The organism is Vreelandella arctica, from assembly GCF_037070215.1.
Classification (GTDB): domain Bacteria; phylum Pseudomonadota; class Gammaproteobacteria; order Pseudomonadales; family Halomonadaceae; genus Vreelandella; species Vreelandella arctica.
On record NZ_JBANSN010000010.1, the window covers coordinates 112344 to 162807 of the forward strand.

Consider the following 50464-nt stretch of genomic DNA (forward strand, 5'->3'; position numbering starts at 1 on the left):
AAGCCCGCCATACCCCCCATGAAGCGTCGGCGGGAGAGGTAAATAGATTCCGGCGTGACATCGGATTCGTGTAAGTCACTCGGTTTGGCAATCTTTATTAGCATGGGGTGTCTCCACTAGCGATGGATAAGGTGTGTGTTACTACTGTGACCAGTTTGTACAAGATTTATCACAGTTAACTCTCCAAATTATTACGTTTTTTAAACGTCGGCTCAGTGGGGGTGTATACCGGCAAGCGTATGCAGAAGGACGCTCCCCCAGGGGCGCGGTTTTCCACACGGATATCACCTCCCTGAAGGGTCATGATTCTGCGCGCAATTGCCAGCCCGAGCCCTGCATGGCCAGAGCCGCTCGAGGCTTCACCTCGATAGAAGGGATCAAAAATATGCGGCAGATCCTGTTCTGCAATGCCCGGGCCACTGTCTTGCACGTAAACCTCCGGTTTGCCGCCCGTCTGACCAACCACGACATCAATACGGCCGCCAGGGGGACTGTAGGTAATGGCGTTGCTGATCAGGTTGTCCAACACTCGTTCGGTCATGGCGAGATCGGCATAGGCGGTGGGCAATGCCGGATCGCCGCTTAGGCTTAGCGTTAACTGACTCTCCTGGGCGGCTTGACCGTGCTTCTGAACCACATCGTGCACTAGCTCTGCGAGTGGGAAGGGTTCAGGCACCGGCTGCTTTTCCCTCGCCTCAAGCGCAGCAAGCTCGAAGAGCTCATCCACCAAACGGCTTAAGTTGCGACCCTCTTTGAGGGCTATATCGAGAAAGCGATCCTGCTCCTGGGGGCTGAGGCGGTCACGTCTTAATTTGAGGCTTTCGATATAGCCTTGCATGGAAGCCAGCGGCGTTCTCAAGTCATGGGATACCTGGGCAACCAAGCGGCGACGCTGGGCGTCCTTTTCCTTCAACTGTTCAATCTGATAGGCAATCCGGTTGGCCATATCGTCGAAGGATGCCCCTAGGTAATCGATTTCGTCGCGTACCACGGGCCGCTTGTCGCGCCATCTTGTCGTGTTAAAACCAGCGCTGGGCGAGTTCTGATTCATATTGCTGTTTTCAAATTCTGCTACCAGCCGCGTCAACGATCTCAATCGGCGGGTCAGTAGGTGGAAAATAGTCAGTCCCGCGACCATTGCTACCACCAGGCTAACCAGCAACGCCCAGGCGCTCATTGCGAGTATTTTGCCGCCACGGGCCATGGTTTCCGCCGCATCGTATTCCTCACCCCGCAACACCACATAAAGATACCCTTCCGGCTTATTGGCGGAGGGCACCGGGGTAACGGAAAAGACTTTCTGCCGATCATGGCTGCGAGGGTCATCGCCGAGTAGCGGGTAAAGGCTCATGTCATCCATTAGCCTGCTGATGGGCGCCAGGGAGACCTGATTGCGTTTGATTTTCGCCGGGTCTGCCGAATAGGAGAGGATAGTGCCATCGAGATCCAGCAGGTAGATCTCGATACTAGGGTTAATGGCCATGTAGAGGGCGAACAGTTCTTCCATGGCGCTACGGTCAAGTTCACCGTCGCGGACTAGGTTCCTGTCAGACACTAAGTTCTGGGCCAGATCCTGATGCAGTGCCTGATTGACTGACGCACTGTATTCACGCAGCGAATACAGGCTGATAAAGGTGTACAGCAGGCCGACGGCCAGCAACAGCAAAAACAGGCCGAGGGCGAGCCGGGTGTAAAGTGTTTTCAGCATGGTTTTTTCAGCATGTTTTATTCGCGGAAGCGATAGCCCACCCCCCAAACCGTCTGGATAAATGTCGGGTGAGCGGAGTCCGTTTCGATCTTACCGCGCAGCCGGTTGATGTGGGTATTGACGGTGTGCTCGTAGCCTTCGTGGCTGTAGCCCCACACAGCGTCGAGTAGTTGAACACGACTAAATACCCGCCCGGGATGGTTGGCAAAGTGCCAGAGCAGATCAAACTCCCGCGCGGTGAGTTCGACGGCTTGCTCGTGTATAAACACTCGCCGCCGAACGGGATCAATACGTAGTCCATCGGTGATTAACGCTTCACTGCAGGTTTCCGCGACGGGCGTGGATGCCATGGCATCCACGCGTCGGAATAAGGCCTTCACCCTGGCAGAGAGTTCGGCCACGCTAAAGGGCTTGGTGAGGTAATCATCTGCCCCGATTTCCAGGCCCAGTACACGATCCAATTCAGTACTTTTAGCCGTGAGCATCAGTACCGGAACGTAGCCTGGGCCAGCGCGGATTTCGCGGCAAACTGACAGCCCATCGATGCCAGGTAACATCAGATCAAGAACCACCAGGTCGATTCCCCCTTCACGAAAACGTGCAAGCCCGGTATCACCCCGCTCATAAAGAACGGGGTTCATGCCGAGTTCGGCGACGTGTATACGGAGGAGCTCCCCAATACCCGGGTTATCCTCGATAATCAGTACGTTTCGTGTCATAGGCGCCTGGCATTTAAATGCCCTAGATAAGTGTGTGGCCGAGGCTTACATGCCTTCGCTTTCCATGTCCTCTTCCATTTCCATATCGCCCTCGGACATGCTGTCATCTTGCATATCACTGTCTATGGAATCGCCCATGGAATCGCTCATGGCGTCACCCATTGAGTCGGCCATATCGTCCGAATTCATGTCGCTATTTTCCATCGACTCATGCATGTTGTCTTCCATCATGCCCTCGTCAGACATTTTCTCATCGGCATGGCTGGTCGTTGCTATCAGGCTGAGTAGACAGATGGCAGCGAAGGTAGTGAACTTGTTCATCGTGAGTTCCCCAGGGTTTTAAGTCTGCCATGCTGGCAGGCTTAAAATCATTTTCGATACTCACCATCACAGTAGAATCACGCAGTGTTAAAGAGTGTATCGCGCAAATCTCACAAAAGTGTCACGGGCGGCCGAATGATAGTGCGATAACCACACCAACTCCTTTATTTCAAAAAGCTGGTTGCAACAAGTTAGTTTCACCAAGGAGTCCCCATGGCATCTACCCGCCGTGAACTGATATCACTGATAGAGCAGGGCGTAATACCGCCTGAAGAGCTGACGCGCGCGGTGCAAGCCTCTGGGCTGTACCCATCAAATCGCGCCTGGGCCGTGTTTGTTGATCGATTGCTACTGTGGCTAGGCGGGCTGGCGTTGGCCTTCGCGGTGCTGTTTTTCGTAGCTTATAACTGGGCCGAGATGGGCCGTTGGCTGCGCTTTGGCGTGGTACAGGCAGCGTTGGTGCTGGCGGTAGTTGTCGCCATTTGGCCCAAGGCCAGCCCGATGGTTCAGCGTGTGGCGCTAACATCGGCCACTTTATTGGTGGGCGTGCTGTTGGCGCTGTTCGGGCAGGTGTACCAGACCGGTGCCGACCCGTGGCAGCTATTTTTTACCTGGGCAGTGCTGACGCTGCCCTGGGTATGGGTGGCACGTTTTGAGCTGCTGTGGGTGCTTTGGCTAGGGTTATTGAATTTGGCTATCGGACTCTATTTCCGCACCTGGGGCGGGCCGTTTGGCGTTTTGGCCAGTAGCGATGCCGCACTTTGGGGGCTGTTTGGGGTTAACACCCTGGTATTAATCATCTGGGAGTGGGGTGCTTGTTACCGGGGCTGGCCACGGCAGTGGGCACCACGCTTGCTCGCGGTGGGCAGTGGGGTGCCCATGACGCTGTTAGCGGTGACGTTGATCGCTGATGTCGGCCTCGTGTGGTCGCCAGTGCTGGTGATTTATCCGCTCTGGTTGGCGGCGCTGTATAGCATTTACCGCTATTGGCGGCCTGAGCTGTTTATGATTGCGGGCGGCTGTGTCTCATTGATAACGGTGACCACGCTGTTACTTGCGAGGCTGTTGCTCTGGGAAGGTGATTGGCAGGAGGGAAGCCTACTGTTGATCACCATTGCGGTACTGGCGATGGGCGCCGGGGCCGTAGTATGGCTGAAGCGGCTACATCGGGAGCTTTCCCAGTGACGAACAACGTTAATGATTTAAGCGTTAGGCTCAGCCAAGCGGGTATTCTGTTAAACGAGCCCACTTCCCCAGCGCAACTGCAAACGCCTTGGTTCGTACGGGCATTACAGGCCTTTTCAGGCTGGTTGGCGGCGCTGTTTCTGCTCGGTTTTATCGCCATGGGCGTTGTGTTTGTGGTGGAGAGCCCAGCGGCGTCTATGGGCTTGGGTCTAGCGATGATCGGTGCGGCTTATGGGCTGTTTCGCCGGGCTCGCAGCGATGTGCTGGAACACCTGGCGCTGGCTATTAGCTTGGCTGGGCAACTGCTGGTCGCCTGGGCATTGGTGGCGTGGTGGGAAGCCTCTCCTGACTCGCTTTGGGCGCTGCTGGGGTGGTCTCTCTTTGGTTTACAGTGTGTATTGGCACTGATAATGCCAAGCCAAGTGCACCGCGGTTTTTCTGCCTTTGCCGCCAGCTTGGCTCTCTATATGGCGTTGGCAACGAGTGCTATGGCAGCGGTGGCGAGCGGACTTGTGCTGCTTGCGATCACGCTGCTTTGGCTGAATGAGTTTCGGTGGCCTGGGCGTTTTAAGGATGTGCAAGCGTGGGGGTACGGCTTGCCGTTGGGCCTGTTGGTCATTCAATGGCTGGCTCATAGCGGGCAAGCGTTACCGCTTCTAAATGACATGACGGATAGCGCTTGGGCGGGGTTAACGCCGTGGTTAAGTGTTGCATTGTTAGCGCTGGCGTTGCTGCTGGTTTTTCTTAGCGTGTTTCAGCGCTTTTCTTCATCCAGGGGGCGCTGGGCGGCCTACCCTTGCGCGGCCGCACTGCTCATCGTGTCATTTTATGTGCCGAGTGTCGGGCAGGGCGTGGTGGTGATGTCATTAGGCTTTGCCATTGGTCATCGTGTGCTGGTGGGCGCTGGTGTGCTGTCGCTACTGTTGGGGATTGGCAGTTATTACTACTGGCTGGAGTCCACGCTGTTGCTGAAGTCACTCACGCTATTGGTAATAGGAGGACTGCTACTGTTATTGCGCTGGGCGTTACGCCAGTGGTTAAGCACACCGGTTGCCACGCCAGACGATGGGAGCTTAGACCATGATGCTGAGCGTTAAGTGGTACCGGGCTCTTGTCATTGCGACTACATTGCTGATCCTGACAGTGGTGAACGGGTCAATCTGGCAGAAAGAGCGCCACTTAGCAGAAGGCGAAGTCGTTTATCTGGAGCTGGCGCCAGTCGACCCGCGCTCGTTAATGCAGGGCGACTACATGGCCCTCAACTTTGCACTTAGCAACGATATTCAGCGCGCGCTGCAAAGCCACCATGGCAGCGACACTCCAAAAGCGCATGATGGCTACGCTATCGTGCGCTTGGACGAACAGCGCATTGGCCATTTTCAGCGATTGGCAGACGGCGAGGGCACGCTGGGTAACGACGAACGGCAACTACAGTATCGGCTGCGCAATGGTCAGGTGCGCTTGGCCACCGATGCATTCTTTTTTCAGGAAGGCGATGCTGAACACTATGAGACTGCTCATTACGGCCAGTTTCGTGTGAATACCAAGGGCGAGCCATTGCTGGTTGCTTTGCATGATGATGAGCTGGATCGACTGGGTGAAATAGCTAAGTAATGACTAGCCAGCAAGGCTTTTTGCTTGTTCTTAATGGCTTGCTCTAGTAGCCGGGTGACCATGCTACGCCTTGCACCATGCAGAAAGGTAGGCTGTAATTCGTCCTCCCGCTGACAAGGATGGCCCTGTGATGCAGGTTGGGCTGGCTAGTCATTAGCCTGTCGGCGGTCGGCAACGTGGCCCACCTACTTCACTAAGGTATTTATGAAAGTAAAAAGCTCGTGGTTCGCATGGTGTTTGTTGGTGGTAGCACTAACTTTTTCCAGCCTATGCGCAGCGCAAACTCAAGGAGGAGAGAGCGAGAGCAGTCGATGGTTTACCGTCGACGCCTTGAACTCGGGGCTCGGCGAGCCGCCCGAAGAAGCGAATCGGGTGACGCCCCGTGAGTCAATCAGGAGTTTCCTGGAGCTGACGGATCAAGAGGAGTATGAAGCCGCTGCCCATATACTCAATCTTGCCGAATTCTCGGAAGCAGAGCAGCCAGAGCAGGGGCGTGAACTGGCCCGGCAATTGGCCGAGATTTTCCAACGTGGTGAATGGCTGACTGTTTCTGATCTGCCGGGGCGGGAAGACGCTGTTATTGAAGACTCTTCGGGCCAAAACCCGCGTGTCGGTGAGGCGCGCCGCAATATCGAAGTCTCCTCTATGCAGGCCAGTGGAGAAACTTACGATATTCGTCTAGGTAGGTATCGGGTCGGTGATCAAGAGCCCGTCTGGCTGATCATGCCCATTAGCGTGTCATATATTCCGGTGCTGTATGAGCAGTACGGTCCGTCAATGCTGGAAGGCTACATCCCAGAGCGCTTCCAGGCGTCGTTTGGCCTTTTGCGGATTTGGGAATGGATCGCCATTCCGCTCTTTTTGCTGTTCGTCGGCATGGTGGGGTGGGGCGTTCATCATCTGATAGGGGTGATGTCGAAATGGCTGCCTTCGGGCGTGTCGAGCATTTTTGCCAGCCAGATTGGCATGCCCGCAGCGCTGATTGTGATGTCATTGGTCACCCAGGTACTGCTGGATTATGTCGTGTCATTTTCGGCGGTCGCCACGACGACCTTTCGAGTTCTGTTAATCAGTATTCTTGCCTGGGGAGCTGGCACGATTGCGTTGCGCTTGGTAGATACGATTATGCTGCGTTTAACGCGGCGATTAGTGGGCGAAATTGATGACACGAAACCTCGAGACGAGCGCAGGCTGCTAACCTCTCTCTACGCGCTGCGCCGTATTATTATTCTGATCACCGTGACCGGTGTATCGATTTATATACTGGGACAGATTCAGCTCTTTGAATCCCTCGGCCTTTCTATTCTGGCCTCTGCCAGTGTGTTAGCGGTACTGGTGGGTGTCGCGGGTCAAACGGTGCTGGGTAATATCCTGTCGTCGTTTCAGCTGTCGTTTGCCAAGCCTATTCGTATTGGCGATCTGGTGATTTTTGAAGGCCAGTGGTGTTATGTAGAAGGCATTTTTTACACCTTTATTCGCTTAAGGTCATGGGACGAGCGGCGTTTGATTGTGCCCGTCACCTATTTTACGTCTAAGCCTTTCGATAATTTGTCGGTGAAGAGCACCAAGATGTATCGGACGCTAGAGCTGACACTCCACCTCAGTGCCGATATAGGGTTGTTAAGAGATAAATTCCTCGAAGTAGCCAAAGAGGAAAATAGTGTTATCGAACACCATAAATTGCTGTGTTACGTGACCGCTCAAACAGGAACGGCACAAACTGTCACCTGTTACCTTATGACGTCAGACCCGCTAGCGGGCTGGACGGCAGAGATGAACGTGCGAGAGAGGCTATTGGCGTATATCCGTGATAACCATCCAGAGTGGTGGCCACGTGAAATTGTGGTGATTAGTCACAACGATATTGCTCGTGGGGCGCAAGGAAAAAGCTCGGGGGAAGTGGATAGTGTTGAGGTAAAACCATCTGAATAAAGGGTGTTTGTGCAGCGGCAGATGAGGCTTTCGCGCAGATGATAAATAGACCGCCTAAGAAGTCAGGGATTGTTTTTAGATGCCTTTAGATATCGTGCAGCGTTTGATACCCGGCTGGGGCGTTACTTATGGCCCACCGGGCGATGGCCCTTTTCCAGCCCTCATGTTGCTGCATGGTTCTGAAGGCGCATGGGCGGGGTGGAGCCATCGTGACGCGATGCTATTCGCAGCCCATGGCTTCTTGGCGTTCCCTTATGGTTACTCAAGCGGCGGTAATGCATGGAACGCGGGGCATATTATCGATTACCCACTGGATCGCAGCGTGGAGGCATTTAAAGCCCTACGAGAACTCCAGTTCGTTGATAAGCGGGTAGGGCTGTATGGCATCTCACGCGGCGCCGAGCATGCGTTATTGCTCGCCTCCCTAATGGCAAGAGATAAGATCGAAGGCGCACCTGATGCTATCGCCGCCCACAGCCCACCAGATGTTGTGTGCGGGGCCTTTGATGCACGTAATTTTCGCGATGGAGGGGATCCAGGCTGGCAAGCCTGGGATGTCAGTAAACGCGCCTGGACATGGCGTAATAGTCACGAAGACTTACTGCCGACCACGCCGATCGAAATCGAACGCTACCCTGGGCCGCTGCTGCTTTCCCATGGCACCAAAGACCGAATGTGGTCGGTGGAGATGACCAAGCGCCTGGAAGAACGCCTGCACGAGCATGGCCGTTCCCCAGAAGTGCACTACTACGAAGGTGAAGATCATATACCGAGTAGCTCAGGGCAGAATAAGCATCACGAGTTGCTCCTGGGTTTCTTTTCAAAACACCTGTAAGTCACCGTTCATTATTTTCCCATTCAAAAAGCCCATCTCTGTAGTTAAGAGGCGTAACTGTGATGATGGCTGCCTTTGGGCTTTAAGCAAAGATCCTACTCATTGACAGGGTACAGTGACTATCGAAGATAAATCACTGAGTGCTGTCATAACGCTCTACAAGTGTTAAAAAACCGTCTTCGTCAATGAACCCTTTGTCCCCTGTGATATACCAGCGTTGGCCATCCATTTCGTGGATAGCCTGGGCGGTGCGCTGTGGTTCGTTGAGGTAGCCTTGCATTATCTGGGGGCCGCTAATTAACACCATGCCTGCTTCCCCGGTAGGAAGTTCCTCAAAGCTTTCTGGCTTGACGATTTTAAAACTGGTGCCGGGCAGCGGCATACCCACGGTACCTGGTTTGCTGCCGCGCTGTACCTGCTGGTAATTAACGCCCAGAGCGTCGGGTAGATTCACGGAGGCCACGGGGGCAACTTCGGTAGCGCCGTAGCCTTCATAAACGGGCTTGTGAAACTTCAGCTCAAAACGGGCGCGCGCATCCTCGTCGAGCTTTTCGGCTCCGGCAACTACCACCCGTAGGCTTTCCAGCATCATCGGATGCACGGCTGAATTGCTGACAAACATCGATAGGAAGCTGGACATGCTGAACAAGAGGGTGGCTTTGTGCTTGGCAACGGCGCCAGCAATGCCGGGAGCATCGGCGGGGTTGGCATGGCAGATCAGCGGCAACCCTTCGATTAACGGCAGCAACTGGGTCACCGTGAAGCCAAAGACGTGAAACAGTGGCAGCGACCCCATAACTACATCGTCGCTCTGGGTATTGAGCACATCAGAGGTCTGTTTGATATTGGCCATCAGATTGCGATGGCTCAACATTACGCCCTTGGGAGAGCCGTCGCTGCCACTTGTGAACACGATGGCAGCGGTGGCATCAGCATCGTGACTATGGCAGAAACCATGCTGTATCAGCCATGTCGGTAATAAGCGAACGGCTAGCCAGGTACCCAAGCGCTCGGTGGTGCCAATGTCGCTTTGCAGGTGCTCCAGATAGATCACCTGCTTTCCGGTTAGTAATTGGCTGATGTTTAGCCCGCTCTTTTCCAGTTTCTTCACAAACCGTTGTGAGGTGAAGACGACTGCAATTTCCGCCTGGGAAAGCGCAGACGCGAGCACTTCCTGGGGGGCGGTGTAGTTGAGGTTCACCACCGTTTTGCCGGCCAGCAGTGTGGCCATGTTGGCAATGACGCCGGTGCTGCTGGTAGGAAGCAGCAGGCCGACGTTTTGGCCGGGATTGAGTTTGCGAAGACGTTTCGCCAGTAACAGACTGGCGCTTAACGCCTGGCTGGCATTAAGCGGGCTGCCCAGGGTATCCGTCAAGGCAAGGTCGCTAGGCCGACGTTTGACGGTCTGAATCCAGGCGTTGGGTAGCGTCGGCAGTTCGTCCATGGCTCGCTGCCAGGAGCGCGTTGCCTGTTCAAAAATACGCCGTTTAAGCACATCGGCAGAGGTATCTTTGGGTAGCGGCTTGCCAAACGCGACGATCACCGAACGGTGCAGTGGTGCGTTACGCATCTCTTTTAATTTGCTGGAGGAGCGGGAGAACTGGCTGCCCCATAGGCCACGCAGGTAGAACGGTACGATTTTGACGTCTGGATTTGCCATGTCACAGGCGCGCTCGTAACCACGACGGAATTCGCCCAGTTGACCAGTGCGGCTGATGGCCCCTTCAGGAAACAGACACACCACTTCTCCCGCATTGAGCTGTGAGGCCACATCGGCGAGCGCCTGTTCGGCACCGCTGCCGCGCTCGATGGGAATACAGCCTAGGGCTTTGAAGAACCAGCGGAGGTACCAGCGCTGGTAAACCGATTTCAGCATCACAAAGCGCACTGGGCGAGGGCTGGCGATCTGCACCATGGCCCAGTCCACCCAACTGATATGATTGCCCAGTAGCAGTACGCCACCCTGGGCGGGCAGGTTCTGCAAGCCATGCACATCGACGCGATAGCGGCGGGTCAGCAGGAAGCTCAACAAAAAGCGTACCAGACTTTGGGGCAGTTTGAAGATCGTATAACCGCCGCCCAACATCGCCACGCTAGCGATCAGTAACAGCAGATAGTGGCTATCCACACCCGCCAGCGCGAACAGCGCGGTGAGTACCAAAAAGCCCAGCATGGCGATGTTCTGGATCCAGTTGTTGGCGGCCAGTACGGTGCCTAACTCCTTGTCGGCAGCGTGAAACTGAATCAGTGCATTGAGGGGGACGATAAACAGACCGCCCATGATGCCAATAAAAACAAAATTCACTGCCTGGCTAGCGGGCGTGGTTAACAGCGGCAGGCACCATAAGCCAACGGCCACGCCAATAGCGCCCACGGGGATTAGGCCGGTTTCAATACGGTTGTGAGATAACTTGCTGGCCAACAGTGAGCCCAGCGCAATGCCGATACCGCTGGCGGCTAGAATGCCTTGTAGCACCAGTGTGTTATCGACGTTGAGGGCTTCCTTGGCGTAGGCGGGGAAGGCCGCGAGTAGCACTTGGCCCACTGACCAAAAGGTGGCAAGGCCGATAATGGAGAGCCTGAGGACTGGCTGGCGGGCGATAATCCCCAGGTTATCTTTAAGCGCCGTACCCTTGAGGTAGCGTTGCCAGGTTAGCGGCGTATCGGAGCGGGTGGTTTCATCCAATGGCAGGCGATACAGCGTGATGACTTGGATAGCGCTATTGAGCACTAATAGCCAACCCAGCGGGGCTATTTGGCGTAACAGCTGCGCTGGCGTTTGCTTATCAGACGAGACCCAGGTTTCAAATAGCGCCGTAAAAACCACTGTTCCTGCCAGGATGGCAGCAATGGTGATGGCCTGAATGAGTCCGTTGGCTTCCGCTAGGCGAGGTTTGCCGAACAAGCCTTTTACCAAGCCATATTTGGCCGGAGAGTAGAACGCCGACTGGATGGCGAGAAGTAGCGTCATGGCAAACGCCAACCAAAACCAACCCTGATAGTAAGCAGCGGTAATGCCCAGCGATACCGCTACTGCGGTCCAGGCAGAGACCCGTAGAATACGCACTTTGGGGTAGCTATCGGCTACGTGGCCAGCCGGACTGAACAGCAAGATGAACGGCAGTAGAATCAGCCCATTCACCAGCGCGGTGAGTACTACCTGAGTTTCGCCATCGTAACTTTTGAAAATCGTGTTCTGGATCACGATTTTGTGACCCAGATCCACAAAGGCATTGAGAAAGATAGCGATCAGGTAGGGCCAGGCGCCTGTTACGCGCAGCAGTCGATGCATGAGGTGTCGCCTTGTCATTGCTTGAAAGTCGTGCGGTGCCAGCAGTATACCGCCAATACGCGTATCGGCTTGCGTGAGTTGCTACCCGCTTAGTAAGCCGTCTGGCTACAGCGGATCGTCACGAAAGTGAGCGGCTTCTTGCGCTAGCCACTCGACAAAGCGTGCCACCGCCGCTGGCATTTCACCCTCATCAGGTAGAAGCAGGTCATAGGCGAACGGAGAAGCGAGTGGATACTGCTCCGCAAAAGGGCGTGCCAGAACACCGCTCGCCAGCCGGTCAGCCACCAGCGGGTAGCTGGCGAGTACTACACCTTGCCCGGCAATGGCCTGATCGAGCGCCAGACTATAAAGCGAATAATGGCGTTGATTGGGCGTCTTCTTTATGGCTACTCCGGCGCTTTTAAACCAATCGCTCCAGCTTGGAATGGGATGGCCTGCGTGACTGCACCACTCCACGGTGAGCAGCGTCTGTGCCAGCAAATCGTTGGGGGTCTGTATGCTTGCCTGCGCTAATAGGGAGGGCGAGCAAACTGGAAACAGCGTGTCTTCAAACAGCCGCAGGCTGGTGACACCGGGCCAAGGGCCCTGGCCGTAGCGCAGTGATAAGCGCGCCCTGTTGGACAACCATAGCGGTGGCGTTAAGCGCGCCTCGGCATCTAGCGAGATTTCTATTTCCCGTTCATTCACTTCAAAGTGAGGTAAGCGGGGGAGTAGCCAGAGTTGTAGGAATGAGGGCGGTGCGCTAAGAAGCAATCGAAAGATCTCTTCTGAGTGCTCGGTGACGTTCTGGACGCCGCTGGCGATACGCAAAAGGCCAGCCTGGACATCTTCAGCCAGCATCCGGCCGGCGTCAGTGACATAAACGCCATTGGCGTATCTTTCAAATAGCACTACCCCTAAGTGAGCTTCCAACTGTTTAACTTGTCGACTAACCGCGCCAGGCGTAACCCCTAAGCGATAAGCGGCAGCTTTGAAGCTATTTTCTCGCGCGGCCTCAGTAAATGCGCGTAATGCATTAAGCGGCAGCCTTTCAATTTTCATAGCATGAGTTTTCCTAGGCCTAGGTATATCAAGTAATCGTTTGTAGGCAGTAGCGCTTCCTGATGCAATAGGCGTCTTGATCTTACCGGAGTGCGCAATGAATCATCAAAGGATAGCTGAGCGAAAGCCCGTGGACACCACGGCGGCTTCGCTAATGCTGCTGTTTTGTTTGATATTGGGTTTTCAGCAGGTGGCGATTAAAGGGGTGGCTGAGGATATCTCACCCATCGTGCAGATCGCACTGCGCTCCGCTATCGCAGGTTGCTTGGTGGGGTTGCTCGCCTACTGGCGGGGCATTCACTGGAAGGAGATCAGGCGCCATTGGGCCCCCGGTGTGCTGGTCGGCCTTGGGTTTGCCGCCGAGTTTGCTTTTGTCGCCTGGGGGTTAACGTACACACTGGCCTCGCATATGTCGGTCTTTCTCTATACAGCGCCCATCTTTGCAGCGCTTGGATTGCATCTTTGGGTTCCTGGCGAGCAGCTCTCGACCCGCCAATGGTGGGGCGTTGGCTTGGCTTTTGTAGGCATGGTAATAGCGATGGCACCAAGCGGCACTTACGGCATCGATATTATCATTGGTGACGCGCTAGGCTTGCTCGCAGGACTCTCGTGGGCTGCCACTACTATCGTCATCCGCAGGACATCGCTTTCTGAAGCACCAGCAGAGCTCACCCTTAGTTATCAATTAAGCATAACGGCGCTGTTATTACTGCCGTTCGCGGCTCTTTCGGGGCAATTGTTGAGCGCGAAGTTTACTTCCATAGCTGTCGCTAGCCTTGGCTTTCAGGCACTGATTATCTCGTTTGCGGCTCTGATGCTGTGGTTCACGTTGCTGCGCCGTTATCGTGCGTCGCAGTTGGGCGTGTTCTCTTTTCTAGGCCCGCTTTTTGGCGTCCTTTTTGGTACCCTATTGCTCAACGAGCCGCTCAGTATCAATTTTCTATTGGGGGGTGGTGTTATTCTAGTTGGCATTATCCTGGTGACGCGCTGATTCGTGCGTTGATCACGGCTGTCTTCTCTCCTTTTTTGATTGGCAATGAACTTCCCTTATGAAGCTGAGCGTCTTATGAGTACCGCCCCTTTTCATGCACTGGAATGCCCGCTGGATGGTGAACCGCTTCGGCTTTCGGACAATGTATGGCGTTGTGCGGCTGGGCACAGCTTTGATATTGCCAAGCAGGGGTACGTTAACCTTCTGCCTGTGCAGCAGAAGCGCTCCCATGACCCCGGCGATAGTAAAAACATGGTGGCAGCCCGGCAGCGTTTTTTAAACGCGGGCCTCTACCAGCCCATTGCAGATGCAGTCAGTAACGCCGTACTGCGCCATGTTGATGTGCCGCCTACGTCAAGCAGCTCGCCGCTAAGTTGTCTGGACGCAGGCTGTGGGGAGGGCTATTACCTGCGTCAACTGGCCCGCGCCGCACCAGCCCAGGCATCACTGGCGCTGATGGGGTTAGATATCTCGAAATGGGCAGTGCTCGCCGCGGCGAAGCAGGATAATAAGCAGACGCCGACAAGTCGTTGGGTGGTGGGTAGCAACGCACACTTACCCGTAGAGGCGGGAACACTAAATAGCGTTCTGTGTATGTTTGGCTTTCCTGTATATAGCGAATTTTCCAGGGTGTTAAAAGCCGGTGGAGTGCTGCTCCAAGTTGAGGCGGGGCCAGATCATCTGCGAGAGCTACGGGAAATTATCTATCCCGCATTAAAGCCTGAGCGTTCAAATGAGGGGGGAGTGCCGGAAGGTTTTGTCTACCAAAGCAGCGACAACGTGCGTTACACGCTAACGCTAAAGGGAGCTGAGGAGATCGCCGATTTATTGGCGATGACACCGCATCTTTATCGGGCCAGTGCGGAAGGGCGTGCGCGGGCAGCGGCGCTGGAGACATTAGTCACTACGGTGGATGTGCGAGTAGTACAGTGGCTTCGAGTTTAGCCGTTACTTAAAGCAGAGGCTGTTGATGCTCTGTCGTACTTCTCACATTAGCGTACTTGTCACATTGGCGTATTTGTCACGTTAACAGTGCCCAAACGCAACAAGGCCCGCATAAGCGGGCCTTGTCGTTCGAACCTCGGAAGGTTCGAGCAAATTCTAAAGCGCTATCTCTTGAGAGACTTAGGCTTAGGAAATTTGCTTGATGTTTGAAGCCTGAAGGCCTTTCTTACCCTGGGTAACGTCAAAAGAAACGTTAGCGCCTTCTTGCAGGGTTTTGAAGCCGTCTGCTTGAATTTCAGAGAAATGGGCAAACAGGTCATCGCCGCCGTCAGAAGGAGCAATAAAACCGAAGCCTTTAGTATCGTTAAACCACTTAACTGTGCCAGTAGACATAGTAAAAATCCTTTCGCGCAATGCGCTTTGTAAAGTTCCTGGTATCACCCAGATTAATAGCGGATAAAACAAGGAATACAATTACAGTCTTGCCGAAAGATTTTGTACACGTCTATCTCGTACATTTCTAAATCTTTTTCGTACACTTCTGAAACCATGCTTGCTTGCTAACCAACTGGCGCTACAGTGTCATGAAATGTAGCTCGTGTCAAACCCTTTGCTGATTATCTTACCTTTGCGCTCACTAAACAGCCTCTATTGCCAGCCCACTTTCCACACGCTGTCATCTTTTAAGCTTTGCCAAGGCACAATGAGCTCGCGATGAGAGTACACCGCCTCAATCACGACCTCTACTACGTTCTCTTCTTCATCTCGCAGCAGCTGGGTAACTATAAAGTGCTTCTCTTTATTGCTTGGCTGGGCAGCCGTCCATTTGCTGTGATGTAGCTTGCTCGGATTGATCGTATGCATTGACGTTCCTTGGCAAAGATATCTCGTGTTAGCTGCCATCAGTGATTATGCACTGACTATTGCACTTACTGTTGTACCCAGTTTTCAATGCCAAGCTCTGCATTTAGGCTTCTTAGGGTCTCGGTGCGTTCGCGACCGTTTTCAGAGTGACAGCCAGTATCGTGTTCAAGCACCGCTTGGGCGCCATCCTGGTTAACCCAGGTCACTGTATAGTTAGGCAGGTCGGTGGCACGGGGTTCGCAATCAAGGGTTTGCTGCGTTGTTCCCATGTCGGGTTGCATTGCAGCTAGTCGCTCTTGCAGCGAACGAAAAACAGTCGCGTTGCCTGCCTGAGTGCGCTCACCTTCCACGGCCGTGTGGCGTTCACCTGTGTAGCGGGTCGTACCATCCGCCTCAACTGCAACGCGATAGACAGGGCAGGTGCCGTAGCAAGGGCCTACTTCATAACGGATTTCAGCCAGGCTGTTTTCGCTGGTCGTGGCGGAATGTTGAGCGCAGCCCGCTGTCATTAGCGCCAATGTGGATACCGTTAAACAGGCGAGAGAAAAACGCATGCGAAAACTCCTTTTCTTGTAAAGATAATCTGACTTGATACGTTAGTTGCAAAGGGCTTCATTAGTGCCAGCAATACTCAATGCTTGAATTAGGGTTTGTACGAAAAGTCGGCGAGCGCAGGCAGTTTTCGTACAAAGCCTAGAGCATTTGGCTTTGCAGTGTATGTTAACGCCATCCGTTTCCATAAAGTAATCGCTAAATTAACAAACATGCACAAGGCTGTGCATGTTTGATGCGTCTGAGCTACATAAAAACCGCCGGGATAAAAAGCCACCGGGCCTTCATCATCGATGAAAGCCGGGCGGCTTTGACAGATTACTCTTGGCGATATAGCACCATGCCGCCGTGATAGAGCACGTCATTGATGAATTCTCCATCAGCGGTGAAGCCGGTGTCATCCCAGTATTCGATGTAGTTATCCGTTACCCGGTAGCGGCCCTGGTAAGCGCTTTCGCGTTCGCCCCGTGCCTCGTCGTAACGATTGTTGGGTAAAAGCTCATGTCGAATTCGGCCATCTTCGGTTACCCACATACCAACATAGGGATGGTCTGCCATGTCGGTTTCTCCTGTGTCATGGGATGTTTGCGCCGTTGTCAGTTCTGGCATAATAGTGATAATGCCAGCGACGATCAGGGCGCGTTTCCAGTAAATGGGAAGCTTGGTGTCTTGCATGTGAAATCACTCTTTCTAGGCATCGCACCCGGTAAGTCGCTCGGGTGTGACGTATGCGGTGTTATAGGCTAGCGGTGGGGCGCACGACGATGTCGCTGGTATCGACATCGTCCGGTTGATTAATCGCATGGGCGATCGCTGAGGCAATGGCGTCGGGTTTAAGTGCAATCTGTCGATAAGTCACCATGGCTTCAGCCGCCTCGGGATCCGTAATGGTATTCGCCAGTTCGGATTCAACGACGCCGGGGTAAACACAGGTAACGCGGATTTTATCGGTTTCTTGGCGTAACCCATCGGAAATAGCGCGAACCGCGTATTTAGTGGCGCAGTAGACCGCCGCCGTTGGGACGACCGTGAATCCGCCTATAGAAGAAACGTTGATGACCTGGCCGCTCTCCTGTGCTTGCAGGGTAGGCAGAGTGGCGGCGATGCCATTGAGGACGCCACGAATATTGACGTCGATCATTTGGTTCCACTCATCGACTTTGAGCGATGCCAACGGCGAGAGCGGCATAATTCCAGCGTTATTGACGATGACATCGATGCGGCCATGCAACGTAAGAGCGTAATCTGCGAAGGCCTGCATATCTTCCAGGCTGGTTACATCCAGCGCCCGATAGTCGACTATGCCACCCTCGGCGCGAATGGACTCGGACAGAGCTTTCAAGCGATCGCCCCGGCGTGCGCCGACCACGAGGCGGTGGCCTTGACCCGCTAGCCAGCGAGCGGTGGCTTCACCGATACCGCTGCTAGCACCGGTCAATAAGACAACTTTTGAAGGATGAGTCGTTGATGATTGGCTAGTGATTGAAGGGTTAGTTGCCGTCGTCATGTAATGATCCTCTCGTTTATTTACTACCGGGAGCAGATTAACGAGCGGCAGCAAAAGCCAATAGAGGCGATCCTACTGCATGCTTGCCTAATCCTATGGCGTGCAGATAAAGGCAGGCTGAGAGGGCTGTGCCAAACTACCATGATAGCAACCTAAGTTTTCAATCGACCCGTAGGGATTTAAATGACACGTATATGGAAGGCCTATTGTCAGGCATCGCTGATTTTACGCGTCACCATCGCACTGGTGCTGGGCGTTGTGGTCGGGCTGGTGGGCGGTGAACCGGTAGCGGTTTGGTTAGCACCGTTAGGCGATTTGCTGCTTCGGCTGCTTACTTTTCTGATTGTTCCGATTGTGCTGTTTACGCTGATGGTGGGTGTGAACCAGTCACGAGAGGGCAGTGCAGGACGTATTGGCGGCAAGGTATTTGGTTACTATTTAGCGTCATCGGCATTAGCGATCACCGTGGGTTTAACTATCGCTTCCCTGTTCAATCCGGGTAGCGGAATGAGGCTGGAGGAGGAAGCCAGCTTCTCGGTGCCGGATAACCCTGGCGTTATGGATGCCCTGCTTAATATCGTGCCCAGTAATATTATCGGTGCGTTTGCCGAGCTCAATATGCTGGGTATTATTTTTACAGCGCTGGTGTTTGGCATCGCCTTGTTAAAAATGCGGCAGTCTGAACGTCAGCAGGCGATGGGCGAACGTCTGTATGAGGTGATTGAAGCGCTCAATGAGGTCACCTTAAAAGTGATGTCTGGCGTCTTGCACTACGTGCCTATCGGCGTGTTTGCGATTGTCGCCGAAACGGTAAGTCAGCAGGGGTTGGAAACGCTGCTATCGCTGGGCGATATGGTGGTGGTGCTGTATATCGCACTCGCCGCTCATTTGCTGATTTATTGCGGCATCATGCGGCTATTTGGTGTGAAGTTACGTACTTTCTTTCGTGAGGCCCGCACGCCGATGGCGACGGCGTTTGCGACCCAAAGTAGCTCGGGAACATTACCACTCACCATTAATGCGGCCCACCGGTTAGGGATTTCCAAAAGTATCTATGGCTTCAGTCTGCCATTAGGCGCTACGTTAAATATGGATGGCGCGGCGATTCGTATCGCGATTTCGGCGGTCTTTGCTGCCAACGTGATTGGCGCGCCGCTGGATTTCATTAGCATGGTGCAGATAGTGCTGATTGGCACGTTGGTGTCGGTGGGTACCGCCGGCGTGCCAGGCGCTGGGATCATTATGATCGCGACCGTGTTTGCCCAAGTGGGGCTGCCAATAGAGACGGTTGCGCTGCTCACTGCCATTGATGCATTGGTAGGTATGGGGGCTACGGCGCTTAACGTGACAGGCGATTTAGTGGGTACCTCCGTTATCGCCCGAAGCGAAGGCGAAGAGCTGAAAGAGACAGCTCTGGAAGATACGTCCGCCACGGCAAAGGTGTAGTAAGTAAGGGATAGTAAGTCAGCGCCGTTGATTTAAAGGAGGACTCACGATGAATGATCGAGAACTCACCTATCTGAGACGTGCCATTGAACTGGCTGAAGAGGCCCTTGAGGCAGGCGATGAGCCCTTTGGGAGTGTGCTTGTAAGTGCTGACGGTGACGTGTTGGCAGAAGACCGTAACCGCATTGCCGGTGGTGATTCCACCCAACACCCTGAGTTTGCTCTGGCACGCTGGGCAGCACAGCATATGACGCCAGAAGCGCGAGCAGCGGCGACTGTCTATACTTCAGGCGAACATTGCCCCATGTGTGCTGCTGCCCATGGCTGGGTGGGGTTGGGGCGTATTGTTTATGCGAGCTCATCGGAGCAGCTAAGTAGTTGGCTTGCGGATTTAGGGGTTGGGCCGCCACCTGTTGCCACTTTGCCTATTCAACAGGTGGTACCTGGGCTGAAAGTAGAAGGCCCTATTCCTGAGCTTGATGAAAGCGTGCATGCACTGCATCAGCGTCGACATGGACACCCTTAGTTAATGTCACAAAAAAGCCGCCTAAGCGTTAGCTTAGGCGGCGTCATACTCAATCAGCAAACAACTTCAAATGCTAGTGCTTCAAAATCACATAAAACGCATGGATGATGCCCGGAATGAAGCCAAATAGCGTTAGGATAATGTTCAGCCAGAAATGCCCTTTAAAACCGACCTCAAAAAATACGCCGAGTGGGGGAAGTATAACGGCAAAAATCATCTTAATCGGATCAGTCGCTGTAAACGCCATGAAGCCTCCTTTGCTTTCAGGGGTGTAACTTGTACAAGTGTAGGCACTGTCGGAAGTTTTATCCAGGCCTTGGTGAATAAGCTGAGACTGACCCAATAGAAAATCGTTCATTTACACTTTCACTTTCCACTAACACTATCTGGGAGGGACCCCATGCCCAACGTAACATTAAAAGTCACCACCGCGTCTTTAGGGGTGTTGAGCTGCTTTGTAGCAAGTCAAAGCTGGGCTCAAGAGGGCCCGACGAACAACACTAGCCTGGCCACCGTGGAGGTGACCGCGCCTCGTTTGGCGCGTGAGCTATATGATACGCCCGCGGCGGTTTCCACCATTGACCGCGAAGCCATTGCGCAAGGCCAGCAGCGCACGCGATTGGATGAGTCTCTGGTGCGGGTGCCGGGTGTTTTTTTGCAGAACCGCGATAACTTTGCACAGGGACAGCGTATTTCCATCCGCGGTTTTGGTGCGCGCGCGCCGTTTGGCGTACGCGGGATTACCGTGATGGTCGATGGTATTCCCTACACGCTGCCGGACGGTCAGGCGCAGTTAGATGCCATTGACCTGGACAGTGCCGAGCGTATTGAAGTCATCCGTGGGCCTTCTTCGGTGCTTTATGGCAATGCGGCAGGCGGAGTGATTGATATCACAACAGCGGATGGGCGCGATAACCCTGGTTCAAGCGTGCGTACCGAGGTGGGAAGCGATGGCTACCGTAAGGCGGTCGTGCAAACCGGTGGCGCCCAAGGGGATTGGTCGCACCATGTGAGCTTTTCAGCGCTTAATGTCGATGGCTATCGAGAGCAGAGCTCCACGGAAAAGTACCTGCTGAACGCCAAGCTACGTCGCGAATTAGGCAGCGACCGAGCGTTAACCGCGATTATCAATCTGCTCGATAACCCCCGCTCTGAAGATGCGGGGGGCGTTACACGTGAAATCGCGAGAAATGATCCACAAGGTACAGTCGACTCAGAGTTTTATTCCCCTACACGTCTCGACTCAAGGCAAAGTGTTGATCAGCAACTTCTTGGTTTACAGTACGAAGATTTGTCCGCAGGCCCGGGCGAGTTCTACTTAAAAGGTTTCGTCGCCCAGCGTGATTTTGAGCAGCAGTTGCCCTATGTGGGCGATAGTCGCATCGGCTACCAACGTGATTACCTGGGCGCGAGTGCCGAGTATCATCATGAGATCAGCCTGGGCAGCCTACCGCTGAGCTATATCACCGGCGTTGATGTGGCCCGCCAAGACGACGATCGTTTCCGCAATAATGTAGACGGCGGAGGTGTGGTGGGCGAGCAAGCGGCTGAAGAGACCCAAACCGCGACTTCGGCGGGGGTGTTTGCCCAGGGTGATCTAGCATTGACCGAGCAGGTAACGCTCTCGCTGGGTGCGCGCTTCGATAGGGTGGAATTAGAAATAGATGATCGCTATCTGGCCGATGAAGGTGGCGATCAAAGTGGCGAGCAAACCTTCAATGAGTGGAGCGGTTCGGCAGGTTTAAGCTATCGTTATCGCCCCCAGCATCAAGCCTATATCAATACCGGCACGGCGTTTGAAACCCCGACATTCTCAGAGTTTGCAAACCCGGTGGGTGGCGGTTTTAACCCGGGTGTTAAGCCACAAAAAGCGTGGAGTCGTGAGGCTGGCTTGCGAGGTTATGTGGAGCCGCTCGCGATGGATTATGACCTGGCGCTGTTTTCAGTACGCGTACGCAATGAGTTAGTGCCCTATGAGTTGGAAGAAGACAGCCGTACTTTCTACCAGAACGCGGGTGATACTGATCGTGATGGTATCGAGCTGGCGCTCGGTTGGCAGTTGGCCGACCAGTGGCGGTTGGATAGCGCCCTGACGCTGGCGCGCTATGAGTTTGATCAATTTGCCACACCAACGGAAAGCTTTGGTGGCAACCGCATCCCCGGCTTACCCGAACAGACCTGGGTCAACCAGCTAACCTGGCAAGGGAGTGATGAGCGCTTTGCGACCCTGGAAACCCAATACGTGGGTGACTTGGTGGCGGATAACACTAATGATACTGAGGTCGATAGTTACTGGCTGTTGAACCTACGCGTAGGCGATGGTTGGCAGTTGGGCAGTGATACGCGATTAAATGCTTATGTTGGCGTGCGCAATCTATTGGATGAAGAGCACTACGCCAACGTACGCTTGAACCCTGATCCTGATTTCGGCCGTTTCTACGAACCCGCGCCAGGACGCAGTGTTTATGGCGGCTTAGAAGTACGTTTCTAAATGCTACATAAATAAAATAAAAACGGGCGGCCCATTGGGTCGCCCGTTCTCGTTGGTGAGTCTATTAGCTCGACCGGTTACTCAGGCAGCGCGTAGCCAATCACGTAATCACCCATCTTGGTGCCAAAGGTGCCGTGACCACCCGCCGTGACCACGACGTACTGACGACCATCTTCGCCGGTGTAGGTCATGGGGGTGGCTTGGCCACCTGCCGGCAGGCGCGCTTTATACAGCTCTTCGCCAGTGGTGATGTCGTAACCGCGCAGGTACTGATCCAGCGTGCCGCTCAGAAACGATACACCGCCCGCAGTAGTGATCGGGCCGCCGAGTGCGGGAACACCGACATTCAGCCCAATCGGCAGGTCGAACGGCATGCTGTCGCGTGTCGTACCATTACGGTGTTTCCATGCCACTTCTGCGCTTTGTAGATCGATACCGGCCACATCGCCCCATGAGGGCGCTTGGCAGGGCAGGCCTAGCACGGAAAGCAGTGGGCCAAGCTCAACGGCATAGGGGGCGCCTGCATTAGGCTGCAAACCCTGCTCGCTAGCCGAACCTTGTCCTTCTTCTACCTCTTCGCGAGGTACCAACTTGGAAACAAATGCCAAGTATTTAGCGCCGGTGAATAGTGCTTGGCGTTCAGGGTCAACGGCGACGCCACCCCAGTTCATTACCCCGACATTACCCGGATAAACAATACTGCCTTCCAACGAAGGCGGTGTGTACTGTCCTTCATAACGCAACGAGTTGAACTGAATGCGGCACATCATCTGGTCAAACGGTGACGCCCCCCACATGTCGCGCTCGGTGAGCGGGGGTGGCAGTAGGTTAAGCGCTGAGCGTGGCTGGGTTTCGGCTGTCCAATCACCTTCAACAGCGCCTTGCGGCGCAGGCACTTCTTCGATGGGCACGATTGGCTCACCGGTTTCACGGTTCAAGACGTAAAGGCTGCCTTGCTTGGTCGGTTGAATCACCGCGGGCTGGGTACCTTCATTTGTGGCCAGGTCAATCAGCACCGGTTGCGCAGGTGTGTCCATGTCCCACAGGTCGTGGTGAACGAACTGGTAAACCCATTCCACTTGGCCATCTTCTAGATTAAGGGCTACCAGACCTGCGCTATAGGTTTCATCGTTTTCACTACGGTTAGCGCCATACTGGTCAGGCGTCGCGTTGCCCATGGGCAGGTAGACCATGCCGAGTTCTTCATCGACGCTAATCGGCGCCCATACGTTAGGCGAGTTACGTGTGTAGGTTTCGCCTTCAGCTAGTGGTTCGGTGTCATCGGGGTTGCCGCTATCCCAGTTCCACACCAACTCGCCGGTATGCACGTCGAAAGCGCGAATGACACCAGAAGGCTCATCAGTGGAACTGTTGTCGGTAACGTGTCCGCCAAGAATAACCAGGTTTTCCGTTACCGTTGCAGGCGAGGTGGAGTAGTAACCACCAGGGTCGAAGTCGCCAATATTGTTGGTCAAGTCGACTTCACCATTCTCGCCGAAGTTGGCGCACCGTTCACCTGTGTCGGCATTCAGCGCAATTAAACGTGCATCAGCGGTGGGCAGGTAAAGCCTGCGTGGACACATGACATCCGTTTCGCTGAGCATGGGTTGCGCGTTACCTGCGCCTTCAGCACCAAACATCAAAGACAGGAACGAGAGGTCCAGGCTGAATATATCGCTGTTATCGAAAATGTCGAATGAGAGCGCGGTATCACTCGTCGCGGCACTATTGTTGCCGGTCTCGTTGCCGTCTGCTGCTTCGCTAGTGTCTGAGCCAGCCGCGTAATTAGCTGCATCGTAGTAGGCGAGGCCGCGGCAGGTCATATGGGCCCAGAGCGAGAAATCCTCGGCACCCAGCGTGCTAACCTCTGGGTCAAACTCCCACAATGTTTCCCCTGTTTCCGGGGAGAGCGCCATCGCGCGGCTGTGCGAGGTACAAATATATAGGCTGTCGTTTACTTTAAGCGGGGTATTCTGGTTGGTGATTTCGGGCGGCGCGCTGGGCCCCGCCACGTCACCGGTTTGAATGCGCCATACCTCTTCCAGTTCACCGATGTTGTCAGGCGTAATCTGTTCAAGCGATGAGTAGTGAGTGCCTGCATTGGTGCCGCCATAGGCAGGCCAGTCGTCTCCCGCTACTTGCGCAGGGTTAACGGTGCTAGCCGCTTCGTTGGGGTTGGAGATCGTCCCTTCGATTCTGTCTGGGTCGCTCAGCTGACTCGCAATAGCCACCAAGATGGCAGCAACAATGCTACCTGCCAATGCCAAGCTGCCGCCCCGTGAATGTAACGGTTTACGCCACCAGGGAAGCAGTAGAATAATCCCGATTAGACAGAGAATCGCAACGCGTGGCACCAACTGCCACCAGTCTAAGCCGACTTCCCATAACGCCCATACGAGCGTCGCAAACAAGATAAGCGCATACAGCCAGAGCGCTGCGCCCTGGCGCATGGCCAGTAAAACACCGCTGGCGATAACGCCTATGCCGGTAATTAAATAATAAGCACTGCCGCCTACGCTAAGCAGCTTGCCGCCGCCAATGGCCAAGGCAAGTCCCGCCGCAACTAGCAAAAGGCCAAGCAGTAATAGCGGCCATCTGCTGTGCGTACGTGAGTGTTCATCCATGAGGTAACCCCTATTTAACAACGAGTGAATGCCACTTGGCAGTGGCTGCTAAGCGGCGATTCCGCAAAGTGCCCTAACCCATCAGCAAGGCCGATGGGTTAAAACACATCTCAATAGCTAATCGATTTTAATAATCAATTCGCTTTTGGTCTAATGATTTCTGGTTGGCCAGTGCGAACAATGATCAATAAAAAAGCCGCACTATCAACGTAGCGCGGCTTTTGGGGGGTGGGGTAGGGAGCACCTGTAAGTTTAATCTAACGCAACGATTAGCTGTCTAGTTTGACCAGCATCTTACCGGTATTGCCGCCCTCAAACAGGGCTAAGAAAGCCTCTGGGGTGCTCTCTAAACCCTCTTTCACGGTTTCTTTATAAGCCAGTTTGCCAGCGGCGACTTGCGGGGCCACTTCGTTTAGGAAGTAGGGATAACTCGACCAGTGATCCGCCACGATAAAGCCCTGCATTTTAGCTTTACGGGTGACCAGTTGCGACAGGTTGCTGGGGCCTGGAGTGGGCTCTGCGTCGTTGTAACTGTCGATCATACCGCACACTGCGATTCTGGCGCCTTCATTTAACTGGCTGAGGGCAGCTTCCAGGCAAATGCCACCCACATTTTCATAATACACATCAATACCGTTGGGGCTTGCGAGCTTAATGGCGTCGCTTAATTCATGCGCATTGCGATCGCGATAGCTGACCGGTTCGACACCCAGTGACTCAAGCCAAGCGAGCTTATGGGCAGCGCCTGCAATGCCCACTACATGGCAGCCTTTTGCTTTGGCTAACTGAACCGCCAATGAGCCAACTGCACCGCTGGCCGCACTGACCAGAACGTTATCGCCCGGTTTGCACTCAGCAATCAAATTAAGACCGGTCCAGGCGGTCATGCCGGGCATGCCTAACACACCCAGGTAAGCCTGTTCAGGAACATCAAGGTCGGGTAGTGGCGTCACCCCTTGGGCAGGCAGTTGGGCAATATCACGCCAGCCGCCCATATGGCTGACACGATCGCCCACCTTGAGGCTTGCGTCATTGGATTCGATCACTTCGCCAATGGCGCCGCCTTCCATGGGTTGGCCGAGTTCAAATGGGTCTACATACGTGCGAACGCCATTCATGCGGCCCCGCATATAAGGATCCACAGAGAGCCAGCGATTACGAATTCGCACTTCTCCGTCGGCTAGCTCAGGCAGCGTTTGCGTCTCCAGTTTAAACAGAGAGCGATCGGGTAGGCCCTTGGGGTAATCAGTAAGCGTATAAAACTGTGACTGCATAAATGCCTCCTGCGAATAAATGGCGCCTTGAGCTATCTGTTTCAGCTAAGCGCGTTGAACTCCTTGCAGCATAGAGACCATTAGCTTGCTTGCAAGTTCGCCATGCATGAGAAAGCGGTAGGAGATAAAGCACCTCAAAAGAAACAGGGCGACCATTGCTGGTCGCCCTGTATTTATAGAGTGGCACTATTTTGACTGGTTTACTGTCGCATTAATTAGGCTAAGGGGTATCACACACCAACCAAGAATGTGTTATCCGTTAATCCAACAGCGTTACCATAACCGGTGCTGTACCGCGGCGTAGCATGCCAAGCTTCACTGCCGCGCGTTTGGATAAATCAATAATGCGCCCTTTAACGAAGGGGCCGCGGTCATTGATCATTACTTCTACCTTTTGCCCCGTGTCCGGGCGCGTCACCAACACCTTCGTGCCAAACGGCAAACTAGGGTGGGCGGCTGTCAGTGCCTGCTGGTCAAAGGGCTCTCCACTCGCTGTGGTGGCTCCTTGAAAGCGGTCACTGTAAAAGGAGGCGACGCCTTCCTGTGTATCTGTTTCGTGTGCGAAAGCACTATTAGCAGCGCTACCAACTACTACCGCTGCCAAACAAATCGTTCGGATCAGTCGTTTGTGGGCTCCCATAGGAGTACCTCAGTTTTGCGTATTACGGATCCCGCATTCTTTGATGAGGTGCCGAGTAGGCCTTGCGATAGTACCCTTGTCGTTGCGGGTCAGCAAGCTTTGAGAAGATCGACGCAATTAGGTTCAATTTCAAGATTTTTTAATCGCAATGTTCGTGCCCTTGAGTTTCAGTGACTTATCAGTCCAAGGGTTAAGTTAGTAAAAATACAGATTTGTGCAATGCAGTATTTTTTATCAAACGCTCACTTGATTTCGCTAAGCATCTTATAATCACGTTTGCTTAATTTATTAATGATTGTCATTACAACTTAACAAGGGATCGTTCATGGCTAAATCGGCTTCGCTAGCATTTGTATTGGTGGCGTTGGGCGGCGCTACCGTCGGTTTTCTGGCTGCTCAGGTTATTCCCTTGCAGCTGCAAACTGCTGAGGATAAGCCCACCAAGAGGCTCATACTTACAGAGCCTTTACGCGGGGAAATAACCTTGGCGAGCGAACTTAACGGGAACGATGGCAGCCGCTTTGTGCGCTATGCAATCTCGCTAGAAGAAGATGAAATTGTTGAAATCTCTCTTGATGGTGCCTTGGAAGGCGTTGTGGCCCTTTACGATGATCAGCTGCAGTTGCTCGATAATGCGCCTGTTGTGCGCCACCGCATCGAAGAAAGCGGTGATTATGTGGTGGTGGTAAGCGGGGCCGATGCTTATAGCTATGGCCCATTTACCATTGATAGCCGCAGCGTAGAGCTCACCGATGCCGACACGGTGACAATAGGCGAACCATTCGACAGCTGGTTGCAGGGCGATGCCGATGAAATAGCGCTGAACATAGAAGAGGCGGGTCTTTACCAGCTTGAAATGCGCTCTGATGATTTTGACCCCTATTTAGCCATAGAAGGACCCAACGGCTATACCCGTGAAGATGATGACAGCGCCGGTGATTTAGACGCCCGCATTGCCGATTTCTTTGAGCCCGGTGAATACACGCTGACCGCGCGCAGTGCTTATGACGATGGCAATGGTGTTTATACCCTTTTAGTGGCGCCTCACGAATTACCGGGCGATGGCGAGCTGCGCAACGAGGGGTCACTCACTGCCGATGGATCGCTAAGTGGTTGGTACAGCGGTGAACCACTGATCTATCAGCTGGAGCTGGAAGAGAGCTCGTTGGTTACCATAGAAATGCGCTCCGCTGATTTCGATACATTGATTGAAATTAGTGGTCAAGGCGTTGCAGCCAGCGACGACGATGGCGCAGGGGGCACCGATTCCCGTCTTCAAGAGCAATTGCTGCCTGGTACTTACACAGTAAGCGCAAGCGGTTTTAGCGCTACCGGCAGCGGTTTGTTCGAATTAAATGTGGAAATGGAACCGACGGAAATTCCTCCTGAGCTGTAATGACTAGCTCACTTATCCCGGTAAATCTATTTAAACCAGCTAGGCTGAAGAGGCATTGCCAAAAGCACGCATTGTGTCTGCTTTAGCACTGTTTACTGCAATTCAATAATAGGCATGGATCGCTTATGAACCAACAAATCAAAACACACCGCTCAGCACGTTTAATGGTGGTTGACCCGCAAGGCCAGCTACTGCTTTTTCGCTATCATGATGAGCATCAAGCGCCTTTTTGGACCACCGTAGGCGGCGAATTGCTTGAGGGAGAGGATTATCCCAGCACGGCAATGCGCGAGCTGAAGGAAGAAACGGGGTTGACCTGCCCCATCGGCCCGCTATTGCGCGAACGAGATGACATAGGCGCCGTGGCAGGCTCTCCGCCAGCCCGCTGGCTTGAACGCTACTTTCTGGTGCGCTGCCCGCCAATGGCTGAAATTGCCACTGCCCAGTGGAGCGATGAAGAGCCTTCTACTGTTCATGCCAGGCATTGGTGGACGCTGGAAGAGATGCGCGAGGCCGACCCCGCGCTTTTTAAACCCGGGTGGTTACCTGAATTACTCGACGACATTCTATCTAGCGAGCCAGTGACTAAAGTAGCCGAGGTGAATCTGTTTAAGTAAGCCTAGCGGCCAGCTTTAAGGCAGCCAACCACCACCAGCACTGCCGCTGTGGGTAAGCGCCAGTCGAGCACACTCATGCCTGCTAGAACCAGTAGCAGGGCGGCCAGAATCGGCACGCCATACGCTAAGCTGCCCACTAGGCTGGCGTGCCCCCAGCGGAGTGCTTTATCCCATGCCACCATGGCCACGCCGTAAGGGCCTAACCCCAGTGCAATGCCTGCTAGTAACGCTTCCCCGCTGGGTAAAGGGAGTTGTCCTTCAAGTAGCAGGCTAGCGGCCACGGCAATAGCACAAGCGATCAGCAGCAGTCGTGGCAGTAGCGGTGTCAACGCCACTGGGGCTGCCTGGCTGAGCCATGAATAGAGTGCCCAACAGCAGGCAGCCAGCAGCGCTAGAGCATAGCCAGTGGTGGCGCCCCCTAATCCGCCGCTGATGGCTTGAGGAACCAGCAGTAACGCTGCGCCTGAAAACGCTATCAGCGCACCGACAACGCCTGCGATGCGCAGACGGCCAAAGCGGCTCCACTGACTCAGCAGCACAAAGAGCACTGGCCAGGTATAAGTAATCAGCGCCGCTTCAGCGGCGGGCGCTAGCCGCATACCAATAAAGTAAGTACTCACAGCACCAAAAATAAGCAACGGGATGCCCACCCAGACACTTAACTTCCAACCCGCGCCGCTGGCAGCAACATTAACGCGGCGGCTCAGCGGTAGCGTTGCCAGCGCCCCCGCAAGCAGTGTTACTGCGGTTAGCTGTAAAGGTGGCGTCGCCTTGGCAAACTCTGCCAGCAGCGGCGCTGCACTCCAAAGCATCACGGCCACCAGTGCCGCACCAACACTGTACCAACGTGGAAAAAGGGCGGGGGAGTGAGCGCGATGCATCGGAAGTCTCCTTGATTTGAGCATGTGCCGAGCAGCATACTCATCATCAATGCATCACAATATCGATCTTTTATGATCATTTTAATCAAGAATGGTGATATATGCGCGCGCCCACCTTAGACCTAACCCTGCTTCGTACCCTGGTGGCAATTTCGGATACCGGCAGTGTGACCGCCGCCGCCAAACGCTTGGCTTACACGCAGTCTACGGTGAGTATGCAGCTGCAGAGGCTGGAGGCGCAGTTATCGCTAACACTGCACGAGCGGGAAGGGCGGCGAATACGCTTTACATCAGAAGGCGAGCGCCTACTTAATCATGCTCGGCGGCTGCTAGCGCTTAATGATGAAGCATGGAGTGATATGCAGGCGCGCCAAGTTACCGGTGACCTCACGTTAGGCATACCCGAAGATTACGCCTCGCTGCTGCCCTCGGTGTTTGCTTACTTTAATCAGCTCTATCCGGCGGTGGGACTCAAGGTGATCTGCGGTACCAGCGCCCATCTCGTAGAGCAGGTAAAAGCCAAAGAGCTTGATCTGGCACTGGTGACACGCCAACGCAACTCACCAGGGGGCGATGTAATCCGTCGAGAGCCTTTGCTGTGGGCCGTTGGAATGTACCAGCAGCCGCTGCTAAGCGATCCACTGCCGTTAGCGCTTTATTCGCCGGGGGCTGACGTGTTTCGTGAAGTCGCCGAGCAGGCGCTGCAGTCGGCAGGGCGCAGTTGGCGTGTTGCCTATACCAGCCAATCAATGGCCGGGCTGGCGCCGATTGTGACCGCGGGGCTCGCGATAGTGGTGGTGACGCGCAGCATGCTGACGCCGGCGCTAAGGCCACTGGATGAGAGCAGTGGCCTGCCTGCGCTGCCAATGATTGAGCTGGCGCTTCACCGCGCACCCCACCGGCCCTCAGAGCCAGCGCGGCGCTTGGGTGAGTTAATACGTGAGCAATTAGCCGTGCCTGACTAGGCTATATAAATACCGACCGTAGCGATGCAACCGTTCCCAGCAGGTAGTAGACGAGAAGCATTGGGTAAAAGTAACACTTAACGTTGAGGGCAGCGAAGTGCTTTAATCAGCGAAAGGGAACGTTACTGACTAGACTAAAAAGCAAATAAATTTGCTGTTAGGAGCACTACATGCACGAACTGGATCATTATATCTACCCGCACCGGGTGCTGCACTGGCTAGTGGCGGGTGCCGTGTTACTCTCGTTGGCTAGCGGTTTAACGCTAGGCTTTCTGGGGTTTGAACGCACCGTTGCGTTGGTAGGCAATACGCTCACGAACTTGCTTTATACCAGCCATAAAACGCTCGGCGTATTGATATTATTGCTGATGACGCTGCGCATTATTACCCGGCTGGCGTTTGTGGTCCCAGATCATGAACCACCTTTAAATGCGTTCGAGCGGATTGTTAGCTCCAGTGTGCACCATCTGCTCTATTTAGCGCTCATTATTATGCCTTTACTGGGCTGGGCCGCCACTGCTAGCGGCGGCTTTCCGGTAGAGTTTTTCCACTGGCATTTGCCCGGTTTACTTGCTGAGCGTGAGCAGCTCTCTGAACAACTTTTTATGTGGCATGGGCGGTTAGGTTGGATCATTTTAGGTTTAGTGGTACTGCACGTTGCTGGCGCGTTATTCCATTGGAAAATCAAGCGTGACAACGTTATGAAGCGCATGAGCCTGTTTGACTAGAATTAAGAACTCGCCGAGCCGTAGCGATAGTAAGCGGCGGCTTGGCTTGATTTAACTGCATACATATTGCTATCAGCTTCACTCAGCAAGCTTTCAAGCGTTGCAGCCTCTGTGCCGTGACAGGTGCTTACTCCAATACTGACGCTAACGCTGACTTGCTCACCGCCGGGAAGGTTGATCGGCGAACAGATGGCTTGGTCAATACGCGCCAGAATAGGCGCTAGCGTATCGCCGGTTCCTATATTCTCCATGATAATAATGAACTCATCGCCTCCATACCGGGCACAGTGATCATTGGTGCGCGCTAAGTGGACGATGCGTTTGGCTATTTTCTGTAAAACGAAGTCGCCTGCTTCATGACCATAATTATCGTTAATAGGCTTAAAGCGATCCAGGTCGAGCATTAATAGCGCCAAACGATGACCATGCTGACGATTACGCTGTAGCGCTCCTTCGGCAGAACGCATCAGTCCATGGCGATTCAGCAGGCTAGTGAGTACATCATGATTGGCCAAATGCTCCAATGCTTTGGTGCGGGCAGCGACTTTTCGTTCCAACAGGGTTTCCTGTTTCTTGAGTGCTGCCAACATCGCGCTTTGAGTTCTCTCTTTTTGCCGTTTAAGTTTATTGAAGCGCGATGCTAAGGCAAACGAGAGCAATAACATTTCCAGCGCTGAGCCAATTTGAATACCGTGCAGAGTAATAAAGTTGGCTGGAAGTAGGCTCAGGTTACGCAGCGCAAAGACACCAGTACCTAGTAAAAATAGTGACCAAGCAAATACAAACAGACGCGCACTGGGTACGCGTTGCAAACTACAGTAGCTGCCGCATAGCAGGAGCAGTAAAGCGGCCATAAAGCCCGTCACATCCATGAGGTGAAGCGCCGAGGGAGTGGGTAATAACAGTGTGGCAATCACTGTCAACCAGCAGTAACTGCGAAAGGTACTCAATACGTTGTGCCAGCGAGGACAATAGGTCTTCGTGTTAAGAAAGCTTTGCGCAAATAGCGTGGCCATGGTGGAAGCGAAGGTAAAACCGAGTGCCACGAGACGAGCCGTGTTGTCACCCAGAAAGCTCCAAAACATCAGTGTACCGATGCCGTTAAAGGTCAGAATAGCGAGAGCAAAGCCGCCGACAAAGAGCGAATAGTGAAGAAAAACCCGTTCCTTTAAGCCAAAAAATAGCAATAAGTTATATAAACCCATTGCCAGCAGCATGCCGAAGTAGGTAGCCAGCCAAAAATTATGGCGATCGTTTTGGGTATAAAACGCCTCGGGCGTTATTAGCTTGTAGTTGAGCATTTTGCTGCCTGAGGCAGCCACATGGGTATACAGAGTTACTTGCTCATGGGCAGCAAGCTCCAGTGAAAAAACCGCCTGACGATGGGCTAGGGCGCGCTGTTCAACCGGGACTGCACTACCGCTGCGCTGCGCCTCAATGCCCTGTTGGCGCAGTGTGTAAAGTGTGACGTAATCCAAGAATGGGTACTCAAACTGTACCATCCAGCGCTGGGTTTCCGGCGAGTCATTACGCACTTGTGTTCTAAGCCACACATCATGACGGGTATAGCCGAAGTTTAAATTCTCTTCGTGATGGGAGTGCTTAAAATTAGGCGGGTGAGAGAGTAAGTTATTTAGCGTGATTGATTTATCAGTTGCATGCCAAAATTCACTGTAAGGAGCAAGCGAGTAGCTCGCCTGGTTTGGCGCTGCTGATAAGAGGGTATTTGCATGTGCCCAAGGTATCCAACATCCAGCCAACAGCAGCAGTAGGCCGATATAAACACCTGCCTTTAAACGTCGAACATGCATATCACATCGCTTTTTTTAGTTTTTATTCCGCTCTTTGTTCCCTGGGTTCCCTTACCCATACCAGGGGCCGCCCATCGTTATATTATAGCGCTTAGGTAAACGTGCAATTTACTCGCCGTTTGGCACTAATGCAGCAGGAGAAAATATCATCACCAAATTTTTCTGTGCTGTTTGATGGGCACTTTCAGTGTAGACAAGTTTGTAAAATTAACTGTTTAAAACTTCCATACTTAATAAAAGATATGACCTAAATGTTGGGTAAGTCGTTGAATTAATTCTCCGCTGTGACGCCAAAAATGCCAGTAGAGCGGCACCGATAAAGAGTGGCCTGGCGCCACGCTGACCAGTTGACCACTTTGCATTAATTCTCTCGTCTGTAATTGCGGCATCATGCCATAGCCAATCCCTGCGGCGGCTAAACGAACAAAGCCCTCCGAAGAGGGGCAGAGGTGATAAGGAAAGTGGCTGTGGAAACCAAACAGCGCCATAAACCGATGCTGCAACTGATCGTGGGGGCCGAAAACGATGGCTGGTGCACGCTGAAAGTTCTCTGTTGTCGGGCCATCTGAAAAATAGCGCTCAACGTAAGCGGGTGTCGCCAACGGGTGATAGCGCATTTCTCCCAGCGCTACGCAACGCGCACCCGCAATCGGTTGCGGTGTGGCGCATAGGCAGGCCGCTACATCTCCATCGCGCAACCGCTTGAGTCCGACATCTTGATCTTCAATCACAAGGTCCAGTAACACGCCTTCTTGTTGACAAATAGTGGCAACAGCCTCGGCCCACCAGGTGACTAGGCTGTCCGCATTAATCGCAATACGCAGGCGCGGCGCCTGATCATCTAAGGTGGGTAGTGAGCCACGCAGGTCACGCTCTAATAGCTGTACCTGCTGGTAGTGGGTTAACAGCCGCTGGCCAGCAGGGGTTGGAGCTAAATGCGGGTGCCGAACCAACACTGGCTGACCAAGGCGAATTTCTAGTGCTTTTATACGTTGGGACACGGCAGATTGTGACAGTCCCAATTCATCCCCCGCGCGCTCAAAGCCGCCGCACTCCACCACGGTCGCCAAAGCATGAAGTAATTTGTAATCGAGCATGACGGTTTCCCACGGTAGCACTAAGTGACATAAGGCAAAAAATGGCGTTAAAACGGTGTAGCGCTTTTTATTTAGATTCAAATAGGATTGAATCTCATAAGCTAATGAATTACATTTCAGGCAGAGCTAGAGCATCAGAATCCTCACGGGTTGCCTAGCACTTTATGTGAGTAGTTTCTGTAATGCCACAGCCTAAAGGACACCGTAATGCCCGCCATCATGCTCCGTCGCCCTCTTGCTGGCATCGTTGCGCTTAGCGCGCTGATGCCTTTTGCCCCAGTTGCTATCGACACCGCTGCTGCCGACACCGTTAGCGCTGACGCCGTGGTTAATCACTACGCCGATTTGGCGCATGCCAATTACGCCGATGCACTGAAGGCTGCCCAAGCATTGAACGAGCGTATCGACGAATTGCTCGCCAATCCCACGGCTGAAACACTGAGCGCAGCCAAGCAAGCCTGGCTGCAGGCGCGGGTGCCTTATCAGCAGAGCGAAGTGTTTCGTTTCGGTAATGCGGTGGTGGACGACTGGGAAGGGCAGCTCAACGCCTGGCCTCTGGACGAAGGCATGATCGATTATGTCGAAGGCGACGACTACCAGCATGAACTGGGTAACGAGGGCGCCACCGCCAATATTATTGCCAACGAGCAAATCACTGTCGGCGGCGAAACTCTGGACGTTAGCGATATTACCCCGGAACTCCTTGCTGACCTGAACGAAATAGGCGGCTCGGAGGCCAACGTCGCCAGCGGCTATCACGCCATCGAGTTTCTGCTCTGGGGGCAGGATCTGCATGGCTTTGAGGCAGGCAACGGCGAACGACCGGTAAGCGATTACCAAATCGGCGACGAGTGCACTCATGGCTACTGCGATCGCCGCGGTAGCTACCTGGATGCGGTGTCCGACCTGCTCGTTGACGACCTTGAGTGGATGGTGGCCCAGTGGGCGCCGGAAACTGAGGGTAACTACCGCCTGGAGTTGCTTGCCGAAAGCGATCAGGAGGGCCTGCGCCGTATGCTGTTCGGCATGGGTTCGCTCTCTCTGGGCGAGCTGGCGGGTGAGCGATTAAAGGTCGCCCTGGAAGCCAACTCTTTTGAGGATGAGCACGACTGCTTCAGCGATAATACCCACAACTCCCACTACTACAACGGCCAGGGTATCCAGAATATCTACACCGGCAGCTATCAGCGCCTTGATGGCAGTGTGGTAGAGGGACCTTCGCTGCAAGACCTGTTATCTCAGCAAAATGCTGAGCTGGCCGATACACTCCATGAGCAGCTAGAAGCCACGATGGCGCGGCTTGATGCTATCAAGGAGGCGGCTGAAGCGGAAAGCTCGCCGATGGCCTTCGATATGATGATCGCCCCGGGTAACGAGCGGGGCAGTGAACTGATCAACGAGGCGATCCTTACCCTAGTGGCGCAAACAGGGTCTATCGAACAGGCCGCAGGCGATCTGGGCGTGACCTCCCTGCAGCCTGATGATGCCGGTCACCGGTTCTAGGCTGGACTAGCGTCTACCATGAGCCGCCGATAGTGTTGCTATCGAGCGGCTCTGTTGGTTTTTGTCGAATGGCTCGTATTCAGTATCATCCCTCGCAAGGTATCACCATGTACCGCTTACTCCGGTTTATTGTCTTAGCCAAGTGGGTGCCCAGCACATTAGCCCACAGCAGTTTATTACTGTTCTTGCTGGCCACGCCCCTGCAGGGAGCCGAATCACCTACCCAGGATTACCCTATTCAGTTGCCGCCTATACAGACCTCGCCCATGAGTGGCGGCGATGGCTCGGTAGAGCAGTTTGACCATAACGCCTATTCATTGCCGCTGAGTAATATGTCGATGACCAAGCGGCTGGATTTCAGCGTTGGCAACAGCTTCTTTCGCAACCCTTGGGTGGCGGCGCCCGCCAGCACCGAGGCCCGGGATGGCCTGGGGCCACTCCTGAATACCAATAGCTGCCAGGGCTGCCACCTTAAGGATGGTCGGGGGCACCCACCCACCGGCGACGAAAACCCCATCGCGCTGTTTCTGCGCCTCTCGCTACCCGCTAGCCAAGCGAACCCAGAGACACTGGGGCAGCGAGGCGCGCTTCCGGTACCTAATTATGGTTTGCAGCTACAAACCGCGGCGATTAGCGGTGCCAAGCCCGAGGCCAAACTGGTGATTGAGTATCGCCCTCGGGAAGTGAGCTTCACCGATGGCACCAGCGTCACCTTGCAGGAGCCGATTTACTCGATTGCCGAGCCCGCCTACGGGGAGCTGCCGGAGTCACTGCAAACCTCGCCGCGGCTGGCACCGCCAATGATTGGCCTGGGCCTGCTAGAAGCGATTCCTGAAGCTGACCTTATCGCTGCCGCTGACCCTGAAGACGCCGATGGCGACGGGATTTCCGGCCGCTATAACCAAGTGTGGGATGTGCGCAGTGGCACCCCGGTGCTAGGGCGTTTCGGCTGGAAAGCCGGTGAGCCCAGCATTGAGCAGCAGGGCCTGCACGCCTTTGCTGGGGATATGGGGCTGACCTCCAGTCTGGTACCGCAAACCGACTGCATGGAGAGCCAGGGGTGCGATGCTTTTCCTAATGGTGGCACGCCCGAAGTCAGCGATGACGTGGCCGACTTCGTGACCTTCTACGCCTCCAGTCTGGCGGTGCCAATGCGCCGCAATATGGATGACCCAGCGGTGAAACAGGGCGCTGAGCGTTTTAACGCGCTCGGCTGTGCGAGCTGCCATACGCCGCGCCAGCGCACTGCTGCGGACGCCCCCCGTCCGGCGTTGGCGGGGCAGGAGATATGGCCTTATAGCGACCTACTGCTCCACGATCTGGGCGATGCCCTGGCTGATCATCGTAGTGAGTTCCAGGCCGATGGCCGAGAATGGCGCACCCCGCCGCTGTGGGGTATTGGCTTGGCGCAAACGGTTAATCCTCGGGCTGGTTTTCTCCACGATGGTCGCGCCCGCACTTTGGAAGAGGCGATACTCTGGCACGGTGGCGAGGCAGAAAGTGCCACCCAGAGCTATCGCGCATTGCCCGCCGACCAGCGAGCGGAACTTATCCGTTTCCTAGAATCCCTGTAAGTCATTATTGTTAAGGAGTTAACGTGATCGCATCTTTTCGCCGCCTGAGTTTGCTGGCCTGCGCGCTACTTGCAGCGCCGCTCTCTTTTGCTACGGACACCCCTACGCCGCGGGAAATGTGGCACGGCGCGGTAGAGCTTCAGTATGCCGAACTCAGCGCCGCCTCCGAACGCCTGGAAGCCAGCGCCGCACGTTTTTGCCAGAGCCCAGACGAAGCACTCAGGCAGCGCCTGGAAAATGACTGGCTGAGCGCCTATCAAGCCTGGCAGGCGGTGCGTTTTATTCAGTTCGGTCCGGTTGAGCAGAATAGCCGAGGCTGGCAGCTGCAGTTCTGGCCAGACCGTAAAAACCTGGTGGGCAGTAAGGTGCGCGGCTGGCTGAAGGCAGCCGACGCCCCAGATGCCCAAGATATCGCCAGTGACAGCGTGGCGATCCAAGGTTTTCCCGCCCTTGAATACTTGCTTTATGACGACGCCATGGACGAACAGGCCCTGAGCGACCCTGGAGCCTGCTCGCTGATGCAGGCCATCACCACGCATCTTGCGGATACCACAAGCGCGCTGCATCGCGACTGGCAGGCCTTTGGCGAGCACTATCTTGAGACTCCTGACTACACGGAGACCACGCTGGCGAGCGCCATCCAGGCTCTCGAAATACTCGAAGATAAACGGCTCGGTGAGCCCATGGGCCTTAAAGGCGCACCCGCCAACGGCTACTTGGCGGAAGCGTGGCGAAGCGGACAAACGGTTCGATTGGTAGAGAGCAGCCTGGAGGGCCTGCGTACCGGCTTTTTGCCGGGGCTCACCGCGCTGTTGCGCGAGGCTAATGCGCTGCCGCTCGCCGAGGCGTTCCGTGATCAGTTGGATAAAACACTCGTTCAGGCCAGCGACTTGCCACCGGGCTTGGTGCCTTCCCTTAAAAACGAAGAGGCGTTTCGCGGCCTGCAGTCGCTCTACCTCGACATCAGCCAGCTACGCCATCTGCTGGGTAACGAGATCGCAGGTCAATTGGGGCTGGTGCGCGGCTTTAACTCCAGCGATGGGGATTGAACTATGCAGCGACGACAAATACTCAAAGCAGGGCTGAGCAGTGTGGCCCTGGCGCTAACCCCGTTGAGCTGGGCGCTGCCCGCGCGCGAGGAAGCCGCGTGGCTGTTCAGCGCGGTAGACGACCCTAGCGGGGCGCATTACATCGCCGGGGTGGCATTGGATGGCCAGACCCGCTTTATGATCGAAGTACCCGAACGCTGCCACGGCGGCTGTCTGCGGCCAGATTCCCGCCAGGCAGTATTGTTTGCTCGCCGCCCTGGCACGCGGATGTATGTGATCGATGGCGACAGCCGTCAATTAGCCCACACCATTGCGGCCGGAAAGGGCTACCACTTCTACGGGCATGGCGTGTTCGACCTGAACGGGCGCTATCTGTATGTCACCGCCAATCGTTTGGAGGACAGCGCCGGGCTAGTGCGCGTTTACGACGCTGCCAACGACTACGCCCATGTGCGCGATATGCCGCTGGGCGGTATTGGGCCCCATGAGCTTCGGCTGATGCCGGATGGCGATACCCTGGTGATTGGCTTGGGGGGGATCCAGACTCATCCTGACTACGGCCGGGTTAAACTCAATCTTGATACCATGGCACCAGCGCTGATGCTGCTGAATCGCCACAGCGGGGAGATACTGGCACGTCACGAACCTTCGCACCACCAGCTCAGCTGTCGTCATCTGGATGTGGCGGCGGACGGTACCGTGATCGCTGGCTACCAGTTTGAAGGCCCTGAGTGGGAAACCCATCCGCTGATCTGCCGACTTGATAGTGATGGTCATTTCTCTGAGCTGACGCTTGACGATGAAGTCACCACCAGTCTAAAGCACTACACTGCCAGCGTGGCGTTTAGCCGTGATTCTGACAATGTCCTGGTGACTGCCCCTCGCGGCAACCGGGTACTGCTGCTGGATGCCGAGCAAGGTAAGCTTGTTGCCAGCCTGGCGCTGCCCGACGCCGCCGGCGCCCGCTGCGACGGTAACGGCGGTTTTCTGGTCTCCTCCGGCCAGGGCGGGCTCTACCGTGTTACGCCTGACTTAGCGATGCCCGAGCTTCTCGCCAGCCTGGAACTGCGCTGGGATAACCATCTGACATGATTTTCAGAAAAGCGGCTTGGGATAGTATTCCGCACCAGTGACCCGGTTGCCACATAATCACCCAATGTTAATGACTCCTTCTTGGTGAGCGGCGGCGCTGTTAGACTTCAGCGCTCTTTTCAGGAAGGCAAGGAGACCCATGGAACTGCTTCGTTTAGTATTTCGTCACTACCGCTGGCCTTTTTTGGGCGCCATTGCGCTGAGCCTATTGAGCGCTGGCTTAGGGGTCGGGGTGATTGCCTTCATCAATCAGCGCTTAATTGAGGTCGGCAGTTTGGCGGCGTTGCCGCAGTTTTTAGGCTTGTTAGCGGTATTGCTGGCGGTGACGCTGGGTACGCAGTTGGCGCTTACTTTGCTGGGTCATCACTTTGTATTCGATCTACGCTCCCGCCTAGTGAAGCGAATTCTAGATACTGATATTGAGCGTTTGGAGCAGTTGGGTAACTCCACCTTGCTGGCCAGCCTTTCCAGCGATGTGCGCAACATCACCATTGGTTTTGTGCGCCTGCCGGAACTGATTCAAGGCGTCGTGCTGACGCTGGCTTCGGTCGCCTATTTGGCGTGGCTCTCGCCCCAAATGGTGGTCATCACCGTGCTATGGATCACTTTCACGATGGGGGTGGGCTGGTGGCTGGTCTCCAAAGTGTATCGCCACTTTCATCTAGTGCGGGAGAGCGAGGATCGCCTTTACAAGGATTATCAATCGGCGATTGAAGGGCGCAAGGAATTGGCGCTCAACCGCGACCGCGCCCGGCGCTTTTTTGACGAGCGTTACACTCTCAATGCCCAGGACTACCGTTACCACATCATCCGTGCCGATACCTACCACCTCAGTGCCAATAACTGGTCCAACATCATGATGTTGGGCGCAATCGGCGTGGTGTTTTTTCTCTCTAATGGGCTGGGCTGGGCCAATACCACGGTGGCTTCCACCTTTGCACTGACACTTTTGTTTCTGCGCACGCCGCTGATTCAGGCGGTGGGCGCTTGGCCAACACTGATTAGTGCCCAGGTCGCCTTTGATAAGCTGAGCAGTCTGGAGCTAGCCGAATACCAGCCAGGTTTTGCAGTGGACGATACGCTGACTGATTGGCAGCGTCTGGAGCTGGAGGAAGTCACTTATCACTACCCGAACACTGCCCAGGGCGAGGGCTTTCAGGTGGGGCCACTCAATATGACCCTAGAGCGTGGTGAACAGGTGTTTTTGATCGGCGGCAACGGCAGTGGTAAGTCGACTCTGGCAAGGCTGCTCTCGGGGTTATACCGTCCCCAAAGTGGCACTATTAAAATTGATGGGCAGGTGGTCACTGCTGCTCAATGGGAGGCTTTCCGTGCCCGTTTTGCCAGCGTGTTTACCGATTTCCATCAGTTTGATCAAGCAATGGGCCCTGAAGGGCTACCTGCTGACCCAGAGGTCGTTGATACCTGGCTTGAGCGACTGCAGATGCAGCACAAATTGCAGTGGGAGGGGGATCGCGTTATTAGCACTCAGCTCTCCCAAGGGCAGCGTAAACGCCTAGCGCTTTTGCTGGCAATTGCCGAAAAGCGTGACATCTTGCTGCTCGACGAGTGGGCGGCGGATCAAGACCCCCAGTTCCGGCGTCTGTTCTACCGCGAGCTGTTACCGCACTTAAAAGCAATGGGTAAAACCGTGTTTGCCATTAGCCATGACGACAGCTACTTCGCCCACGCTGATCGGTTGCTGGAGATGTCGAAGGGGCAGCTTAGCGAGCTGAAAGGCGAGCAGCGTGCGCGGGCAAGCGAAGATGCAGTTGCGCAAATTAATATCTAACCAGCGTTAAAAATAGCTAACGTTTTAACGGGCGACCTGCCTGGCGCGCTTACGCGCTTCCAGGTCGCAGCCCTCTAGCGGGCAGGTGCCGCAGGTATCAAACTCATCCAGTAAATAGCGCAGGCAGCAGAGCTTGCGCACCCGCTTAACTTCCTCACTACCCTTGGGCGTAAAGTAACGCACCGGCTGAAACAACGGGTTGCGCTTGCCGTTGGGCAGGTTGCGCGCTTCCAGCAACGCCTTGGCGGCCTCAAACGCCTGCCGATTAGCAAGCGGATGCTCGCCTAGTGCGTTGACGTAGAAGTCCAGATAGCCACCGGCATTGCTCCAGAACACCCGCTGTGCAGCGCCGGAGATAGCTGCTAATTGCTCAATCAACGGTGCCCAGTGCTGCTCAATCAGGGTAGCAAAACGCTCAAACGGATCTTGAGTGGATATTGGCGTGCCTTCGTGGGGCAACCACAGCTGAGAGGTGGCGCCCTTATCGTTAAAGATAACCTGCATGTCGTCCAGCCCCACCGGCAGGTCACGGTTAAGCAGCAGGTTGGCTGTGAGTGTGGGAACGGTTAGTGCGCTTAAGTGCCATTTCGACCAGATCGATACCACTGCCCGCTTGTCTCCGCCTGGGTACTGTTCAGCGAAGCGGGAGAGATCCTCTTTGAGCCAATCGGCATCCCGCCAACGAGCTGTTTTGAACGCTTCCAGCGGTGGCGTTCCACCTATTAACGGCGGCGTAAAGTTCGCCAACGGCCCGGTGTAGCAGGCGGCCAATGAAGGCTCGAACAGTTGCGGCTGACGCAGAGCAGAGGGCATCGCGAGGCTCCATCACAGGGATTTAGCGCAGGGTTTTGACACAGCACACAGGGGAAATACGGTATCCAGCTTAATCGATAATGCGTATCAGTTGAAGCGTTTGCTTGCGAATGAGTGCTTTTAAAAGCCTTTGGCCTCGGAGAATAACGTTATTGTGCCACGGCGATATTGTGCTCTCCGTTGGGATGCTTCATGACCTGCATCGGTAGGCCATAAATCGCCTCTAAGGTGCTGCAGCTCATCAAATCACCCGGGCTGCCATGGGCCAGTAAGCGACCGCTGTGCAGTGCCATCAGTTCGTCACAGTAGCGCGAAGCCATGTTGATATCGTGCAGTACAATAATCACCCCAAGGTTTAGCTCATCGCACAGCTTGCGGATTAGCGCCAGTACTTCGATTTGGTGGGCGATATCCAGCGCCGCTAGCGGCTCGTCCAGCAGCAGGAATCGGCTGCCCTGGGCGAGTAGCATCGCCAGCCATACCCGCTGGCGTTCCCCTCCGGAGAGCGTATCCACTAGGCGGTCTGCAAATGCTTCGGTGTGCGTGAGGGCAATAGCGCGCTCTACGGCGTCTTTATCTTTTTGCGTATGACGCCCCAAGAGCCCATGCCAAGGATAGCGGCCGAAGCCCACCAGCTCACGCCCGGTCAAGTTTTCGGCACTCGGCAAATGCTGTGGCAAATACGCTACTTGGCGTGCGAACTCGCGGTTTCCCCACTCATTGAGCGGGCGTTGGTCAAAGTGGATATTGCCCTGGGAGGTAGGCTGCTGCTGGGCCATTAGCTTAATTAACGTCGATTTTCCCGAGCCGTTATGGCCAATCAGACCGTATACCTTGCCCTCATGAAAGGTGTGTTCAATGGGCGCTAAAAGCGGCTTGCCATTGATTTCAAAGGTGGCGCCTTTGACCTCGAACATGAATGACTCCTGGCGGAAGGGTAAAGAGTAGTAGGTACATTCTAGTGCTAATAGTTCTCATTTGTAACCTGGTGGCAATAATAAAATGTCTATCAACCTCGGCTCCTTTAACCCATCAAACGCGCCCATATTGAATCCCTGAGCCATAAGCGACGAACCAGGGCAATAACGATATGGCCGATGATGAGTCCAAAGAGCAGCCAGGAGAGTGGACTATGCAGCACGCCGGCAGGAGCCATCATCCAGGTGATGTTACGCTCTGCTTCGGGCAGTAAATCAAGGCCGTAGAATTGGAGTGCTCCACCACGGCCGTACTGGCGCAATAGACCAAAAGCGGGCAGCCACAGCAGCAGTCCATAAAAGGTGATATGGACGATACGTGCCATTTGACCACTAATTCCCGGTGGAGCCAGTGGGCGATGCTGACGATTACTCAATGCCCAGCCAAGGCGGGCCAGGGTCACGAGTAAGATTAGCAAGCCCAGGGAACCGTGCGGGCCAATGCTTGATAGGAAGACTGTGAGTGAGTTTTCGCCCATGGCTCGCCAAGCCAGTACGACGATAAATTGAAATAAAACCAGCGCCGCCGTAAGCCAGTGTAAAGCCCGACTAATACGCCCAAAGTGATGCGGGCTGTCTCGCCAGCCAAGAGGCGTGTGAGCGGGCTTGCTTGTGTGGCTACTGTTTAGCGCCGTGTTGTTTGCTGTTCCCTTAACCATTGGCCTTGCCCAGGCGCCAGTAGCCCATGCTGGTAACGTACTGTTTTGGTAGCCCGCACTCGTTAATCAAATAGCGGCGCAGCTGCATGGCGACCTTGGTTTCAGCGGCGATCCAGGCGTAGAAGGGTGCGCTGTCATCCAGGGTGGCGGGTTCCCAGAGTGGTCCCTCCTCATCGTCGCTTTTGTCCTGGGGAGTGGGTGACGTAGGTGTGCCGCCTAGCGCTTGAATTTCTTTTTGTAAATCGATATCACGCAGCGCTCGCATTAGCAGTTCACCGTGTTGGCAGCCCGGTTCAGCGTCGCGGGCCAGCCAGCGCAGCTTGGCGGCCTGGGGCAGCGGCTGAACGTCGTCGCCACGAGGCACTTCGAACAGCGCTTCGACTTTGGGTTTGAGCGGCAAATCATCAAGGGTTTCCAGAATGCCGGCAGCAGCGGGTAGGGCGGTTTCATCGGCGATGATCAGAATACGGCGTACGCCTTGGGGCGGCTTCCACTCGTAGCCTAGCTTTGGGCCATCCGCATTGGCGGTAGGAGCTGTCATGGCCAAGCGGTCGCCGGGGCGGGCATGCATTGCCCAGCGTGATGCGGGCCCCGTGTCACCGTGGAGCACGAACTCCACGTCCACCTCGGCTTTTTCCGGGCGCAGAGCGCGGATAGTGTAAGTGCGCGCGGAAGGTCGCTTGGCATCCGGCAGGGCACGGTAGGCGCTATACCAGTCGTGCTCATCCAGTTTGGCGATTTCAAATAAAGGGTCGAGAGTACCGTCTCCTTCCGGGAAGAACAGTTTGACGCGCTGATCCGGTGCGTAAGTGGTCATCTGGCTAACGGCGGGGCCGCTGAACGTAAATCGAACTAATGAGGCGCTGACTTGGGTGCGCCGGGCGAGGGTGATATCGAATAGCTGGTAGCTCGGTTTGGCTGCCATAGAATTGCCTCCCTTGATAAAGGTGTCAATTGTAGTGCTAATCGTTATCATTTAGAATCGATAGTTATTATTCAGTGACTGACTTCCAAACACGATTAAGGCTAACCAATGATGCTGCTGCCTACCGCCGTCCCTTCGGAAAGTGCCTCGTTTATGAAAGGGGATTGCTCGCTATGTTAGGCGCTGCTCAATTCGCCCAGCGAATGGGAGGGATGTCGCCAGCGAAAGCCTGCCTGTTGCTTAGCCTGCCGATGGTGGTGCTGTTTTGGCTGGGGCTGCAGGGCCAAGGCGGTTTTGCGCTGGGACTACAGGCCCTTGTAGCGCCCTCTTTTGAGAACGTTGACGAGCTGCTGCTTTATTACGCTTGGTGGCCGCGCCTCTCGATTGCTTTGCTCGCTGGCGGCGGCTTGGGGCTGGCCGGGGTGCTGATGCAGCAGGTGCTGCGCAATCCGCTGGCCTCGCCCACCACACTCGGGGTGGCCTCGGGCGCGAACTTGGCGCTGATGACGGCCACCCTGCTGGCACCGGGGCTGCTGGTTGCCGGGCGCGAATGGGTAGCGTTGTTGGGCGGTGCGCTGGCGGTAGGGCTAGTGTTCCTGCTTTCGTGGCGTCGCGGGCTGGCGCCCATCGTGGTGGTGTTGGCAGGCCTGGTGGTGAATCTCTATTTAGGAGCGCTCTCCACAGCGCTCCTGCTGTTCAACCACGAAGCGCTCTCGGGGCTGTTGATTTGGGGCGCTGGTTCGCTAGCGCAAAATGGTTGGGACGGCGTTGCGATACTTTGGCCCCGGCTGGCCATTAGCTGCGTAGCGGCATGGTTTTTATTGCGTCCGCTGGCCGTGTTGGAGCTGGATGATGCAAGCGCCAAGAGTCTGGGGGTTTCGCTTGCCTATCTTCGCTTTGCGGGCATGGGGCTGGCGGTGTTTATTACCGGCAGCATTGTTAGCGTGGTAGGCATCATTGGCTTTATTGGCTTGGCCGCACCCAATATTGTACGCATGGCGGGCGCGCGCCGGTTAGGGCCACGGCTACTCTGGTCGACCCTTTTGGGGGCTGTACTATTAGCCACGACGGATCTTTTGCTTCAGCAGTTTTCGGGCATGGCGGCTGCCTTTATTCCTACCGGGGCGATTACCGGTGCGCTAGGGGCGCCACTATTAATGTGGCTGATTCCGCGCTTAAAACTGCAGGGCGATCGGCCGCCAAAAAGCGCGGGAGTATTCACGCATCGCCACCCTGCACCCTCGCGGTTAGCTGCTGGGTTACTGCTCGCGCTGCTCGCCGCAACAGTGCTTGGCCTGTTATTTGGTCAGGGGGTAGACGGTTGGTATTGGCTTGCGCCTAATAACTGGGGCGTGATGCAGTGGCGCCTGCCCCGCGTAATGGCAGCCGCGGCCAGCGGCTTGATGCTGGCCATTGCAGGTACGATTCTCCAACGCCTTTCTGCCAACCCTATGGCCAGCCCTGAAGTGTTGGGTATCAGCGGTGGCTGTGCCATTGCGCTGATTTTGGGAATTTTCCTGCTGCCTGCGCCCACCAATATGATGCTGATTGGCGTAGGCACGCTAGGGGCGTTTGCAACGCTATTGGTACTGGTTGGAATCAACCGCAAAAGTGGTTTTCTCCCTGAACGCTTACTGCTCACCGGGGTAGCGATCAGTGCGCTGTTTGATGCGGTTCGCAGCGTAATGCTGGCAGGTGGCGATCCTCGTGGCCAGCAGGTGATTGCTTGGCTGGCGGGATCCACCTACTACGTGGATATCACCAATGCGGTGGTGGTAGGGGGCATTGCCGCCGCGCTGGCGCTGATCACGCTACCCTTCACCCGCTGGCTGGATATCTTGCCCTTAGGCGCGCCGACGGCCAAGGCGCTTGGGGTAACCCTCAACCGCGCTCGTTTGGTGTTGCTGCTACTGGTGGCCTTGCTAACCGCCTGCGCTACCCTGGTGGTAGGGCCGCTTTCGTTTATTGGCCTACTGGCGCCGCATATGGCGCGGTTGGTGGGTTTCTCCAGAGCTAAGCAGCATCTGCTAGGAGCGGCATTGATCGGCATGCTGCTAATGGTGCTGGCGGATTGGGTAGGGCGTCAGATTATCTTCCCTTACGAGATACCGGCAGGCTTGGTCGCTTCACTGATTGGCGGTGCCTACTTTATGTGGGGGCTGCGGCGGCTTTAATTCGCTAAAAGCATCCCTTTATAAGTAAAACTGATGCCCCATTAGCAGGATGATTATTAGTTATCCAGCTTGCTCGTTATCTTAGTGCCACGTTTGTTTAACACGATACTTATTCTGGCACTGGGAGCTAGGCAATGTGGGAAAGCTACTTCACCGGGCTGCTGGTATGCGGCGGCATCATCATGGCGATTGGGGCGCAGAACGCTTATATCTTAGGGTTGGCTATTCGCCGCGAGTATCACTGGTGGTCGGCGGGGCTGTGCATGAGTGCGGATATTATCCTGCTCACGGCGGGTATGTTTGGGGTGAGCGCCTTTCTGCTGACGATGCCCAGTGCGCTGGAGGCAATGCGCTGGGTGGGCGTGGTGTTTTTAAGCTGGTTGGCGGCGCAGGCGTTATTTAGAGCCGTCAGTGGACGGCAAGGGTTGAGAGCCGAAGCGGGCAAAGCGCCTAGCTTAACGAAAGTGATTTTCGCAACCCTTGCCGTCACCGTGCTCAACCCTCAGGTCTACCTGGATACGCTGCTGTTGATACCCGCCATCGGCGCTCAGCAGGAGAGCGCCGGTGTTTTTGTGGCAGGGGCATCTACCGCTTCCATCCTCTGGTTTAGTCTGCTGGCCTGGGGTGGCGCCGCACTTTCGCCTTGGCTGTCAAAGCCTATCGCTTGGCGCATCATCGATGGTCTGATTGGGTTAATGATGGCAGGCATCGCCGTTCATCTTGCCCTGGGAGCAACTTCTCTTAGCTAAACCGCTTAGTGAGCAAGTTAGTTAGCATTTAGTGACGGCTGAAATAGGCCTCCATCACCGCTACTACTTTATCAATATCGGCATCATTGATATCGCGATGGACCACAAAACGGGTGGCGTACAGTAACTCAATTAATATGCCATGCTCTTTTAGCCAGGCGGATAGTGGCTGGACATGGGCGTCGGGAATTTGTGCAAATACCATATTGGTGGCTTGCGAGGTGATCTCTACCCCTGGCAGTTTCTCCAACCCTTCCGCCAATCGAGCGGCACGGCGGTGATCTTCGCTGAGATCGGTAACGTGGTGATCCAGGGCGTATTGACAGGCCGCAGCGATAATGCCCACTTGTCGCATACCACCGCCTACCATTTTGCGTAAACGGCGAGCCTTATCAATCAGCGTTTGAGAACCCACCAACGCCGATCCCATCGGAGTCCCCAGGCCTTTTGAAAAACACAGGGAAACGCTATCGAATGGCAGGCACAGCTGCTTAAGCGATGTATCGGTTGCGATGGCGGCATTAAACAGACGTGCGCCGTCTAGGTGTGTTGCCAGCCCGCGTTCGCGAGCAAGATCGGTCGCTTTTAGCGCATAGTCGGCCGGGAGTACCTTGCCGCCAATGGTGTTTTCCAATGCTAATAGTTTACTGCGGGCAAAGTGAAAATCGTCGGCTTTAATCGCGGCGCTTATTTTTTCCAAAGGTAGCGAGCCATCAGCGGCATTCTCAATGGGCTGGGGTTGGATGCTCCCCAATACCGCAGCGCCACCACCTTCATAGCGATAAGTGTGGGCTGACTGCCCCACAATGTACTCATCACCGCGTTCACAGTGAGCCATTAGCGCCACTAGGTTGCTTTGTGTGCCGCTAGGAAATAGCAGCGCGGCTTCCTTACCTGCCTGCTCGGCCAGGTTGGCTTGAAACGCATTCACCGTTGGGTCATCGCCCCACACATCATCACCTACCGGCGCTGCCATCATGGCTTCCAGCATGGCGGGAGTGGGGCGGGTCACCGTATCACTGCGTAAATCAATCATGCAGATCTCCTTTTTTTTGTAAGGGCAACAACTTAGATTAAATTTTTTAAGCAAGTTTATAAGAACCATCTATGGTTAACAGCATACTGCAAGTCTCTCCAGCATAGGCAACCCGATGGATCTAAAAAGTGGCTACCCCTTTTGGGCTGTAAAAAACGGCCTGCTTAAAGCGTATCCCCCGCTTGCTCGCGATCACCAATGCGATATTGTCGTCATCGGTGGTGGTATTACGGGGGCGTTAATTGCGGACGAGTTAAGCCGCCATGGTCATTATGTCGTGGTGCTTGAACGGCGTGATATTGGCTGGGGCAGTTCCGCCGCCAGCACTGCTTTATTGCAATATGAAATTGATACCCATATGACGGAGCTCGCGAAGCTTTATGGAGAAGCGAATGCTGTGCTCGCTTACCGTGCCTGTGCTGAGGCGATTAGAGAGCTCGAAACGTTAGCGGCAGGGTTGGGGGATGTGGATTTTGCGCGTCAACAAAGCCTTTATTATGCCAGTGATGAAGGGGATGTTGCGTCACTCAAAGAAGAGCTAGCGCTGCGCCAAAAGCATGGTTTCGACGCCTCTTGGCTTGAGCGCGACACTATTTTAGCCGATTACGGTTTTGCAGCACCGGGCGCTATTCTTACCCAGTTGGCCGCCAGTATTGACCCCTACCGTATGGCTTATCAGCTGTTTGCCAGGGTGGTTGAGCGTGGTGGTGAGGTATATGACCGAACACAAATGGAGACGATGACGCCGGATGATCAGGGAGTCACGCTGACACTGACCAATGGCTCCAACCTGCGCTGCCAGCACGTGGTGTTGGCGACCGGCTATGAATCGCAAGCTTGGTTGCCGGAAAGCGTGGCGATCAACCGCAGTAGCTACGCGCTAATCACCGATCCCCTCTCACCCAAAGCACTGGGTAAATTACGCCATACCATGGTGTGGGAGTCTGCGCGGCCCTATCTCTATCTACGAACTACCTGCGATGGCCGCTTGCTTGTAGGGGGCGACGATGATGATGAAGATATCCCCCAGCGTCGCGACGCGCGGGTCGAAGAGAAAGCCCAGGGGCTGGCGAGCAAAGTAGAGGCGTTGTGGCCTAAGCTGGATATTAATCCAACGTTCTCGTGGGGCGGTACGTTTGCCGAAACCAAAGACGGATTGCCATTTTTTGGCCCCCATGAGGCCCATGGGCCCCGCGTACACTTCGCCATGGCATATGGTGGCAATGGCATTAGCTACAGCATGATCGGTGCAAAATTACTGCGCGCGCTGATCGAAGGAGAAGAGCATCCGCTGGCAGAGCTATTTTCATTCAAGCGGATAGCTACAACCACCTGACCATCAAAAACCACCTAATCATCACAAAACACCTAATCATCACAAAACACCTAAGCACTTAAAACAGAGTTCACAGCGCCCTTAAAATTTAGCAGCGAGCCAAGGAGAAACGGGTATTCTTATGGGATACCCACCAGAGTAGAGGACAATGAGCCACACACTATTTTTAAGGGCACTGGAGCGCAATGATTTGCGCTTTGTCCACGAGCTCAATAATAACCAGAGCATCATGTCGTACTGGTTTGAGGAACCTTACGAGTCATTTGATGAGTTGGAAGAGCTATATAACAAGCACATTCATGACAATGCCGAACGGCGCTTTGTCGCGGAAAATAGCCATGGTAACGCGATTGGTTTGGTGGAGCTGATTGAGATCGACTACATCCACCGCAGCGCTGAATTTCAAATCATCATTGCTCCCGATCATCAGGGCAAAGGGTTTGCTCGTTCGTTGATTCACCAAGCGTTGCACTACTCGTTCACGATCTTAAACCTGCACAAGGTGTATCTCATTGTGGCGGTGGAAAACGTCAAAGCGATCCATCTTTACGAGGAGAGCGGTTTTATTGAGGAAGGGCACCTAGTGCAGGAGTTCTTTATCAATGGCAAATATAGGGATGTGAAGCGTATGTATATCCTGCAGGACGCCTACCTCGGCCAGATAAGTGCCTGATCTTAAGTTTTCGTGTAACGTTGGAGTCTGATATCTCTAACGGATGGAACCATGTTAAGGCGTTTCGTTGCTCCCCTTACTGACTCTGAACAGCAGACGCTGTCCTCCGC

Annotated in this window: 46 protein-coding genes (1 of these 46 running past the window's edge); 23 read left to right on the forward strand and 23 right to left on the reverse strand. The window is 54.7% G+C overall.

Going from position 1 to position 50464, the window contains the following annotated elements; all coding sequences use genetic code 11:
- The 4 genes from msrP to V8L70_RS11470 all read right to left on the reverse strand — a co-directional run.
- Nucleotides 1-104, reverse strand: the beginning of a protein-coding gene (msrP, locus tag V8L70_RS11455) for a protein-methionine-sulfoxide reductase catalytic subunit MsrP (RefSeq protein WP_008957794.1). Its footprint begins 913 nt before the window's first position; 104 of the gene's 1017 nt are visible here — the first part of the coding sequence; it begins with the start codon at nucleotides 102-104; the stop codon falls past the left edge of the window.
- 71 nt (nucleotides 105-175) lie between these two features.
- Nucleotides 176-1708: a HAMP domain-containing sensor histidine kinase gene (locus V8L70_RS11460; protein WP_101147987.1), complete on the reverse strand. Its 1533-nt coding sequence runs from the start codon at nucleotides 1706-1708 to the stop codon at nucleotides 176-178.
- A gap of 17 nt (nucleotides 1709-1725) precedes the next feature.
- Nucleotides 1726-2427, reverse strand: coding sequence for a response regulator transcription factor (locus tag V8L70_RS11465; RefSeq protein WP_101147988.1), 702 nt, complete (start codon nucleotides 2425-2427; stop codon nucleotides 1726-1728).
- Nucleotides 2428-2472: 45 nt separating this feature from the next.
- Nucleotides 2473-2748, reverse strand: a complete 276-nt coding sequence (locus V8L70_RS11470) for a hypothetical protein (protein ID WP_008957791.1) — start codon at nucleotides 2746-2748, stop codon at nucleotides 2473-2475.
- Between the two features lie 213 nt (nucleotides 2749-2961).
- Here V8L70_RS11470 and V8L70_RS11475 point away from each other — a divergent pair, with 213 nt between their 5' ends.
- The 5 genes from V8L70_RS11475 to V8L70_RS11495 all read left to right on the forward strand — a co-directional run bounded on the left by V8L70_RS11475 (nucleotide 2962) and on the right by V8L70_RS11495 (nucleotide 8314).
- Nucleotides 2962-3933, forward strand: a complete 972-nt coding sequence (locus tag V8L70_RS11475; RefSeq protein ID WP_101147989.1) for a DUF2157 domain-containing protein — start codon at nucleotides 2962-2964, stop codon at nucleotides 3931-3933.
- On the forward strand, nucleotides 3930-5030 hold the full coding sequence (locus tag V8L70_RS11480) for a DUF4401 domain-containing protein (RefSeq protein WP_101147990.1): 1101 nt from the start codon (nucleotides 3930-3932) through the stop codon (nucleotides 5028-5030). The genes V8L70_RS11475 and V8L70_RS11480 overlap by 4 nt, the downstream gene beginning before the upstream one ends.
- Complete coding sequence (locus V8L70_RS11485; protein WP_008957788.1) at nucleotides 5014-5547, forward strand: GDYXXLXY domain-containing protein; 534 nt, start codon at nucleotides 5014-5016, stop codon at nucleotides 5545-5547. The genes V8L70_RS11480 and V8L70_RS11485 overlap by 17 nt, the downstream gene beginning before the upstream one ends.
- A 204-nt stretch (nucleotides 5548-5751) precedes the next feature.
- A complete protein-coding gene (locus V8L70_RS11490) occupies nucleotides 5752-7479 on the forward strand; it encodes a mechanosensitive ion channel family protein (protein WP_101147991.1) in 1728 nt (575 codons plus the stop codon).
- Nucleotides 7480-7558: 79 nt separating this feature from the next.
- Nucleotides 7559-8314: an alpha/beta hydrolase family protein gene (locus V8L70_RS11495; RefSeq protein ID WP_008957786.1), complete on the forward strand. Its 756-nt coding sequence runs from the start codon at nucleotides 7559-7561 to the stop codon at nucleotides 8312-8314.
- 133 nt (nucleotides 8315-8447) lie between these two features.
- Here the strand turns inward: V8L70_RS11495 and V8L70_RS11500 are convergent, their stop codons facing one another.
- Together V8L70_RS11500 and V8L70_RS11505 are read right to left on the reverse strand one after the other, a co-directional pair.
- Entirely contained in the window at nucleotides 8448-11606 is a 3159-nt protein-coding gene (locus V8L70_RS11500; RefSeq protein WP_101147992.1) for an acyl-[ACP]--phospholipid O-acyltransferase, read from the reverse strand.
- 105 nt (nucleotides 11607-11711) lie between these two features.
- The gene (locus tag V8L70_RS11505; RefSeq protein ID WP_101147993.1) at nucleotides 11712-12647 is read right to left on the reverse strand and encodes a LysR substrate-binding domain-containing protein; all 936 of its coding nucleotides are present in this window, start codon (nucleotides 12645-12647) and stop codon (nucleotides 11712-11714) included.
- Nucleotides 12648-12744: 97 nt separating this feature from the next.
- On the opposite strand from V8L70_RS11505, the gene V8L70_RS11510 reads away from it, so the two are divergent.
- Nucleotides 12745-13638: a DMT family transporter gene (locus V8L70_RS11510; protein ID WP_101147994.1), complete on the forward strand. Its 894-nt coding sequence runs from the start codon at nucleotides 12745-12747 to the stop codon at nucleotides 13636-13638.
- 75 nt (nucleotides 13639-13713) lie between these two features.
- Nucleotides 13714-14583, forward strand: a complete 870-nt coding sequence (locus tag V8L70_RS11515; RefSeq protein WP_101148044.1) for a putative RNA methyltransferase — start codon at nucleotides 13714-13716, stop codon at nucleotides 14581-14583.
- Between the two features lie 186 nt (nucleotides 14584-14769).
- Here the strand turns inward: V8L70_RS11515 and V8L70_RS11520 are convergent, their stop codons facing one another.
- The 5 genes from V8L70_RS11520 to V8L70_RS11540 form a co-directional block, all read right to left on the reverse strand.
- Complete coding sequence (locus V8L70_RS11520; protein WP_007111402.1) at nucleotides 14770-14976, reverse strand: cold-shock protein; 207 nt, start codon at nucleotides 14974-14976, stop codon at nucleotides 14770-14772.
- Between the two features lie 255 nt (nucleotides 14977-15231).
- Complete coding sequence (locus V8L70_RS11525) at nucleotides 15232-15447, reverse strand: TIGR02450 family Trp-rich protein (RefSeq protein WP_008957781.1); 216 nt, start codon at nucleotides 15445-15447, stop codon at nucleotides 15232-15234.
- 65 nt (nucleotides 15448-15512) lie between these two features.
- Nucleotides 15513-16001 carry a DUF6438 domain-containing protein gene (locus tag V8L70_RS11530; protein WP_101147995.1) on the reverse strand — a complete coding sequence of 163 codons (489 nt, stop codon included), beginning with the start codon at nucleotides 15999-16001 and terminating at the stop codon, nucleotides 15513-15515.
- Between the two features lie 316 nt (nucleotides 16002-16317).
- Nucleotides 16318-16674: an Atu4866 domain-containing protein gene (locus V8L70_RS11535; protein WP_198556154.1), complete on the reverse strand. Its 357-nt coding sequence runs from the start codon at nucleotides 16672-16674 to the stop codon at nucleotides 16318-16320.
- 61 nt (nucleotides 16675-16735) lie between these two features.
- Complete coding sequence (locus tag V8L70_RS11540; RefSeq protein WP_101147996.1) at nucleotides 16736-17506, reverse strand: SDR family oxidoreductase; 771 nt, start codon at nucleotides 17504-17506, stop codon at nucleotides 16736-16738.
- Between the two features lie 183 nt (nucleotides 17507-17689).
- Here V8L70_RS11540 and V8L70_RS11545 point away from each other — a divergent pair, with 183 nt between their 5' ends.
- Complete coding sequence (locus V8L70_RS11545) at nucleotides 17690-18952, forward strand: dicarboxylate/amino acid:cation symporter (RefSeq protein ID WP_101147997.1); 1263 nt, start codon at nucleotides 17690-17692, stop codon at nucleotides 18950-18952.
- Nucleotides 18953-19001: 49 nt separating this feature from the next.
- On the forward strand, nucleotides 19002-19478 hold the full coding sequence (locus tag V8L70_RS11550; RefSeq protein WP_101147998.1) for a nucleoside deaminase: 477 nt from the start codon (nucleotides 19002-19004) through the stop codon (nucleotides 19476-19478).
- Between the two features lie 73 nt (nucleotides 19479-19551).
- On the opposite strand, the gene V8L70_RS11555 is transcribed toward V8L70_RS11550, so the two are convergent.
- Entirely contained in the window at nucleotides 19552-19725 is a 174-nt protein-coding gene (locus V8L70_RS11555) for a YqaE/Pmp3 family membrane protein (protein WP_035538925.1), read from the reverse strand.
- A gap of 153 nt (nucleotides 19726-19878) precedes the next feature.
- On the opposite strand from V8L70_RS11555, the gene V8L70_RS11560 reads away from it, so the two are divergent.
- On the forward strand, nucleotides 19879-21969 hold the full coding sequence (locus tag V8L70_RS11560) for a TonB-dependent receptor family protein (protein WP_101147999.1): 2091 nt from the start codon (nucleotides 19879-19881) through the stop codon (nucleotides 21967-21969).
- A 77-nt stretch (nucleotides 21970-22046) separates the two neighbouring features.
- Here the strand turns inward: V8L70_RS11560 and V8L70_RS11565 are convergent, their stop codons facing one another.
- The 3 genes from V8L70_RS11565 to V8L70_RS11575 all read right to left on the reverse strand — a co-directional run bounded on the left by V8L70_RS11565 (nucleotide 22047) and on the right by V8L70_RS11575 (nucleotide 26507).
- Nucleotides 22047-24593: a glucose/quinate/shikimate family membrane-bound PQQ-dependent dehydrogenase gene (locus tag V8L70_RS11565; protein WP_101148000.1), complete on the reverse strand. Its 2547-nt coding sequence runs from the start codon at nucleotides 24591-24593 to the stop codon at nucleotides 22047-22049.
- Nucleotides 24594-24862: 269 nt separating this feature from the next.
- On the reverse strand, nucleotides 24863-25867 hold the full coding sequence (locus V8L70_RS11570; protein WP_101148001.1) for an NADP-dependent oxidoreductase: 1005 nt from the start codon (nucleotides 25865-25867) through the stop codon (nucleotides 24863-24865).
- A gap of 259 nt (nucleotides 25868-26126) precedes the next feature.
- Nucleotides 26127-26507, reverse strand: a complete 381-nt coding sequence (locus V8L70_RS11575; protein ID WP_101148002.1) for a septal ring lytic transglycosylase RlpA family protein — start codon at nucleotides 26505-26507, stop codon at nucleotides 26127-26129.
- Nucleotides 26508-26832: 325 nt separating this feature from the next.
- On the opposite strand from V8L70_RS11575, the gene V8L70_RS11580 reads away from it, so the two are divergent.
- Complete coding sequence (locus V8L70_RS11580; protein ID WP_101148003.1) at nucleotides 26833-27903, forward strand: hypothetical protein; 1071 nt, start codon at nucleotides 26833-26835, stop codon at nucleotides 27901-27903.
- Between the two features lie 125 nt (nucleotides 27904-28028).
- On the forward strand, nucleotides 28029-28520 hold the full coding sequence (locus V8L70_RS11585; protein ID WP_101148004.1) for an NUDIX hydrolase: 492 nt from the start codon (nucleotides 28029-28031) through the stop codon (nucleotides 28518-28520).
- Between the two features lie 2 nt (nucleotides 28521-28522).
- On the opposite strand, the gene V8L70_RS11590 is transcribed toward V8L70_RS11585, so the two are convergent.
- Nucleotides 28523-29401: a DMT family transporter gene (locus tag V8L70_RS11590; protein WP_101148005.1), complete on the reverse strand. Its 879-nt coding sequence runs from the start codon at nucleotides 29399-29401 to the stop codon at nucleotides 28523-28525.
- Between the two features lie 101 nt (nucleotides 29402-29502).
- Between V8L70_RS11590 and V8L70_RS11595 the strand changes: the two genes are divergently transcribed.
- Together V8L70_RS11595 and V8L70_RS11600 are read left to right on the forward strand one after the other, a co-directional pair.
- Nucleotides 29503-30366 carry a LysR substrate-binding domain-containing protein gene (locus V8L70_RS11595; protein WP_008957761.1) on the forward strand — a complete coding sequence of 288 codons (864 nt, stop codon included), beginning with the start codon at nucleotides 29503-29505 and terminating at the stop codon, nucleotides 30364-30366.
- 170 nt (nucleotides 30367-30536) lie between these two features.
- Nucleotides 30537-31094, forward strand: coding sequence for a cytochrome b (locus tag V8L70_RS11600; RefSeq protein WP_101148006.1), 558 nt, complete (start codon nucleotides 30537-30539; stop codon nucleotides 31092-31094).
- Between the two features lie 2 nt (nucleotides 31095-31096).
- Here the strand turns inward: V8L70_RS11600 and V8L70_RS11605 are convergent, their stop codons facing one another.
- Together V8L70_RS11605 and V8L70_RS11610 are read right to left on the reverse strand one after the other, a co-directional pair.
- The gene (locus V8L70_RS11605; RefSeq protein ID WP_101148007.1) at nucleotides 31097-32905 is read right to left on the reverse strand and encodes a sensor domain-containing diguanylate cyclase; all 1809 of its coding nucleotides are present in this window, start codon (nucleotides 32903-32905) and stop codon (nucleotides 31097-31099) included.
- A gap of 230 nt (nucleotides 32906-33135) precedes the next feature.
- Nucleotides 33136-34002 carry a LysR family transcriptional regulator ArgP gene (locus tag V8L70_RS11610; RefSeq protein WP_008957758.1) on the reverse strand — a complete coding sequence of 289 codons (867 nt, stop codon included), beginning with the start codon at nucleotides 34000-34002 and terminating at the stop codon, nucleotides 33136-33138.
- A gap of 207 nt (nucleotides 34003-34209) precedes the next feature.
- On the opposite strand from V8L70_RS11610, the gene V8L70_RS11615 reads away from it, so the two are divergent.
- From V8L70_RS11615 to V8L70_RS11635, 5 genes are all read left to right on the forward strand, one after another.
- Entirely contained in the window at nucleotides 34210-35505 is a 1296-nt protein-coding gene (locus tag V8L70_RS11615) for an imelysin family protein (protein WP_198556155.1), read from the forward strand.
- A 107-nt stretch (nucleotides 35506-35612) separates the two neighbouring features.
- Nucleotides 35613-37079: a di-heme oxidoreductase family protein gene (locus tag V8L70_RS11620; RefSeq protein WP_101148008.1), complete on the forward strand. Its 1467-nt coding sequence runs from the start codon at nucleotides 35613-35615 to the stop codon at nucleotides 37077-37079.
- 23 nt (nucleotides 37080-37102) lie between these two features.
- Nucleotides 37103-38128, forward strand: a complete 1026-nt coding sequence (locus V8L70_RS11625; RefSeq protein ID WP_101148009.1) for an imelysin family protein — start codon at nucleotides 37103-37105, stop codon at nucleotides 38126-38128.
- Between the two features lie 3 nt (nucleotides 38129-38131).
- Entirely contained in the window at nucleotides 38132-39220 is a 1089-nt protein-coding gene (locus tag V8L70_RS11630) for a DUF1513 domain-containing protein (RefSeq protein WP_101148010.1), read from the forward strand.
- A 139-nt stretch (nucleotides 39221-39359) separates the two neighbouring features.
- Nucleotides 39360-41012 (forward strand): multidrug ABC transporter permease/ATP-binding protein, encoded by a 1653-nt coding sequence (locus V8L70_RS11635; protein WP_101148011.1) that lies wholly within the window; start codon nucleotides 39360-39362, stop codon nucleotides 41010-41012.
- A 24-nt stretch (nucleotides 41013-41036) separates the two neighbouring features.
- Here V8L70_RS11635 and fhuF read toward each other — a convergent pair whose 3' ends face one another.
- The 4 genes from fhuF to V8L70_RS11655 all read right to left on the reverse strand — a co-directional run bounded on the left by fhuF (nucleotide 41037) and on the right by V8L70_RS11655 (nucleotide 44386).
- Complete coding sequence (gene fhuF, locus V8L70_RS11640; protein ID WP_101148012.1) at nucleotides 41037-41825, reverse strand: siderophore-iron reductase FhuF; 789 nt, start codon at nucleotides 41823-41825, stop codon at nucleotides 41037-41039.
- A gap of 149 nt (nucleotides 41826-41974) precedes the next feature.
- On the reverse strand, nucleotides 41975-42742 hold the full coding sequence (locus tag V8L70_RS11645) for an ATP-binding cassette domain-containing protein (RefSeq protein WP_101148013.1): 768 nt from the start codon (nucleotides 42740-42742) through the stop codon (nucleotides 41975-41977).
- Between the two features lie 107 nt (nucleotides 42743-42849).
- Nucleotides 42850-43461 (reverse strand): cytochrome b, encoded by a 612-nt coding sequence (locus V8L70_RS11650; protein ID WP_101148014.1) that lies wholly within the window; start codon nucleotides 43459-43461, stop codon nucleotides 42850-42852.
- Nucleotides 43454-44386, reverse strand: a complete 933-nt coding sequence (locus V8L70_RS11655; RefSeq protein ID WP_101148015.1) for a siderophore-interacting protein — start codon at nucleotides 44384-44386, stop codon at nucleotides 43454-43456. The genes V8L70_RS11650 and V8L70_RS11655 overlap by 8 nt, the downstream gene beginning before the upstream one ends.
- A 173-nt stretch (nucleotides 44387-44559) precedes the next feature.
- Between V8L70_RS11655 and fhuB the strand changes: the two genes are divergently transcribed.
- Together fhuB and V8L70_RS11665 are read left to right on the forward strand one after the other, a co-directional pair.
- The gene (gene fhuB / locus V8L70_RS11660) at nucleotides 44560-46560 is read left to right on the forward strand and encodes a Fe(3+)-hydroxamate ABC transporter permease FhuB (protein ID WP_101148016.1); all 2001 of its coding nucleotides are present in this window, start codon (nucleotides 44560-44562) and stop codon (nucleotides 46558-46560) included.
- A 134-nt stretch (nucleotides 46561-46694) separates the two neighbouring features.
- Complete coding sequence (locus V8L70_RS11665) at nucleotides 46695-47309, forward strand: LysE/ArgO family amino acid transporter (protein WP_101148017.1); 615 nt, start codon at nucleotides 46695-46697, stop codon at nucleotides 47307-47309.
- 28 nt (nucleotides 47310-47337) lie between these two features.
- Here V8L70_RS11665 and ltaE read toward each other — a convergent pair whose 3' ends face one another.
- Complete coding sequence (gene ltaE / locus V8L70_RS11670; RefSeq protein WP_101148018.1) at nucleotides 47338-48345, reverse strand: low-specificity L-threonine aldolase; 1008 nt, start codon at nucleotides 48343-48345, stop codon at nucleotides 47338-47340.
- Nucleotides 48346-48460: 115 nt separating this feature from the next.
- Between ltaE and V8L70_RS11675 the strand changes: the two genes are divergently transcribed.
- Complete coding sequence (locus V8L70_RS11675) at nucleotides 48461-49681, forward strand: NAD(P)/FAD-dependent oxidoreductase (RefSeq protein ID WP_101148019.1); 1221 nt, start codon at nucleotides 48461-48463, stop codon at nucleotides 49679-49681.
- A 148-nt stretch (nucleotides 49682-49829) separates the two neighbouring features.
- Nucleotides 49830-50354: a spermidine N1-acetyltransferase gene (speG, locus tag V8L70_RS11680; protein WP_101148020.1), complete on the forward strand. Its 525-nt coding sequence runs from the start codon at nucleotides 49830-49832 to the stop codon at nucleotides 50352-50354.
- Nucleotides 50355-50464: the final 110 nt, after the last annotated feature.

Bases quoted from the DNA above. Each gene is read 5' to 3' on its own strand.
- V8L70_RS11560 (WP_101147999.1), top strand. From the start codon at position 19,879: ATGCCCAACGTAACATTAAAAGTCACCACCGCGTCTTTAGGGGTGTTG.
- fhuB (WP_101148016.1), top strand. From the start codon at position 44,560: ATGTTAGGCGCTGCTCAATTCGCCCAGCGAATGGGAGGGATGTCGCCA.
- V8L70_RS11605 (WP_101148007.1), bottom strand. From the start codon at position 32,905: ATGCATGTTCGACGTTTAAAGGCAGGTGTTTATATCGGCCTACTGCTG.
- V8L70_RS11485 (WP_008957788.1), top strand. From the start codon at position 5,014: ATGATGCTGAGCGTTAAGTGGTACCGGGCTCTTGTCATTGCGACTACA.
- speG (WP_101148020.1), top strand. From the start codon at position 49,830: ATGAGCCACACACTATTTTTAAGGGCACTGGAGCGCAATGATTTGCGC.
- V8L70_RS11665 (WP_101148017.1), top strand. From the start codon at position 46,695: ATGTGGGAAAGCTACTTCACCGGGCTGCTGGTATGCGGCGGCATCATC.
- V8L70_RS11655 (WP_101148015.1), bottom strand. From the start codon at position 44,386: ATGGCAGCCAAACCGAGCTACCAGCTATTCGATATCACCCTCGCCCGG.
- V8L70_RS11465 (WP_101147988.1), bottom strand. From the start codon at position 2,427: ATGACACGAAACGTACTGATTATCGAGGATAACCCGGGTATTGGGGAG.
- V8L70_RS11515 (WP_101148044.1), top strand. From the start codon at position 13,714: ATGAGTACCGCCCCTTTTCATGCACTGGAATGCCCGCTGGATGGTGAA.
- V8L70_RS11475 (WP_101147989.1), top strand. From the start codon at position 2,962: ATGGCATCTACCCGCCGTGAACTGATATCACTGATAGAGCAGGGCGTA.
- V8L70_RS11540 (WP_101147996.1), bottom strand. From the start codon at position 17,506: ATGACGACGGCAACTAACCCTTCAATCACTAGCCAATCATCAACGACT.
- V8L70_RS11535 (WP_198556154.1), bottom strand. From the start codon at position 16,674: ATGCAAGACACCAAGCTTCCCATTTACTGGAAACGCGCCCTGATCGTC.
- V8L70_RS11470 (WP_008957791.1), bottom strand. From the start codon at position 2,748: ATGAACAAGTTCACTACCTTCGCTGCCATCTGTCTACTCAGCCTGATA.
- V8L70_RS11505 (WP_101147993.1), bottom strand. From the start codon at position 12,647: ATGAAAATTGAAAGGCTGCCGCTTAATGCATTACGCGCATTTACTGAG.
- V8L70_RS11555 (WP_035538925.1), bottom strand. From the start codon at position 19,725: ATGGCGTTTACAGCGACTGATCCGATTAAGATGATTTTTGCCGTTATA.
- V8L70_RS11610 (WP_008957758.1), bottom strand. From the start codon at position 34,002: ATGCTCGATTACAAATTACTTCATGCTTTGGCGACCGTGGTGGAGTGC.
- V8L70_RS11525 (WP_008957781.1), bottom strand. From the start codon at position 15,447: ATGCATACGATCAATCCGAGCAAGCTACATCACAGCAAATGGACGGCT.
- V8L70_RS11545 (WP_101147997.1), top strand. From the start codon at position 17,690: ATGACACGTATATGGAAGGCCTATTGTCAGGCATCGCTGATTTTACGC.
- V8L70_RS11650 (WP_101148014.1), bottom strand. From the start codon at position 43,461: ATGGTTAAGGGAACAGCAAACAACACGGCGCTAAACAGTAGCCACACA.
- V8L70_RS11620 (WP_101148008.1), top strand. From the start codon at position 35,613: ATGTACCGCTTACTCCGGTTTATTGTCTTAGCCAAGTGGGTGCCCAGC.
- V8L70_RS11530 (WP_101147995.1), bottom strand. From the start codon at position 16,001: ATGCGTTTTTCTCTCGCCTGTTTAACGGTATCCACATTGGCGCTAATG.
- V8L70_RS11460 (WP_101147987.1), bottom strand. From the start codon at position 1,708: ATGCTGAAAACACTTTACACCCGGCTCGCCCTCGGCCTGTTTTTGCTG.
- V8L70_RS11585 (WP_101148004.1), top strand. From the start codon at position 28,029: ATGAACCAACAAATCAAAACACACCGCTCAGCACGTTTAATGGTGGTT.
- ltaE (WP_101148018.1), bottom strand. From the start codon at position 48,345: ATGATTGATTTACGCAGTGATACGGTGACCCGCCCCACTCCCGCCATG.
- V8L70_RS11595 (WP_008957761.1), top strand. From the start codon at position 29,503: ATGCGCGCGCCCACCTTAGACCTAACCCTGCTTCGTACCCTGGTGGCA.
- V8L70_RS11590 (WP_101148005.1), bottom strand. From the start codon at position 29,401: ATGCATCGCGCTCACTCCCCCGCCCTTTTTCCACGTTGGTACAGTGTT.
- V8L70_RS11675 (WP_101148019.1), top strand. From the start codon at position 48,461: ATGGATCTAAAAAGTGGCTACCCCTTTTGGGCTGTAAAAAACGGCCTG.
- V8L70_RS11510 (WP_101147994.1), top strand. From the start codon at position 12,745: ATGAATCATCAAAGGATAGCTGAGCGAAAGCCCGTGGACACCACGGCG.
- V8L70_RS11500 (WP_101147992.1), bottom strand. From the start codon at position 11,606: ATGCATCGACTGCTGCGCGTAACAGGCGCCTGGCCCTACCTGATCGCT.
- V8L70_RS11570 (WP_101148001.1), bottom strand. From the start codon at position 25,867: ATGCAGTCACAGTTTTATACGCTTACTGATTACCCCAAGGGCCTACCC.
- V8L70_RS11490 (WP_101147991.1), top strand. From the start codon at position 5,752: ATGAAAGTAAAAAGCTCGTGGTTCGCATGGTGTTTGTTGGTGGTAGCA.
- V8L70_RS11635 (WP_101148011.1), top strand. From the start codon at position 39,360: ATGGAACTGCTTCGTTTAGTATTTCGTCACTACCGCTGGCCTTTTTTG.
- V8L70_RS11550 (WP_101147998.1), top strand. From the start codon at position 19,002: ATGAATGATCGAGAACTCACCTATCTGAGACGTGCCATTGAACTGGCT.
- V8L70_RS11580 (WP_101148003.1), top strand. From the start codon at position 26,833: ATGGCTAAATCGGCTTCGCTAGCATTTGTATTGGTGGCGTTGGGCGGC.
- V8L70_RS11615 (WP_198556155.1), top strand. From the start codon at position 34,210: ATGCCCGCCATCATGCTCCGTCGCCCTCTTGCTGGCATCGTTGCGCTT.
- V8L70_RS11495 (WP_008957786.1), top strand. From the start codon at position 7,559: ATGCCTTTAGATATCGTGCAGCGTTTGATACCCGGCTGGGGCGTTACT.
- fhuF (WP_101148012.1), bottom strand. From the start codon at position 41,825: ATGCCCTCTGCTCTGCGTCAGCCGCAACTGTTCGAGCCTTCATTGGCC.
- V8L70_RS11575 (WP_101148002.1), bottom strand. From the start codon at position 26,507: ATGGGAGCCCACAAACGACTGATCCGAACGATTTGTTTGGCAGCGGTA.
- V8L70_RS11630 (WP_101148010.1), top strand. From the start codon at position 38,132: ATGCAGCGACGACAAATACTCAAAGCAGGGCTGAGCAGTGTGGCCCTG.
- V8L70_RS11520 (WP_007111402.1), bottom strand. From the start codon at position 14,976: ATGTCTACTGGCACAGTTAAGTGGTTTAACGATACTAAAGGCTTCGGT.
- V8L70_RS11565 (WP_101148000.1), bottom strand. From the start codon at position 24,593: ATGGATGAACACTCACGTACGCACAGCAGATGGCCGCTATTACTGCTT.
- V8L70_RS11600 (WP_101148006.1), top strand. From the start codon at position 30,537: ATGCACGAACTGGATCATTATATCTACCCGCACCGGGTGCTGCACTGG.
- V8L70_RS11645 (WP_101148013.1), bottom strand. From the start codon at position 42,742: ATGTTCGAGGTCAAAGGCGCCACCTTTGAAATCAATGGCAAGCCGCTT.